Raw genomic sequence first — 57,259 nt, 5'->3', positions numbered from 1 at the left:
ACGACGTGCGGCGACGGCGGGTCCTGGATCGGCGGCGACTCCTGGGAGAACGTCGGCGGGCAGAAGTTCAGCATGGTGGTGGGCGACCTCTGGGCGGGCGTCGGCGCGACGTACACGTTCCAGGTCACCGGCGCGGCGACGGAGACGTACTACGCGACGCGCACGACCACGATCAAGACGGGCCGCGTGGACACCGTGGAAGCCGGCGGCATGAAGCAGACGATCACCGACGGGATGACGCTGACCATCACGAGCGGCGGGATGAAGCACGACGTCCACGGCACGTACGAGCAGACGATCGAGCCGGAGGGCTCGTCGACGGTGACCGGGCCGTGGACGCACAAGGTCACGGCCCTGAGCTTCGACGATTACCAGAGCTGGAAGACCGAGGTCGCCACCACCTGGAACGGCCACTTCGGCGGCAACGTCGACCTGAAGAGCGACACGAGCTTCGTGATCAAGGCGCCGAGCGCGAAGATCACCGCCACCGACCTGAAGTGGGAGGTGCTCGGGCTGACGTTCGACCTCACGCCGAACAAGCACGAGCTCTACGTCTACAAGGGCGCGAGCGGCGTCCTCAAGACCGACCACGCCGCGCTCTACCAGACGCTGTACGGGCTCAAGCTCGAGCTCGTGGGGATCAAGCTCGACTACGTCGGGATGGACAAGAAGGCCGTCGGCCTCAAGATGAACCAGTTCGGCACCTACCTGAAGCAGAAGGCGATCGGCCTGATCCTCGCCGGGGTCATCGCGTACAACGCCGGCTTCACGAAGCTCTGAGCGCGGATGCGAGTCGTCAAACCCCTCAAGGTCCCGGCGCTCACGCGCGTGGTCGAGGTCGCGCGGCGCCTCAGGTTCCACGTGGGCGCCATGGTGGCGTTCCCCCTCGACGCGCCGCGCTCGCTCGTCGACGAGATGACGTTCTGGCAGGCCGCGACCCCGGAGCTCGGGGGCCTCCCGCTCGACGACGGCATCGCGAAGGCGCGCGGCGAGCTGCTCGTCGCGGGCCGGTGCTACGCCCCGGAGGGTCGCCGCGTCGCCGCGTCGTTCGTGCGCGCGCGGCTCGGCGCCGTCGACAAGCGCCTGGCCGTGCTGGGCGACCGGCACTGGACCGGCCACGGCTTCACGGAGCCGGAGCCGTTCGCGGAGATGCCCATCGACTGGGCGCACGCCCTCGGCGGGCCGAAGGACGCGGCGAACCCCTACGGCAAGGGGCTCGAGGAGGTCGAGCGCGGCGGGCAGCGCGTCCGGCCGCTGCCGAACGTGGAGCACTACGGCGCGCTGATCCGCTCGCCCGGCGACCGGCCGGGCCCGGCGTCCTTCCTCCCGATGGACGTGACGTTCGCCCAGCGCCGCGCCCGCGCGGGGACGTACGGCCCGGACTACGCCGAGAAGTGGGCGCCCGGCCTGCCGCCCGACGTGGATCCCGCCTTCTTCAACGTCGCGCCGAGCGATCAATGGAGCGCCGAGCCGCTGCGCGGCGACGAGGCGTTCGTCGTGGAGAACATGCACCCGACGCGCCCGCGCATCGAGGGCGCGCTCCCCGGCCTCGCCGCGCGCGTGCTCGTCACCCGCCGCGACGCGGGCGGGGAGGCGTTCGTGGAGCTGCCCGTCCGCTGCGACACGGTGTGGCTCTTCCCCTCGGCCAACCTCGGCGTGGTGATCTTCCACGGCTCGATGCCCGTGGCCGAGGACGACGCCGCGGACATCGTCGATCTCGTCGTCGCCTGCGAGGAGATCGGCCGCCCCCGGCCGATCGAGCACTACCGCGAGGCGCTCGCCCGGCGGATCGACAGGGACCGGGGCGCGATCGCGTCCCTCAGCGACAGCGATCTCATGCCGCCGCGCGAGTCGGGCGTCGTCGCGAACGTCGCCGGGCTCCAGATGATGCAGTGGATCAAGAGCGAGAACCTCGCCGCGCCGAACCTGCGGCGCGGCGCGGAACGGGAGCGCGAGCGCCGCCGCGAGGAGCTCCTCGCCGACGGCATCGACCCCGCGCGCTACGGCCTCGACGGGCCGCTGCCGGAGGAGGAAGCGCCGCCGCCGGTCGACGATCTCGACGCGCTGGTCGTGTACCTGGACACCGCGTCGCGGAAGATGGAGGAGGAGGAGGAGCGGGCAGGGCGCCTCAAGAAGGAGGCCGAGGAGCGCATGAAAGCGCGGGCCGCGGACATGGGCGTGTCCGAGGAGACGCTCCGGCGCGCCGAGAACGAGGACGAGCCGCCCGGCGGCCCGCCGAAGTTCTCGGCGCAGGCGCAGCTCCAGCAGTACGCCGAGCTGGCCGAGGCGGGGCGCCGCGGCGGCGTGCCCAACCTCGAGCTCGAGGCGATGCTCGCGGATCCGGCGTTCCACGAGCAGCTCTTGCGCCTGGAGCAGACGGCGCGCGAGGGCTACCGCGGCTCGGCGCACCTCCGGTCCGAGGCCCTGCCGATGACCGCCGAGGCCGCGCAGATGGCGCGCGTCGTCGTCGATGCGGCGCGCGAAGCGGGCGAGCCGCTCGACGAGCGCGACCTCACCGGCGCCGACTTCCGCGGGGTCGATCTGCGGGGGATGCGCTTCGTGCGCGCGTTCCTCGAGGGGGCCGACCTGCGCGGCTGCGACCTCTCGGGCGCGGTGCTCGAGGGCGCGGTGCTCGCGAGGGCCGACCTCACGGGCGCGAACCTCACGGGCGCGCGGCTCCGGGGCGCGAACCTGGGCAAGGCGAACCTCGAGGGCGCGGTGCTCGACGACGCCGACCTGACCGAGGCCGTCCTGATGGGCGCGAGGCTCGCCGGGGCGAGCCTGAAGCGGGCGCGGCTCGAGCGCGCGGACGTGCTCCAGGTGAGCTGGGCCGGCGTGGATCTCTCGGGCGCGGACCTCTCGCTCTGCTCGTTCGTCCAGACGAGCTTCGCCGACGCGAACCTCGCCGGGGCGAACCTCGAGCGGGCGACGCTGCTGGAGTGCTCGCTCGACGACGCGGACCTGTCGGGCGCGCGGCTGCACAAGACGTCGCTGATGAGCTGCACGGGGTCGCGGGCGCGCTTCGCGGGCGCGCGCTTCTCCGAGGGGGTCGCCGTCCACAAGAGCGGCCTGCCCGAGGCCGACTTCCGCGACGCGGTGCTCGACAGGACCTGCTTCCGGACGACCGACCTGCGCGGCGCGCGCTTCGATCGCGCCCAGATGACGATGACCGATCTCTCCGAGGCCGACGCGACGGGCGCGATCTTCGACCGCGCGGTCATGAAGAACGCCCTGCTGATCCGGACGAACCTCGACCGCGCCTCGCTCCGCGGGTGCAACCTGACGGAGGCGATCCTCTCGAAATCGCGCCTGGCGGGGGCCGACTTCACGGGCGCGCAGCTCTGCCGGGCCGATTTCAGCCGCGCGCGCGGGGACAGCCGGACGACGTTCGCCGAGGCGAGCGTCGACTTCGCCCGGTTCGACCGGCAGGCGGCGCCGGCTCCCGGAGGCGCGACATGAACCGCGACGAGGTGCTCGACAAGGTCCGCCACGGGGAGCCGATCCAGGCCGTGGACATCTCCGGGCTCGACCTGACGGGCGCGGATCTCTCGGGCGCGGTGTTCGACCGGGTCCGCATGCCCCGCGCGATGCGGGGCGCGCTCGTCAAGGAGTCGACGTTCGCGGAGTGCGACCTGTCGGGCGTGGACGCGTCGGGCGTGGACCTGCACCTGACGACCTTCTTCCGGAGCCGCCTCGACGGGGCGACGCTCTCGGGGGCGAGGCTCGTCGGCGCGAGCTTCGTCGAGTCGACGCTCGAGGGCGCGGCGCTGTCGGGCGCGGAGGCGCCCATCGCGACGTGGACGACGTGCTCGGTCGAGCGCGCCTCGTTCGAGGGGGCGAACCTCGACCGGGCGAACCTCGTCGAGGTCAGGGCCGACGGCGCCAATTTCTCTCGCGCCAACCTCGAGAAGGCGACGCTGTACAGGCTCGACCTGCGCACGGCGCTGCTCGACGGCGCGAACCTGACGCTCACGACGCTGGTCGAGGCCGCGCTGGGCGCGCGGGCGTTCCAGGGGATCAGGCTGTTCCGCACGCAGTTCATGCGCGGCAGCGTCGCGGGCTCCAGCTTCGCGGGCTGCGACGCGACGCAGTGCAACTTCACCGGCGTCGACGTGTCGGGCTGCGACTTCAGCGACGCGGTCCTGACGCAGGCGCTCTTCGGCGAGGCGAAGGCGGCGCAGGCGCGGTTCCCGCGGGCGAGGCTGAAGAACACGATCTTCGAGCGGGCCGCGCTCGCGGAGGCCGATTTCTCGGGCGCGGAGCTCGTCGAGGCGTACCTCGCGTTCGCCTCGTGCCCCGGCGCGCGCTTCGTCGGCGCGAAGCTCGCGTACGCGGACCTCTCGCACTGCGATCTGTCCGGCGCCGACTTCACGCAGGCGTCGATGTTCCGCGCGAAGCTGCACCGCGCCCGCCGCGACGGCGCGCGGCTGCCGGCCGGGGCAGGGTGGCTGGGCGACGACGAGAAGCTCGCCGCGCTCGAGGACTGGAAGCCGAAGCGCGGCGGCGAGCGAGACGCAGAGCGCCCGTGAAGCGCGAGATGCCGTTGATTCCCCCCGAAGACTCTCTGAAACTAGCGCGGCGGCCTGCACGTCCCGAACGGGCGGAGCCGGGCCGAGGAGATCCGAGATGCAGAGCACGGCGGCCCGCGAGCCCCTGACGGTGGCACACGACGACAGCGCGCAGGACGACCTCCTGGCCGCGGTGGATCTGCCGCCGGTGGAGGCGGCGCCGCGGCGCGCGCCGTCGCTCGAGACGGGCGTCGTCCGGGGCACGGCGTCGGGGCTCCTGGTCGAGCTCGGCGGCGGCCCGGTGATCGCGCGGCGCGCGAAGAGCTGCCTCGTGGCGCCGGACGCGGGGGATCGGGTGCTCTGCGCGACGGACGGGGATCAGGTGTTCGTCCTCGCGGTGCTCGAGGGCGAGGCCGGCGCGACGACGCGGGTGGTCGCCGAGGGCGACCTGAAGGTGCAGGCGACGGGGCGCCTCGGGCTCGGCGCGGGGGACCAGATCGAGATCGCCGCCGCCCGGGAGGTGGGGCTGTTCGCGGGCAAGCTCCAGGTCCGCGCGCAGGCGGCGGCCGTCGCGATCGAGGAGCTCGGGCTCGTGGGCGGGTCGCTCGAGGCGCACCTCCAGAAGGCGGTCGTCGTGGCCGAGCGCATGGAAGCGCGCGCAGGCCGCCTCGTGCAGCGGGCGAAGCAGGCGTTCCGCTTCGTCGAGGCGCTCGATCAGGTGCGCGCGGGGGTCTTCGACCTGCGCGCGGAGGGGCTCGCGGCCGTCCGCGGGGAGAACACGATCGTCGCCGCGCGGACGCTCGCGAAGCTCGACGGCGAGCAGGTGAAGATCGGCTGAGGGCCCGCGCCGCGGGGCGCCGCGGACGCTGGCAAGGACGAGGGGTGAAGCGATGCTCGCGAAGACGACCGCAGGGGGGATGTGCTTGGCGTTCCCCGACGTGTGTTTGACCCCCACGCCGGCGCCGGTGCCGATCCCGTACCCGAACATCTCGCTGCACCCGATGAGCGTGCTGTTCGTGCCGAACGTGCTGGTCACGTGCGCGCCGGCGCACAACATGCTGACCGTCGCGCCGCTCACGATGGGGGACAACCCGGGCGTCGCGCTCGGCGTCGCGTCCGGGATGGTGATGGGCCCGTCGCGCAACATCACCGCGGCCTTCACGGTGATCGTCGGCTGCGCGCCGATGACGCGCCTGACGAGCCTCTCGCTGCAGAACAGCACGAACACGGTGGGCATGGCGATCGTGCCGAGCGTCACCACGGTGGTCGTGCTCTCCCCGTGAGCGGCGCGCGCCCCCTGCCCGCGATGGAAGCGTCCTCGTCCGAGAGGCGCCCGCTCGCCGAGGCGCTGGCGAAGCTCGACGCGGCGATGCGCCCGCTGCGGGGCAGCAGCGCCGATCCGGAGCGGCGCCGCGTGGCGGCCCGGCTCGCGGACCTGGCGCGCTGCGAGGACGACGAGCTCGCGGCGTTCTCGAGCCGGCACCTGCCCGGCCGCGCGGTGGACGAGCCGGCGCTGCGGGCCGCGCGCGAGATGATCCTGGCGATCGGCCGGGTCCTCGGCCCGGACGGCGAGAGCGCCGAGGCGATGGGCGCGCTCCAGGACGCGCGCCGCGCGCTCGACGAGCGGCTGGCCGAGGCGAAGCGGGCCGCTGCGCAGCGCGAGGCCGAGGCCGCCGCTGCCACGACGGGCGCGCCGGCGCTGGTCGAGGCGTCGGGGCCGCGCTCGTGGCCGGGCGGGGGATTGCCCTTCGTGGCGGCGCCTGCGTCGGTGGCGGCACCCCCGCCGATGAGCCTGGCTGCGCTGGCCGCGGTGCCAGCGCCAGCGTCGGTGGCGGTGCCTGCGCCGGTGGCGGTGCCTGCGCCGGTGGCGGTGCCTGCGCCGGTGGCGGTGCCTGCGCCGGCGGCGGTGGCGGTGCCAGCGCCGGCGGCGGTGGTGGTGCCAGCGCCAGCGTCAGTGGCGGTGCCAGCGTCAGTGGCGGTGCCTGCGCCGGTGGCGGTGCCTGCGCTGGTGGCGGTGCCTGCGCCGGTGGCGGTGCCTGCGCCGGTGGCGGTGCCTGCGCTGGTGGCGGTGCCTGCGCCGGTGGCCGCGCGCGAGGCGGAAGATGCTGCTGCCGTGACGAGCGCGCCGGCGCTGGTGGAGGCGTCGGGGCCGCTGTCACGGCCAGGCGGGGGATTGCCGTTCGCGCCGGTGGCCGCGCCTGCGCCGGTGGCCGCGCGCGAGGCGGAAGATGCTGCTGCCGTGACGAGCGCGCCAGCGCTGGTGGAGGCGTCGGGGCCGCTGTCACGGCCAGGCGGGGGATTGCCGTTCGCGCCGGTGGCCGCGCCTGCGCCGGTGGCCGCGCCTGCGCCGGTGGCCGCGCCTGCGCCGGTGGCCGCGCCTGCGCCCCTGGCCGCGCCCGCGTCTGCGCCCGAGTCCGCGCCGGTTTCTCGGACGGAGCCGCCGTCCTCCCGGACGGAGCCGCCGTCCTCTCGGATCGAGCCGCCCGTGGGGAGCGAGCAGCCCAGGCCCTTCAGCAAGACGCTCCCCGAGACGGGCAGGTTCGTCGGCCCGGCGCTGCCCTTCATCCAGGTGGCGTCCGAGGAGCGCCCGCGGCCGTCCGTAGCGCGCTTCGACGCGGCCCTCCCTTTCCAGCCCGTCGCGAGCGACGGGACACCGCCGCGCGAGCCTCCCCCGGCGGCGCACCACGGCCTCGCGGCGTCGTCGACCCACCACGAGCGCCCTCCCGTGGCTGCAGGCCCGAGCGCCCCGCCGGCCTCGGCGCCGAGCATCTCGCCCGCGGCCCCGCCGAGCGTCCCGCCCGCGGCCCCGCCGAGCATCTCTCCTGCGGCCCCGCCGAGCATCTCTCCTGCGGCCCCGCCGAGCATCTCTCCTGCGGCCCCGCCGAGCATATCTCCTGCGGCCCCGCCGAGCATCTCTCCTGCGGCCACGCCGGGCGCCCACCCGCCCCCCGCGCCGAGCGTCCCGCCGCCGTCCGCGCCCGCCCCTGCGAGCGCCGGCGATCCGCTCAGCATGCGCTCGCCGCCACCGCTCACGCTCAACCAGTACGCCGGCCTCGTCGTCGCGTGCGAGCTGTACCCCGCCTACGTCGAGAGCACGCACGCGCGGTACGGCGTCCCGACCCCCGCCGCGCGCGCCGCGCTCGACGCCTTCTGGTCAGCCCGCCTCGCCGCCGATCCCGCGCTCGCCCAGCGCTGGCCGGAGCTCTGCGAGGCGGCGCGCAGGTACTTCCTGCAATCGCGCTGAGCGCCTGCGCCGCCGCGCGGCGCCTCGCGAGGAATCGGCATGATTCATCGTGTGCATGCATCGCCATGCGTGGAAGGCGCAAGAGAGGAAATGACGTGCGCAAGACGAAACCTGAGAATGTCCCTCAGGCCGCCGCCATGCCAAGCCAGCTCGGCGGACGCCTCGGAGCGCTCCCCGTCGTGGCAGGCGGCGAGGGCGTCACGGTGTGCGACGTGGGGCCGTGACGAGGCGCACGACCGTGGCCTGAGCGCCCTTGGTGCCGCTGAGCCGTCGCCACTGTTCGCTCTACCGCTGTCGCTCCCACTAGCGCGGCAGGGGGCGCGCATGAACGAGCTGGCCGCTCGCCAGGTACTCGATCTCCTCCGGCGTCGATTGCCGGCCCAGGGCTTCATTACGATGCGGATGCCGACCGAACCGCGAGATCACGTCGCGATGCCCGCGGGCCTGGTTCGCGGAGAACTCGAACCACCAACGAAACTCCGCGGGCACCGTGCCCACGAGCTCCTCGGCGAGCTGGACCGCTCGATCCAGGTAGGAGAGGTCCTCCGAATGCCCGAGCGGCAAGAAGAAGAAGGTCTTCTGCCAAGGGTCCTCCAGCGCCGCGTGATGACCGATCTCGATCCCTTCGAGCGCCAAGGCGAGCGCTCTCGGGTCCTGCGCGAACGCGCGAGCCGTCCCCCGGTACACGGTGCGAGAGAACTGGTCGAGCACGAGGATGAGCGCCAGCCGGGAGCGAGGCGCGCTCGACCAGCCGTCGAGCTCGCCTCGCGCAGCGCGCTCCAGCAGCGGCGGAAACCGCTCCAGGATGGCGGCGTCCGCGCCGCCGCGGAACCACCACTCGACCTGGCGAGTGAGCTCCTCCTTGTCACCGCTCATCCGCTCCGGAAACCAGAATCCGAGGACCTCTTCGACTTCTTCTGTCATGAGCATCAGCTTTCTTCGGTGTCAGCTGTCCGCCGGCCGGGGCGCGCGGCGCCCTGCCGGACGCGAGCAGGTGTATCTCCCGGTTGAGGCGCTCGGCGGCCGCTTCCGCGACGCGGCTGCGAGCCCCAGCGTCGGTCTTGCCGGTACGCGTGGGGAGATCGCCGAAAGAAGGGTCGGAGTCCTTGCTGTTCAGGGCCGTCGAAGCCCAAGAATCCTGGGACGAGGATGACCACATCTTCCACGTGAGCCGCGGGCGTCGGCTTCTCGTCTCGCTCGGGAAATTGGTCACGGAGTCGTGTCAGCAACATGAGAGGCACCCCCGCTTCAAAGCAATGCGCCGACCCCACGACGAGCCAGCATCATCAGCCTACCGGATCGGGGCGGCTCGGTCGACCTCTCAGGGATGACGAGTCGTTCCTGGCCTTGGTGACGCACCGCTTCGGCGGCCACGGGATCTACCTCCTGGACGAGCCCGAGGCCGCACTCTCCCCGCAGCGCCAGCTGGCCGTGCTGTCCAGTTTCCACGATCTGGTCCGGGTATTGTCTACACCACGCTGGCTCATCACGTCGGCGAAGCGGGCGGTGCAGGCGCCCATCACGGGCGACCTTGCATGGCTTCACAACGCGGGCGGACGCGCTCGCGCAGATGTACGCCTCGAGCTTGCCGACCCTCCGGCTGCTCCAGACGCTCGGCTTCGCGATGGCGAGCTCGCTCCGCCCGTCGGCGTCCGCGTCGAGGACCTTGGGCGCGTGGAGGATCTTCCTCGCGCCGCATGCAGGGCAGCGTAGCTCGTCGCGCATCGACGCGGATCGCCGCTCGAGCAGCGCCTGGACCTCGCGCTCGAGCCGCCCCACCCGCGCCTCGAGGGAGCGCTCCGCCGGCGCGCTCGAGTCGCCGATCGCGCCGTGATCGTTCGCCTCCCAGCGAATCGCCCGGTGATCGCTCGCCATCGCGCAGGTGTGATCCCGCCCGAGCGCGATCCCCTCGACGTCCGCCACGCCGACCACGGGCCTCGCGGTCGGCCGCGTGATGCAGGTTGTGTCCCCGAGCTGTCTCCACGTGTTCGAACCCCAGCACCACACCGTGCCGTCCTCTCGGTCGAGGCGAGGCCCAACGGCAAGGCACCCTGGCCGCCTCCAGGTTGTGCGTATGATCCTTCCGGCGGCCAGGCTACCTTGCCGTCAGTCCCGCCTCACCTCGAACGTTAGCCCGCTTCAGGAGCACGTAATGCGACCCCTTCAGTACTCCATCAACGTCACATGGGACGGGTGCTGCGATCCTCGTGCGATGTTCGCGAGCACGCCCGGATGAGCTCGGCCACGAGCGGCGGCAGCTGACCGGCGAGCGCGGCGCGCTCCGGCTGGAACAGCGTGGCGACGAAGAACGGGTGCCCGTCCAGCTCCACGGCGCGCACGTCGCCGGCGTCGTCCTCCGCGCTGACGCGCAGCGGGCCCGAGACCAGCGCGGCCTGGAACTCCGGGTTCAGGCCGTAGCGGCAGCGGTATCCTTCCGTAGCCTCGGCGCGGCCGTACGCTTGCGCGATGCGGCTGCCGGCGCGGAAACGAACGGCGCCGGTCGCCTCCACGAGCGCGCATTCAAGCGGCGCGATCACCGCGCGCCGCGCCTCCGGCGCCGTCTCCGCGTGCTCGGCGTCCGACCAGCCCAGCACGTGGCGCGCGTAGTCGACGATCGCGTGCTGGAAGCCGCCGCAGGTGCCGAGGAACGGGCGCCGCTGCTCGCGGGCGAAGCGGATCGCCCGCAGCGCGCCGTCCATGCTCCGGTACGGGCTGGCCGGCACGCACCAGAGGGCGTCGTAGCGCGCCACCCGCGACGCGTCGGCCACCTCCTCGGTCGGGACCCACTCGAACGCGAGCGGCGCCGCCAGCGCCTCCCCCGCGAGCCGCAGCGCCACCGGGATGGCCCGGTGGGCCGTCACCGCGTCGTCGCGATCACCGACGAGCCCCACCTGGATTGTCGACGTCATGCGCCGCACTCTAGCGTGCTCGGCGCCGCCGCAGAACTCGAGCGCTCCTCGATACCGCCGATTCTCCGCGGCGGCGCGCCGGGCCGCGGCGGCCGCGTTCCGGCGGAGCGCGCCGCCTCAGGGCGTGCTCTGGGGATCGGCCGGATCGCTGCCCGCCGAGGTCTCGTCGCCGTCGAGGTGCCCGTCGAGATCGCGGTCGACCCCCATGCGCTCGCCGGATCCCGGCGGCGCGCAGGTGTAGGTCAGCGCGCTGCCGGGCAGGGCGACCAGCAACCGCAGCAGCGCGTCCGGCACGGCGCCGAGCGACTGCCGGTCGGCCGCGAACTGGCCGCCGCCGAGGTAGAGGAACCCGAACTCCTGCTGCGCGATCCGGCCCTTCGCGATGAGATCGCACTCGCCGGCGTCCGCGCGTTCGATGAGGAGATCGATGCGCCCCTCGACCGCGGCGTAGGTGCTCGCGGTGAGCGTCGTCTGCTGCCCGACGATCGGCGCGAGGTTCGAGTCGAAGGCCAGCATGAACTGCTCCATGTCCCGCTTGAGCTGGGCGTTCTCGGGGGTCACCGGGAGGCCGACGGGGTTGCCCTCGAACTGGTCGAACCCGCTGTTGAAGCGGAACAGGTCCGGGAAGGCGCCGTCGTGGTTGAAGCCGAAGCCGCGCACCTGATCGCCGAGGAACGGATCGGGGCCGTGCGAGAGGGTGGTGAAGGCCGCGCCGAACATCCCGACCTTCTGGTACTGGTTGCGGAGGTGCGGGACCTTGAAGAACTGCGGATCCGGTGAGACCGCCGCGCGGCCGTCGGTCCCGAAGAAGCCGGCGAAGGCGCCCTCCGACGGGTTTCCGCCGGGGTCGAGCCGGTGGCAGCTCTCGCACGAGCCCGTCGGCGCGACGACGGTGTTCATGAAGGTGTCGCGCCCGCTCTGCTGAGCGGGGGTGAGCGAGTTGTCGAGGTTGCGGATCGGGTTGGGCGGGTAGGTGACCTGGAGGATGAAGTCGGTGAAGGCCTGCATCTCCGGGTCGCCGAGCTCCGCGTGCCGCCCGAGCAGGTCCATGAACGCGGGGTTGAACTTCTTGAACGCCGCCTCCTCGTCGAAGCCGCCCTCGTCCGGCTGCGACGTGGGCTCGGCGTTGCCGCCGGTGCGGTCGCCGCGCCAGTGCATGGGGCCGTGGTTGTCCATGCCGCGCAGGCTCTGCGTCACCATCGGCCCCTTCATCGGGTGGAAATCGGGGTCCTCGCCGAAGAACCCGTCGTCGCCGAACCCGGCGCCGGGGATGGGCGGGACGACCAGCGTCGGGTTGTTGACCACCGAGCCGTCCGGGTTGCCGAGGTCCCAGGCGAGGCTGTCGAAATCGCCGAAGACATGGCAGCTCCCGCAGGACGAGTCCCCGTGGCTCGAGCTCATCCGGGCGTCGTAGAGGAACGGCCGCCCCGCGACGACGCTCGGCGGCTCGGGGTTGTAGAGGGGCAGGTGCGCGATCTCCTCGCGCGCGGCGGTGTCGATCACGGAGATCGCGTTGTCGAAGCGGGTCATCACGTACATGCGCTTGCGGGCCTGGTCGAGCGCCATCCCGGTCGGTCCGCCGCCGGTGAGCGGGATCTGCGCGGCCGTGCTCGGCGTGAAGGTGTCGCCCTCGAGCGCGGCGGTGTCGTAGACGCCGATCTTCGAGGAGCCGAACGCGGCGACGTACAGCGTCTTGCCGTCGCCGCTCACCGCCATGCCGAGCGGCTGCGCGAGGCTCTTCTCGTTCTCGTCGTTCGGGAGCGGGGCGCAGCAAGCGTCGTAATCGATGTGCTTGTTGAGGTGCCGCGGGGCGACGCCGGCGGAGCTCAGCACCGTGATCCGGCTCTCGTGCAGGTGGCCGCGCAGGCTGCTGCCGGCGAAGATGCCCGGCCCCTCGAAGCGGAGGTCGTTGCGCGCCTCGGTGTTGCTGACATACACCTTCCCGCTCACCGGGTTCACGGCCATGTTGAAGAGGATGGTGCCGACGCCGGTGTAGAAGCCGCTCGAGCCAGGGAGCTGCGCCGGCGGATTGGCCTTGGCGTCGATGACGAAGACGTCCTTGTCCGGCAGCGACAGCCGCAGCTTGTCGTCCCAGGGGCGGCTCAGCTCATCGACCCAGTGCTCGCCGTCGAACTTGACGATGAGCCCCACCTCGGGCCTCGGGACCCCCTCGAAGTTCGTCGTGGGGCCGGGCAGCCCGCCGGCCTCCTCGCCCCCGTCGGGAACGAGGGAGTCGTGGACGATGGTGGTGCGGTTGCCCGAGTGGAACGCGGCCGCGTAGACGCGGGACCCGTCGGGCGTCGCCGCCAGCGCGCGGGGCGTGTCGCCGAACAGGGTGACGATGGTGAGCGGGTCGCCGCCGAGCGAGGCGCCGAGGCTCGCGGCGTCGAAGACCCACACGTCGGCGCGGCCGACCCCGGGCGTGGTGAGCTGCGGGTCGTGAGGGATGTTCTGCCCTCGGTGGGCCGTGGTGATGAAGGCGCGCCGCTTGTTCCGGCCGGCGAAGACGATATCGCGCGGCTCGTCGCCCACGAGCAGGGTGCGCACGACGGCGCCGCGGTACCCGAGCGGGCCGAGGCGCACCACGCTCACGCTGTCGGACAGGTGGTTGACGACCCAGACCTCCTCGTCGCTGCGCGCCGCGACCGCGACCGGCTCGAGCCCGACGGGGATCGAGGCGCGGTGCGCCAGGCCGCCCGCGTTGACGGCAAAGACCTCCAGGCGGTTGTCCGGGGTGTTGACGGCGAAGAGCAGCTTGCCGTTCGGCGATAGCGCGAGCGGACGGACCTGCCCGCTCTCGAACAGCCGGTAGGACGGAGCGGCGATGGCCTCCGGGCCCGACGACACGCCGGCGAACAGGGTCGCGGCGAAGGCAACCCTGGAGAGGGCACGGCCAATGCCGCGCCTCGAGAGCCCGATGCTCCTTGCGTTCATGGATCCTCCTTGATTGGGGGGTCGTGCTCGTGCGCCTAAGATGCAAGCGAAGGAGAGATGCTCAGCTTCGGATGCTACAGAACACGTGGCGACTGACAACAGCAAAGTAGGTGAAGAGCACGGATCGCGACGCCTTACCGCGGAGGCGGACGACGTCCGCGCTGGTTTGTCTTCGTGGCTCGCGGCGTCGCGGCGTCGCGGGTGAGCGCCCGCGCGCGGCGTCGCCGGCAGAGGGCTCCGTCCGTCTCCATCTCCGCGGCCGCGTCTCCGACCGCGGCAGCGCACATCAGCCCCGGCCGTGGCCTCGCCGCGCGCGCGTCCGTCGGCGATAAGGCGCGCGGCAGGGGGGCGCGGCGGAAAGCGGCGCGACGGGCCGCTCGTCAGCTTTGGACGGGGCGATCTGCGGAAGGTGGGGAGGGCGTTCTCGGTCGATGCGCGCCGCCGGCGGGGGGCGGCGCGAGGTCCGCGGGGGCGGACGATGCTCAGCGGTCGGGGGCGCCGGCGCAGATCCAGTCGTTGATCGTCTTGATCTCGGCGTCGGGCAGCGGCGTGCCTAGGGGCATCCTGAACTCGTCAGGGTCGCACAGGTCGACCCCCTTCAGCTTGTTCATGAGATAGCTGCTGCTCGGCATGAACGGCACGACGAGCGCCTTTTCGCTGGAGCACGAGCCGGCGTCCTGATTGACGATCGCGGAGACCGCCGCGGCCGTGCGCAGATCGAGCCCGCCGGCCGGCGAGCTGGCGTTGCCGTGGCAGTACTGGTTCGAGCAGCTCCGCTCCAGGATGGGCGCCACATCGGCGAAGGTCGCGGTGTCCGGGCCGCAGGCGGGATCCAGCGGAGGCGCGCCGCCGGCGCCCGCGGTGGTGGCGCCGCCGCCCGCGCCGCCCGCGCCGCCCGAGCCCGCGGTGGTCGTGGCGCTGCCGCCCGCGCCGCCGGAGCCCGCGGTGGTCGTGGCGCTGCCGCCCGCGCCGCCGGCGCCGGCGGTGGTGGCGTCGCCGCCCGCGCCCGTGGTGGCGGCGTCGCCGCCTGCGCCGCCGGTGGCGGCGTCGCCGCCGGCGCCCGTGGTGGCGGCGTCGCCGCCCGCGCCGCCGGAGCCCGCGGTGGCGCTGCCGCCGCCCTGGCTCGAGCTGCTGGCGCTGTCGGTCGTGCTGGCGGCGTCGCCGTCGTCCGAGCCGTCGCCGCCGCCGCCGCCGATGCCCCAATCCTCTGGATCGATGTTGAGGCCGTTGCAGGCCGTCGCCGAGAGGCCGATGGCCAGGCACAAGACCAGTCGAAGCGGAGTGTTATAGTAAAGCAAGGTAACCTCTTCATGGTGATGGCCGCGCGACGTTCGCCGCTCGACCGATTCATGAAAAGATTAGAAAGCACGCGAGCGCGCGCGACGCAATGCGCGATGCTGGATGAGGGGATCGTTTATGTGACGACGATACTGCAATGCAATCGCGGCGCTGGACATCGATGGCTGTCGCGAGCTCCTGCTGTTGTGCGCATACAGGGGGTGTTGTCGTTCATCTGGAGAGCTTTCCGCAGGAAGATGGGTGTTGGAAATATCTATCGAGTCGCGCTGCGTGTCCCGGATTCATGTGCTGTCGACGGGCGGAGCCCGCAGGCGGGGATGGGACAGCCGGCTGGGACGCCGGAAAAATCTTCTGCTCTCCCGGCGTCCTCGGCGTCTTGGCGGTTTTTTTTCCGGAGGGACGCACTCGGGCGCGGTCCAGGGCCAGCCCATGTCGGGTGCGCCTCGTCCGCCCGACGTCGCGAGCGGCCGATCTCGATCCGTGAGCGATTCTCGATTCAGCGCTGCTTTCTCGCGAGAGGGGACTGAATGAAGATCCTCTGTCCGGCCGACGTGTGCAGCGTGGCTGTACGACGGGATGGACCTGCCGCCCCTGCCGCCGCAGCAACCCCGCAGCCGTCTGGCCCTCGCGGCGGCGCTCGTGGTACGTCGTGCGGGTGACCGAGCCCACCCCCGATCCTGCCAGCATCCCCACGCTCGTCGGCCGTTCGAGCTCCCATTTCACGCGCGTCGCGCGCCTCTTCGCCGCGGAGCTCGGGGTCGCCTGCGCCTTCGAGGTCGTCCCCGATCTGCGCTCCGTGGACGCCGCGGATTACGCGGGCAACCCGGCGCTGCGCATGCCGATCCTGCGGACGGGGGCGACCACGTGGCTCGGCTCGCTCAACATCTGCCGCGAGCTCGCCCGCCGGGCGCCCGCGCCGCGACGCGTGGTCTGGCCCGAGCACCTCACCGAGGCGCTGACCGCGAACGCGCAGGAGCTCGTCGTGCAGGCGATGGCGACCGAGGTCACGCTGATCATGGGCCAGCTCGCGGGGACGCCGAAGGAGGACGCGCAGCTCGTGAAGCTGCAAAAGAGCCTGCTCAACATGCTCGCCTGGCTCGACGACAACATCGAGGCGGTGCGCGCCGCGCTGCCCCCGGAGCGCGACGTCAGCTACCTGGAGGCCTGCGCGTTCTGCCTCGTCACGCACCTCGAGTTCCGGAAGCTGCTGCCCACGAGCGGCTATCGCGCCCTGTCGGCCTTCTGCGACGACTTCGGCCAGCGCGCGTCGGCGCAGGCGACCGCGTACCGCTTCGACGCGCCGTGAGCCCGCCCGGCGCCGGCGAGGCCCGCCGCTGGTTCGGCGTGTCAGAGATCCCGACGGCTTCCGATGGATCCCGACGGTGAGGCGCCGCAAATTCGTCCTTGGGCGGATCCACCAACCGCGCGGTTGGTCCCCGGTTTGACGGAACCACCTCCACAGGTCGAGATATCCTGCCCCTGTTCATGAGGGTGCCCTCTTTGACGCCGCCCTCCTTGCCCGATCCATCTGGATCGAGCGCGATGGCACCAAAGCAACCCGATCCTGCGCTGGCCCCCAGCGCCACGCCGAACAAGGCAGCGCTGAGCTTGCTGCTCAGCCAACTCCCGGTGATCGGTGGAGGCATCACGGCGGTGCTCCACAGCCCGCTGGCAACGTGGGCCAAGGAGCACCCGGGCACAACGACGTTGCTGGTCCTCGCGTACGAGGCGTCGCTGATGGTCGGCGGCGTCCTCAAGAAGGTGTGGAGCAACCTCGAGCCGGAGGTCGTCACGGGGCTGACCGACGGCTCACGGCACCTCGCCGGCGCCGCCCAGGCGAGCCTGCTCAACCTCGTCAGCAGCTACCGGCGCCGCTACCTCCGGCGGCTCCTCCTCGATCACCGGAGCTTCAACGTCCGGGGCCTGCGCACCCAGGGCGCCTTCACCATTCACCTCGATCAGGTCTTCGTCGAGGTCCGCATCACGCCGAACAGCGCGCAGCAGGTCAGCTTGAGCCCCCTCGGCGGAAAGGAGCTCTCGGGGAACCGCACCATCTGGGACTTTTTGAGCCGCACCGCCCAAGGAGAAGGGGAGGCCCTCGCCCTCCTCGGCCCCCCAGGCAGCGGTAAGACGACGCTCCTCCAGCATGTTGCTCTGACCCTGGCCGCCCATCGCAAACGCCCTCACCGGCTCCGCGCCTTGCTCCCGATCTTTCTTTCGTTGCGTGAGCATACGGCGGCGTTCGTCGCCGCGTCGCCGTCGTCGCTGGGCGACCTCGCGCAGGCGTACTTCGCGAAGAAGCTCGGCGAGCCGCCGCCTCCGCGCTGGTTCGAGCGACAGCTTCAGGCTGGAGCGTGCGTCGTGCTGTTCGATGGCCTCGACGAGGTGGCGGACGACGAGGCCCGCGCCCGCGTCTCGTCCTGGGTGGACCAGCAGATCGCGGCCTATCCGCGATCGCCCTTCGTGCTCACCTCGCGCGGTGGCACGAGGCGCTCTGCCTCTATGCGGCGCAGGGCGATGCTTCCGCCTTGATTCAGGCGAGCCTCGCGCTGGACACCGTGCCCGCGCTCGCGCTCGCGAGCGAGTGCCTGGGGGAAGCGCAGCGCCTTGAACCGACGTTGCGCCTCGAGGTGGAGCAACGCCTGGTGGCCGATCTGGAGTCGAAGGACGATCAGCGACGGCGCCTCGCCATGGAGGTGCGCCTGGCGTGTCGCCTGCGTACTTTCCAGAGGATCGACGACACCCGCGAGATCGATCCCGGTTACATGACCTGCGCGGAGTACCAGCTCTACATCGATGATAGACGCCGGGAAAGAGTCTTTACGCAACCAGATCACTGGAGCTCGGAGTCGTTTCCTCGGGGGCGCGCACGGGCGCCTGTCGCGGGCGTCCACCTGGAGGACGCTCGTGCGTTTGCCGGGTGGCTCACGGCACGTCATGGGGGCGATGTGATATACCGTCTGCCCACCGCGCAAGAGGCGTCTCAGCACCCTGCCAGCAGCACTGAGCCGATGGCTGCCTGGTGCGCCAGCGATGGCGCGATCGGCTTGATCGGGCTCACCGGTGCCCAAGAAGATTCATTGCAGCAGCGGATGCAGGACCTCTCCGGGCTGCTGCTTCGTCCGTCAGTCGCTCGCATGCCTGAGCTCTCGCGCGCCTTGGCCCTCGCGCGTGACGGCAAGATCGTCGCACAATCGAATGTCGCGCTCATCCAAGCCCTGAGCCGCGACAACGACGTCGAATAGGCCAAAGCCGCCAAGCGGATCGGGGACTCCATCGAGGTCGGGATCCGCAACCCGGACCGCGCAGGCGACCGCGCCGTCAAGGCCAGCTTCGCGTTCGACCTCAACGGCGCCGTCGCCCGCGCCCTTGCCCTCGGCCGCGATCTCGCCCTCGACCGCAACGTCGTCCGCGCCGTCAAGGTCGAGCCGAACGACATATCGGATTTGATCAAGGCTATCCTGGCAGACGAATTCAGTGGGCCGGTGCTCGCGCTGCTGCGCGACCTGCACGATTTGCTCACGCTCCGCGCTTCGCTGGCGCGCCGTCGAGCGTGCTGCCGGTATCTCGCCCATCTTGTGGAATACTTGCATCGCAAGCGATTGGGGCCGCTCCCGCGCCAGCAACACACCGATGAAGGAGCTCACCCTTCGCACGAGCGAAGAGCGTCCCATTCAGCGCCGACGGATGCCCCCTCGGACGATGCCGGCAACGCTCTCCTGATGGTCCACTGGTGGGCCCACCTCACCCTGGCTCGCATCGACGGCATCGTGCCCGCCTGGGAAGGCATCCGGCTCGTCCGTGAGCGTCGGGCGTAGCGGCGAGGAGCTCTCAGGTATGCCAGAACGCCTTGGCGCGTCATTCGAGGAATGGACCGCCGAGGACGCCGAGAGTCACTTCTCGCTGTCGAGCATCGCCATCATCGGCGCGGGGTAGCGGGTGCCGGCGATCTCCTCCGCGGGGACGGCGGCCTCGAGCTCGGCGACGTCGGCGGGCGAGAGCGCGATCTCGAGGCCGGCGAGGGCATCCTCGAGCTGCTTCCGCGTGCGCGCGCCCATCGTCGGGATGATCGTGACACCCTGCGCGGCCCCCTTGGCGCGGACCCAGGCGACCGCGAGCTGCGCGGGGGTGACGCCGCGCCTCTCTGCGAGCCGGACGAAGGCGTCGACGAGCGCCTGGTTCTTCCGGCCGTTCTCGCCCGAGAAGCGCGGCAAGTGGGCCCGCATGTCGCCCGCGCCGGCCGGCTTGCTCCCGGCCAGCAGGCCGCGCGAGAGCACGCCGTACGCGGTGACCGCGACGCCGAGCTCGGCGAGCGCGGGGAAGATCGTCGCCTCGGGGCTGCGGCTCACGATCGCATATTCGATCTGGAGGTCCACGATCGGGTGCACCTTCGCGGCGCGGCGGATCGTCTCCACACCCACCTCGGAGAGGGCGATGTGGCGGACATAGCCCGCCTTCACCATGTCGGCGATGGCGCCGATCGTGTCCTCGATCGGCACCGCAGGGTCCAGGCGCGCGGGCCGGTAGACGTCGATGTAGTCGACGCCGAGGCGCGACAGGCTATGGGCGAGGAAGCTCTTCGTCGCGACCGGACGGGTGTCGAAGCCGATGAAGGTGCCGTCGGGCGCGCGCAGGCCGCCGTACTTCACGCTGAGCACGACCTTGTCGCGCCGGTCCTTGATCGCCCGGCCGACGAGCATCTCGTTCTTGCCCATGCCGTAGAAGTCGCCGGTGTCGAGGACGTTCACGCCCCGATCGAGCGCCGCGTGGATGGTCGCGATGCTCTCCGCCTCGTCGCTCGCGCCGTACGGGCTGCCGCCGGCCATGCTCATGCAGCCGAGGGCGAGGGGGAAGACGGAGGGGCCAGTTTTGCCGAGCTTGGTGGTGTTCGTCGTTGTCATGCAGTTACCCTAGGGGCTCGCGTTTCATTGCTCCAATGAATAGTATGTATTCTTGACATGCCTGATATTTATGGAAAGGACCTCGACCTGAACCTGCTCCGCGTCTTCGCCGTCGTCACGGAGGCGGGCAGCGTCACGGAGGCGGCGAGCCGGCTGTACCTGACGCAGCCGGCGGTGAGCGCCGCGCTCCGGCGCCTGACCGCGACGGTCGGCGCGCCGCTCTTCGTGCGGAGCGGGCGCGGGCTCGCGCTGACGAGCCGCGGCGAACGGCTGCGCGCGGCGCTGAAGCCGCACCTCGACGCCCTGATCGAGGCCGCGCTCGCGCCGCCGAGCTTCGACCCGAAGACGTGCGAGCGCACCCTCCGCCTCGGGCTCTCCGATACGGCCGAGGTGTGGCTGCTCCCGCCGCTCTTGCGCGCGCTCGAGCGCGAGGCGCCGCGCATGCGCGTCATCGCCGTGCCCGTGCAGTTCCGCACCGTGGGCGCGGCGCTCGCGGGCGGCGTCGACGCGGCGATCACGGTCGCCGACGATCTGCCCTCGAACGTCCGCCGAAAGCGGCTCTTGAAGACCGGCTTCACCTGCCTCTACGACCCGCGCCACGCGCGCCTGCGCAAGCTGACCGAGGCCGAGTACTTCGCGCACGATCACGTCATCGTCTCGTACAACGGGGACCTGCGCGGCTTCGTGGAGGACGCGTTCGGCAAGACGCGGAGGATCCGGTGTTCGGTCGCGACCTTCTCCAACCTGGGCGCGCTGATCGACGGCACCGCGATGCTGGCGACCGTGCCCGAGATCGTCGCCGCCGACATCCGCGCCGTCAGGCCGCACCTCCGGACCAAGCCCCTGCCGTTCGAGATCCAGCCCGGGTACATGGAGCTGCTCTGGCCCGCCGCCACCGACGACGACGATGCGTGCAGGTTCGCGCGGGAGAAGATCGTCCAGATCGCGCGGCCGCTGAGCAAGGGCTGACCGGCCTGCCGGCCCTCTCGACCCCGGGCTCTGGCCATGAGCTCACCTATGCGCGCGCGAAGTAGGTGCCGTGCTCCAGGTCGGCGAGCAGGCCGGGCTGCGCGGGCTTCCAGCCGAGCCGCGCCTGCGTGAGCGCGCTCGTCGCGGGGGTGTCGAGCGCGAAGAACCCGCCGAGCCAGCCGAGAGCCTCCCTCGGGACCGACGCGACCGGCAGGCCGAGCTTGCGGCCGATCACGCCGGCGATGTCGCGGGTCGGGATCCCCTCGTCGCCGACCGCGTGGAGCCGCGCGCCGGCCGGCGCCTTCTCGAGCGCGAGGACGAACAGCCGCGCGGCGTCGAGCCGATGCACCGCGGGCCACCGGTTCTCGCCGTCACCGACGTACCCGGAGCGCCCGGCCTTGCGCGCGATCTCGATCAGCATCGGGACGAACCCGTGGTCGCCATCCCCGTGGACCGATGGCGGCAGCCGCAACGAGGACACCCGCACGCCGCGGCTCGCGAACGAGAGGGCGAGCCGCTCGGAGGCGGCCCGCAGGCCGCCGGTCGACTCGTCGGGCGTCTCGTCCTCGGTGACGACGCGGCCCGGCGTGAGGCGCGCAATGCCGCTGGCGATGACGAGCGGGCGATCGGAGCCCGCGAGCGCGCCGCCGAGCGCCTCGATGGCGCCGCGGTCCTTCGCGCAGTTGTTGGCGTAATCGTTGAAGTCGTCGTGGGAGAACGCGCAGTGGATCACCCCGTCGCAGGCGGCGGCGCCGCGGCGCAGGACATCGAGATCCGTGAGATCGCCGCGGTGCACGTCGACGCCGGCGCCGGCGAGCTTCTCGGCGGACGCGTCCGAGCGCGCGAGGCCGAGCACGCGGTGGCCGGCGCGGACGAGCTCGGGGATGATGGCAGAGCCGATGAAGCCGCTGGCTCCCGTGAGGAAGACACGCATGAGAGACCTCCTTGGTTCGAGATCCACCATGGCACCTGCGCGGCGCGCGCGAAATACACGGCCGTCTCCAGTTCTTGCCCGATCGTCTACGCGGGGCTAGGCTGCCAGGGTGATCGCCGCGCGCGAACGGCTGAAGGACCTCATCGCACGGTGGTGTCCCGACGACGGCGTGCACGCCTCGCCGGTGCCCGGAATTTCTTGCATCAAAGTCTCGCGCCCGCAGCAGCGCGCGAAGCGGCACTGGCGCGCGTCGATCTGCGTCGTCCCGCAGGGCACGAAGGAGATCCTGCTCGAGGGGCAGGTCTATCGCGAGCGCGAGCCGCACTACGTCGTCAGCCCGATCGACCTGCCGGTGACGAGCCGGGTCGTGGGCGCGTCGTCGGCGCAGCCGCTTCTGTGCCTGAAGCTGGACTTCGATGCGGGCGCGCTGCGCGAGGTCGCGGCGCAGCTCGACCGCGCGCGGCCGGACGACGTCGAGCGCCCGGGGCGCGCGATCTTCATCGGCAGGGCGAGCGACCGCATGCTCGACGCCGCGATCCGGCTGGGCGCGCTGCTCGCGACGCCCGACGACGCGGCCGTGCTCGCGCCGCTCGTGACCAGGGAGCTGATGTTCCACCTGCTGAAGGGCCCCGACGGCCCGGCGATCCGCCAGCTCGTGCGCGCGGGCAGCCAGGCGCACCGCATCGCCGAGGCGGTCCATCGCCTGCAGTCATCGCTCGACGAGGACGTCGATATCGACGCGCTCGCGCGCGCCGCGGGGATGAGCCGCGCGGCGTTCTTCAAGCGGTTCAAGGAGGCCACCGCGATGAGCCCGCTGCAGTACCAGAAGCGCCTGCGCCTGCTCGAGGCGCGCCGCCTGATGGTCGAAGAGGGCATGGGCGCCGAGGTCTCGGCCTACCGCGTCGGCTACACGAGCGCCTCGCAGTTCAGCCGCGAGTATTCGCGCATGTTCGGCAACTCGCCGCTGCGCGATAGCCGCGCGCTGAAGCAGGCGTCCGCGGTCGTTCAGGACATGTAGTCCGACCTCCTCGCCTGGCATTCGGGCGTGGCCGCGAAGCGCGCGTCGCGCGCTTGTGATCGCGCGTCCTGGTCGGTACGCTGCGGCGATGCGTCTCCGCGCTTGTCTTCTCATTGCCGCGCTCGCCGGGTGCGGCGGATCCGTGACCACTCCCCCGGAGCCTGGCAGCTCCGAGGGCTCCGGGGGCAGCGATGGCTCGGGCAGCAGCTCGAGCAGCGCGGGCGCTGCCCAAGACGCTGGGCCCGGCGACGCAGGGCCCAGCCGGATGGTTCCACCCGGCCAGACCTTCTCGCAGACGAGATGCGGAGGGGGCGGGCTCGTGCTCTTCGTCGAGATCTGGCCGGACGCCGCCTCGGCCTGCGTGCCGTCATCCAACGTGAACACGGAGGACGTCCTCGTCCTGGGGATCGGGGATTGGGACGGTCAACCGGGCACCTTCGTCGTCGACGTCGAGACGCCTCGGGGCACCGCGCGCGCGAGGAGGGGGCTCGACGAGGTCGAGGGCGAGATCACGGTCGAGCCATTCGTCGGCACGCCCTCGGGCCTCTCGTGGGATCTCTCCGTCGGCTCCGGCAGCACGGACCTCGCCGTGTGCGGGCGCTTCGAGGTCACCTCGTGCGATCCAGCCGGCTGAGGTCGGCCTCGCGGAACGAGAGATCGTGCGTCCTTGTCCCGGGCGGGGGTATCGCCCGCGCGCGCGAGCCCCTGCACTCTCGGCGCTGGCGCTTGCGTCGAGCCGCGGACCTGGTTACGTCGGCGCCTCCGTGACGCACGCCCCCTCGCCCTACGGTGTCCTAGGCCACCTCGACGTTCCCCTCGGCCTCGGCCTGCTCCGGCTGGCCACGGAGGGGCGCCCCTCGGAAGACGACGCGATCGCCGTCATCCACGTTGCCCTCGAGCAAGGCATACGCCTCCTCGACACCGCCGACTCCTACTGCCTCACCGACCGCGAGGTCCACTATGGAGAGCGCCTCGTCCGCAAGGCGCTCGACGCGTGGTCCGGCCCGCGCGACGACGTGCGCGTGATCACCAAGGCGGGCCTCACCCGACCCAAAGGGCGATGGGTCCCGAACGGCGGCCGCGACCACCTGCGCCGCACGGTCGAGGGCAGCCTGAAGGCGCTCGGCGTCTCGCGGATGTTCATGCTCCTCCTCCACGTGACCGACCCCAGGACCCCCCTCGAAGAGAGCCTCGCTGCTCTCGCCGAGCTCCAGAGAGAGGGCCTCATCGAGCACCTCGGCCTCAGCAACACCTCCATCGCCGAGGTCCGCCAGGCCGAGCGGCATTTCCCGGTGCGGGCCATCCAGGAGGAGCTGAGCGTCCTCGATCGCGGCAGCGCCGCCCGGGGCCTCTTCGAGCTCGCCAGGCAAATGGGCATCCCGTTCCTCGCCCACCGGCCGCTCGGCGGTCACGCCAAGGTCGATAGCCTCCTCAAGAACCGCGCGATCAAGCCCATCGCCGCGCGGCACGGCATCACGCCCCAGGAGGCGGCCCTCGCGGCCCTGCTCGATCTCGGCCCCCCCGTTCTTCCCCTGTTCGGGGCGACGAAGCGGGAGAGCGTCGAGTCCTGCTTGCGCGCGCTCCGGGTCCCCTTTGGCGCGCGCGATCGAGCCGACCTCGCGAAGACCAGCTTTGCGCCCACGGCCGATGTGCTGGCCTCGGTCGCGCCCCCCGTGGTCCCCGCCGGCCTGCGCAAGCTCGAGCCCGGAGAGGGCCCTGGCGACGCGCCCGAGGTGGTCGTGGTCATGGGGATCCAAGGGGCAGGCAAATCGTCGGAGGTCGCCCGCTACACGGCCAAGGGGTACGCGCGCCTGAACCGCGATGAGCTCGGCGGCACGCTCGACGGCGTGGTCAAGAAGCTCGGGGAGCTGCTCTCCTCGGGGCAGACGCGGGTGGTCCTCGACAATACCTACGGCACGCGCGCGTCGCGCTACGCGGTGCTCCGGATGGCGCACGCGCACGGCGTGCCCGTCCGGTGCCGGTACCTGGCCACGCCCATCAACGAGGCCTACGCGAACGTCGTCCTGCGCGTCCTCGAGCGCTACGGCAAGCTGCTTGGCCCGGAGGACATGAGAGCGCTCGGCAAAGAGGATCCCAACCTGCCGCCGCCGCAGGCGCTCTCGCGGTGGGCCGCGAATTTCGAGGCGCCGCACGCGGATGAGGGGTTCTCGGTGGTCGAGGAGATCCCGTTCGCCCGGCGCGTCGATCCGCTCTTCACGGGCAAGGGCCTGCTCCTCGACGTCGACGGCACGCTGCGGAGGACGAAGAGCGGCGAAAACTACCCGCGCGACCCCGACGACGTCGAGCTCCTGCCCGGTCGGCGCGCGGTCCTGGAGCGCTGGGTCAACGACGGATACACGCTCTTCTTCGTGTCGAACCAGAGCGGCATCTCGAAAGGATCGGTGACCGAAGCGGCTGTCCTGGCCGCGTTCTCGCGGACGATCGAGCTCCTCGGCCTGCCCGTGGCCGAGGTCGTGTACTGCCCGCACCCGGCGTTTCCGGTCGGCTGCTTCTGCCGCAAGCCCCTGCCGGGGCTCGGGGTAGCGCTGATCCAGCGCCACAAGCTCGCGCGAGAGCACCTGGTCATGGTCGGCGATATGGAAAGCGACCGGGAGTTCGCGCAAGCGCTCGGGGCGAAGTACATGACGGCCGAGGAGCTGTTCCCGGGCGCGTGAGCGCCCGCGAGGGAGAGCTAACGGGCGCCCGGCGCGCTCCCCGTGGTGGGCGCCGCGCGGACGCGCCGGGCGCCGGCCCCAGGCTCGCGAGCTTTGCGGCCTGGCGGCTCGCGGTCGTGTAGTCGCGCCCGGCGCGGTCCGAAAGCTCGACCGCGCCGGTCGGCCGGCCCGAAGCGCTCGATCCCCACCAGCAGCGCGGAGGCGGCTCGTTCCAGGGAGATGCCCCGCCTCCCCGAGCAGCGCCCGATCGCGCTGCGGCTGCTTCATGAGCGCGATCGGATCGACCGCGGCTCCGTGGAGCTCGCGGAGCTTCTTTTGTGCGATGGGTGTATTTTGCACAAAATTTCTTGACGCTCCGGGCGGGGCGACTATATGCATAGTACACATATCTGAGACGCAGTCGCGCAAAACGCGGCTCCTTACCAAGCGCCCGGATCCTCCGCTCGTGAAGGATCCGGCTGCCCGGAGGTCTCATGCCTGCTTCAAGACGTTCGCGTTCCGTCGCCCGAGTCTCGCGGTCCGCCCTGACCCTCGCCCTCGCCCTGCCAGCCGTCGCCGCGTTCACCGGCTGCTCCGGGGGCGACGAGCCCACGGAGCCCCAGGCTGCCGGGAGCACCCCCACGTTCCACAAGGACGTCGAGCCCATCCTGCAGAGGAGCTGCATGAGCTGCCACTCCGAGGGCAACATCGCGCCCTTCAGCCTTACCGCGTACGACGACGCCAAGGCTGTCGCGGCGCTCATGGTCCAGTCGACAAAGGCGGGCACGATGCCGCCCTTCGCCGTGCGCGACACGGACGAGTGCTCGACCCGTCACGCGTGGAAGGGCGACATCCGCCTCTCCGACGAGGAGATCAGCACGCTGGAGGCCTGGAGCAAGGCCGGCGCCCCCAAGGGTGATCCGAAGGACGCGCCCGCCTCGTTCGTGCCGAAGAGCCCCGAGCTGCCGGGCATGACCCTCGAGGTTCATCCGAACGAGCCCTACGTCACCTCCGGTGAGCAGGACGAGTTCCGCTGCTTCGTCATCGATCCCGGGCTCACCGAGGACCAGTACCTCAATGGTGTACAGATGGTGCCCGGCAACCACAAGGTCGTTCACCATGGGATCATCTCCATCGATCCGGAGGGGACGTCCGCGAGCCAAGCCGGCCCCGACGGGAGCTTTCCGTGTGGCGCCGGCGACGTCCCGATGGGCTTGGACGTGGACATGGGATCGCTCCAGATGCTCACAGCCTGGGCTCCCGGCACCGACCCGGTCGATCTGCCCGAGGGGGTGGGTCAGCTGATCCCGAAGGGGTCGCTCATCGTGATGCAGATTCATTACCACCCCGCCGGCACGACGGCCGACCCGGACCTGACGCGCATCCAGCTCAGGCTCACCAAAGAGAAGCCGAAGTACGGCTTCCTGTACCACCTGATCGGCAACTTCGACGATCCGGTCAACGAGTTTGGCTTCGGGCTGCTCCCCGGGCCGGGCGACAAGGACGGCGTCGAGTTCCTGATCCCCGCGGACAGCAAGAGCCACGTGGAGACGGAGCAGCTCACGGTCCCGGCCCCGGACTCGCCCGGAGCGGAGCAGATGCCGTTCCCGCCGGGCACGCGCATCTATGGCCAGTTCCTGCACATGCACTACCTGGGCTTCGACGAGAAGGTGACGGTCACGCGGGCGAACGGCTCACCCGATCAACCCGAGGAGGAGTGCCTGGCGCACGCGCCGAAGTGGGAGTTCGGCTGGCAGCGCTCGTACTCGTACGACGCGCCCATCGAGACGCTCCCGACGCTCGAGCCGGGCGATGTGCTCCATATCCGGTGCACGTACAATAACTCGACGGAGAACCCGTACGTGGTCAAGGCGCTCAAGGAGGCGAATATGGTCTCGACGATCGACGTGACCTACGGCGAGGGGAGCACGTTCGACGAGATGTGCGTCGCCGGGCTCTCGCTCGTGTACCCGATGCCCTGACGGGAGCGGAGGCGGGAGGGGGATATCGCTATCGACCGGTCGTCGCCGCGGCAGCGAGCGTCGCGGCCCGCCGCCCCTCGGCCCGTCGCTCCGCCATGGCGCCGCCATGGGGGATAGCCCGGCGGGTTGTCGAAATTCGCGGCAAAAACGCGCCGTCACCGCGTGGCGTGCGCGTGCGGTGTCGGCGCCGTGCGGCCAGCGCGGCTCGCACCACGGGCGTCGTCTACGAGCGCCGTCGCCCCGAGAAGACGACGCTCTACGAGATCGTGCGCGACAACGTGGAGACGCTGTACGGGGCCATCGACTATAGCGTCTCGCGACGCGCCTCCCGGGCCAGACCAACGCCCGGACGGACACTTGTGCCCCACGGCACGCCGATGACATCTCCCATGCGCATCTCGGCTCCCCGTGTTATCTGAGAGCTCGCATGAGCTTGCTTACAGCCGTGAGTCAACGAACTCGCCGCCGATCGCCAGCGGCTCGGCCCGGCGCGGGCGGCCGCGGGGCGGGCTCGGCGGGAGGCGGCGGGGCCCGCGAAGGTAGTATAGCCGGCGCCTCCCGCGGCGCTATCGGACGGTCGGGCGCCGCGTCGGCCGGCGGTCCGGCGGCGAGCGGCGGCGGCGAGACGCGACGAGCGGCGCGGCGCCGAGATGCGAGCGGCGGAAGCCAAGGCGACCAGGAGGCGTGCGGCGTGGCGGTTCCCGTGACGTGCGGCTGGCCCGCGGCGCGGCCTGCCCGGCCGGTGCGACGAGCGCGGCCGCGGCGCGCTGGAGTGCGGCGCGCGGAGGGCGGCTCGCATGAGGGTGCCTGGCCGGATCGATGGCGCGATACCGGACCGTGATCCGAACGAGGCGATACGAACGAGGAAGGATCGAGATGAGCAAAGAGACGCAGCGCAACGAGATGGCAGCGAAGACGGTGGTTCACCAGGTGCCGGGCATGGACGCGGTGGTCGTCCACAAGGACGTGCCGTACCGGGGGACGGAGGCGGGGGCGCTGACGATGGATATCTATGCTCCGCCGGGATCGAAGGGCGGAGAGCGGAGGCCCGCGGTGGTCTTCGTGTCGGGGTATCCGGATCCGGGCCTCGAGGCGGTGTTCGGCTGCAAGTTCAAGGAGGTCGGGCAGTACACCTCGTGGGGCCGGCTGCTCGCCGCGTCGGGCCTCGTGGCCATCACCTACACGAACCGGGATCCGGTGGCCGATCTCGACGCGCTGCTCCGGCATGTCCGGCAGAATGCGTCGTCGCTCGGGATCGACGAGGGCCGCCTCGGCGTGTGGGCCGGCTCCGGCAACGTGCCGAGGGCGCTGGCCGCGCTGATGGAGGGCGCGAGCGGGCCGTTCAGGGCCGCCGTCCTCGCGTATGGCCTGATGCTCGACGCCGGGGAGTCCACCGCCGTCGCGCAGGCGGCCGCGCAGTTCGGGTTCGCCAACCCGTGCGCGGGCAGGTCGGTCGACGATCTCCCGCGGGATCTGCCGCTGTTCATCGCTAGGGCGGGGCAGGACCGGACCCAGCTGAACGAGACGATCGATCGCTTCGTGACCGGGGCGCTTTCGCGCAACCTGCCAGTCACGGTCGTGAACCACCCGACGGGTCCGCACGCGTTCGACATCCTCGACGAGAGCGAGGCGTCGCGCGAGGTGGTGCGGAGGATGGTGGAGTTCTTGAGGTTCCACCTCCTGACCTAAATAGCCGACCCTGATTCGGCAACGGGCAAAACCATGACAGCCTGGAGATCATTCGCCGAAAAGGCTGGGACCGGCCTCCTCAGGACGGCTTAGTGCGCCCGTCGATTGCCGATTCGTGTTCGCCGCTCGCGGCAGGCCCTCAGGCGACCGGCTTCTGGCAGCTCGCGCGGTGACCGTCGTGCAACGCACGTCCGGCGACATGCGGCAGGCCGTTTTCCTAGAGGTCGATGACGACCTTGCCCTTCACGTGCCGGCCGGCCTGGAGCTCGACCGCGGCGCGGATTTGCTCGACCGGGAAGCTCGCGGCGATGGGTACCCGCAGTCGGCCGGTCGCAATCAGGCCAGCGAGCTTTTCCAGGGCGCCGGGGGCGGCGTTGGCGCCGTTGGCTGGTGTGATCCCGTCGACCTGGGCGGCGATGGTCGTGATGCGCGTGTCAGGGACGCCGAGTGCCCTCGCGGCGTGCGCTGTCTCCGTTCCATGAAGGTCGATCGCAGCGGTGATACCGCGGGGAGCGACGGCACGGACCCGGTCCGCCAGGCCGCCGCCGTAGGCGACCGGCTCGGCTCCGAGAGCGCGCAGGAAATCGGCCGATGTCGCCGATCCCGTCCCGATCACGCGCGCCCCTGCGATCCGGGCCATCTGGACGACGAATACCCCGACTCCGCCCGCCGCGCCGCCGATCAGCACGGTGTCGTCCGGCCCAAGCTCGACCACGGCCAGGGCGGCGGATGCCGTGCGTCCGGCGATCGTGAGGGTGGCGGCGGTGCGGTCGTCGACGCCGTCGGGGGTGTGATGGGCCTCGTTCGCCGCGATGCCCCCGGTCGGGTCGACCACCACGAAGTCGGCGACCGCGCGGGACAGGGCGCCGCCGAACACCCGGTCGCCAGGTGCGAAGCCGGTCACCCCGTCACCGACCTGGTCGACGACTCCCGCGTAGTCGGTCCCGAACCCGGCCGGCAGGCTCAAGCCGAACCGGGCGGCGGTGTCCGCATCAGCGGTCATGAACCAGTCCATCGGGTTCAGCCCGGCCGCGGTGACCCGAACACGGACCTGTCCCGGTCCGGCCTGCGGAGCTGGAACCTCACGGATCTCCAGAACTTCGGGGCCGCCAAAGGAATCGAGCCGGACCGCCCGGCTCCTGCTCGTCGATGGCTGATCGCTCAGTTTTTGCATGCTCTCCTGTCCCCTTGGAACGACGGAACGCACTGAAACGGACTATGCTCCGTTTCCATGGATGACCGCAACACAAAAAACGGAGCGCGCTCCGTTTTGACTGAGGCGGAGAACCGCGCACCACGGGCGGACGCAACCCGTAACCGCGATCAGTTGCTCGCGGTGGCGACCCGCGTGTTCGCGTCGGCTGACACCGAGCCGTCGATGCGTGCGATCGCCCGCGAGGCCGGGGTCGGCATCGCCACGCTCTACCGGCACTTCCCCACCAGAGAGTCGCTGGTCGATGCGGTCTACCGGAGCCAGGTCGTGCGGCTGACGACCGGCGCCCGCGCGCTGCTCGACCAACTGCCGCCGGCCGTGGCGATGCGGCGCTGGATGGACCTGTTCGGCGACTGGATCGCGACCAAGAACGGCATGCTCGACACACTGCTGGCGATGATCGAGACAGGCGAGATCGCCCACGACCAGACCCGAATCGAGCTGCTCGCGGCCATCACCACGATCCTCGACGCCGGCCGCGCGGTGGATGACCTCCGCCGAGACGTCACCGCCGAAGACATCGCCGCGAGTCTCATCGGCATCTTCACGGTGGCCCCCAAGCCCCAGCGAGGAGCTCTTGCCAGTCGCCTGTTGGACCTCCTCATGGATGGACTGCGGCCTCCAGTCCGCCGGTAATAGCAACGCTGCTGCCTGCTGGGAGAACAAGAAGTCCAATGGGGGTCCGCGCGAACTCACATCGATCGCAGCGTGGGCGCACAAGACAGCCCTCGTTGCGATGCTCGAAAGCTAGCAAGACTGCTGCTGTTTCCGGCGACCGCTCGTCAACGGCCGGTCTTTCTGGCGGGATTTCTGACACGCGGAGCTCGCCGGTGACGCCGGATGCCGCGATCGGTCGCTCACGCGCGCGCGAGCCACGCGTCGAAGCGGAGGGCTCCGAGGCGCGGGGCCGGGCCGGGGGTGAGCGAGCGGTCGTCGAGCTGCGCGCCGAAATACTCGGCTGCGGCGTCCGAGACGACCTTGCGCGGGTCCTTCTTCGCCGCGAGCCACCGGCGGCCGAGCTCGTCGAGGCCGAGCGGCTCGGGGCCGGCGAGCTCGATCATGCCGTTCCTGGGCGGCTCCTCCGCGATGGCTGCCAGCGCGGCCGCCACGTCGTCGGCCGCGATCGGCTGGAGGAGGGCGGGCGTCAGCGTGGCCGTATCGCCCTTGGTCGCAGCGTCGACGATCGCGTTGACGAACTCGAAGAACTGCGTCGCGCGCACGATCGTGTACGGCACCCCTGCCGCGCGGATCGCCGCCTCCTGCGCCACCTTCGCGCGCATGTAATCGCTCGTCGGCAGGCGGTCGACCCCCACGATGGAGAGCGCGACGTGATGGCGGACGCCCGCGGCGGCCTCGGCGGGCAGGATCACGCCGGCCGCCCTCTGGAAGAAGCTCATCGCGGCATCGGCCTCGAACGAGGGCGCGTTGACGACGTCCACGACGACCTCGGCGCCGCGGATCGCCTCGGCGACGCCGGCGCCGGTCAAGATGTCGACGCCCGTGGAGGGCGACGCCGGTGTAACCTCGTGGCCCTTCTCGCGAAGGATCCCGACCAGCTTCTTCCCAATGAGCCCGCTACCCCCGAACACGACGACCTTCATGACGATTCTCCTGGTTCGTGCATCCCGACCGGATGCTCCGTTGCGGGGAGGACCGGACAGCCCGCCGCCTTGTGACAGGTCGGAGCAAGAAAAGTGACGGCGCCCCGCGTCCCCGAAGGCCCGCAGCCTGCGGCCGACCCGTTCTTCGCGCTCCGGCCCCGGCTCCTCGGCATCGCGTATCGGATCCTGGGCAGCCGGGCCGAGGCGGATGACGTCGTGCAAGATACCTGGGTCCGCTGGCAGGCGACCGATCGGGCGACCGTGCAGGAGCCGACGGGGTTCCTGGTGACCGCCACCACGCGCCTGGCGATCAACGTGGCCCAGTCCGCGCGCGTCCGCCGCGAGGCGTACGTCGGGCCCTGGCTGCCCGAGCCGATCGACACGAGCCCCAGCGCGGAGCTCGGCGCCGAGACGCAGGAGGGCCTCGCCCTGGCCGTGCTCGTGCTCCTCGAGAAGCTCTCGCCCACGGAGCGCGCGGTGTACGTGCTCCGCGAGGTGTTCGACTACCCGTACGAGGAGATCGCCGGGATCCTCGACCTCGGCGAGGCGAACGTGCGCCAGCGGCTCGTCCGCGCGCGGAAGCACCTCGCTGGCGAGCGTCGCGCCGCGGTCGGCGTCGAGCAGCAGCGGCGCCTCCTCGAGGGCTTCATCGCCGCCGCGCAGAAGGGGGACCTCTCCGCGCTCGAGCGCCTCTTCGCGGCCGACATCGCGTCGATCACGGACAGCAACGGACGCGTGCGGATGGCGGCCCGCGTCCCGGTGCACGGCCGCGAGCGCGTCGCGAAGCTCGTCGCTGGCTTCGCGAGCCGTTTCTGGCCGGGCACCACCGTCACGTGGCTGGAGACGAACGGCCAGCCGTCCGTGCTCATCCGCCGGGACGGCGTCGCGGTGGCGTTCGCGGCCATCGACGCGTCCGCCGAGGGCATCGAGCGCATCTACTGGATGATGAACCCCGAAAAGCTCGCGACCTTCTAGTGTCTAGTACCGCGGATCAGAGCTCGCGCCAGGGACCTGCCTCGCGAGCGAAGAGAAATAAACGCAAAGACGCAAAGGCGCAAAACTACAAATCTTTTTTTTTGTCTTTGCGCCTTTGCGCCTTTGCGTTGAACTCTCTCTCCGGATCCCTGGCCGGACTTCTGGCAAGCGGAACTATCGCCGCCTGACGGCGCGCCGGCGCTCACCGCTGCTGCCCGATGACGCCGCAGCGCCGCCTCGGCCGGCGGCAGGCGCTGGAGCGCCCTTGCGCGCCCGCTTGGGCGAGGCAGGCGCCTGCGGCGGCGCGGAGGGCGCCCGGAGCCCCGCGAGGAAGGTCGCCAGGAGGCGCTGCGCGCGCGCCGGGCCCTCGGGCGGCTGCTGCGCGGCGAGCGCGATGGCCGTCACCAGGCTCACGATGTCGTCCAGGTCGATGTCGCGCCGTATCTCTCCTGCTGCCTGGGCGAGCGAGAGCAGGTGGGAAGCCGCCGCCGAGGCCGCGCAGCACGCCGGCGAGCCGCCGTGGAACGCGACGCCGAGCGAGGTCGCCAGGCCGCGGTAGGTGCTCGCGTGCGCGACGAACGCCGCGATGAACTCCGAGAGCGCGTCGCCCGGCGGCGCCGACCCCGCGAGCGCCTGCGTCTTCCGCGCGAGCGCGTGCAGCTGATCCTCGACGGTCGCGGCGAGCAGCGCCTCGCGCGTGGGGAAATGCCGGTAGAGCGTGCCGATCCCGACGCCGGCGCGCCGGGCGATGTCCTCCAGCGAGGCGTCGGCGCCGCGCTCCGTGAACACCGCGTCGGCGGCGACGAGGAGCCGCTCGCGGTTGCGCCGCGCGTCCGCGCGGAGCGGGCGTTGCGGCTCGCTCGCGCCGGCAGAAGACGACGCGCTCGCGCCGGCAGAAGACGGCGCGCTCGCGCCGGCGGACGGGGGGGTCGGGGTCGATCGCGCGGAGGGCATTGCAAAACGGAGGATCCCTCCGTATGTTAACCGGAGCAACCCTCCGATTATAGCGGAGCGCCCCTCCGGTTCGGCCGGAGCGGCCCATCGAGGAGCGACCATGAGCGGAATCAGAGGATCGAAGAAGATTCGCGTGGGGATCATCGGGGCGAGCCCGGACCGCGGCTGGGCCGTGGCGACGCACCTGCCGGCGCTGGCGGCGCTCGGCGACGCGTACGAGCTCACGGCGGTGAGCACCACGAGGCAGGCGAGCGCCGACGAGGCCGCGCGCCGCTTCGGGGCGCGCCACGCGTTCGACCGCGCCGAGCCGCTCATCGAGCACCCCGACGTCGATCTCGTCGTCGTCTCGGTCCGCGCCCCCGAGCACGCGCGGCCCGTCCGCGCCGCCGTCGCCGCGAAGAAGGACATCTTGTGCGAGTGGCCGCTCGGCGTCTCGCTCGCCGAGGCCACCGAGCTCGCCGGGGCCGCCGAGGCCGCCGGCATCCGCACGGCGATCGGGCTCCAGCGGCGCCTCGCGCCGAGCGTGCTCCACCTGCGCGAGCTGATCGCCGAGGGCTACGTGGGCCGGCTGCGCTCGGTGACGATGCACGTCGCGCTGCCGATGGCCGCCGCGCGGCGGCCGCGCGCCGACGCGTATGCGGCCGACGCGAAGAACGGCGCCCACGTGCTCACGATCGTCGCCGCGCACTTCCTCGACACGGTGCTCTCCGCGGTCGGCGAGCTCGAGAGCCTGTCCAGCCTCGTCGCCCGCCAGTTCGACGAGGCCACGGTGATCGAGACGGGCGAGGTCGTGCCGGTGACGGCGCCCGACCAGGCGCTCCTCTCAGGGACCCTCGTGGGCGGAGCGGTCGTGTCCGGCCATTTCGAGACCTCGAAGCGCAATGGTCCCATCCTGAAGTGCACCTTCACGGGCACCGAGGGCGATCTCGCCCTGTCCCACGATCTGAGCCTCTCGGGCGCCCGCGGCGACGGGCAGCCGCTCCAGCCGATCCCGACGCCCGAGCGCCTGTCCTGGATCCCCCGAGCCGGCCTGTCCGACGACGCGCACCAGATCGCGCAGCTGTATGCGGCCTTCGCCAGGGACCTCGCGGAGGGCACCTCGGTCGCGCCGACGTTCCGCGACGCGCTGAAGCTCCACCGGCTCGTCGACACGATCGCCGAGGCCTCCGCCGCGGGGAAGCGCGTCGCCTGGAAGGGCTGAGCGCGCCGCGCCACGCCGCGACGGAGCGGCGGTCGACGGCGGCCCGCGGCCTCAAGGGCGCCAGGTGTACGGCGGCGCGACCGTCACCTCGGCCGCCGTCGAGACGCCTCGCCAGTCGTTCGGGCCGCGCTCGCCAGGCAACCCCCGCCACCGTCGACGCGGCGCGCGACGGGGCACGAAAACTCTGGCATTGAACGTGTGCCATGACCGCCGCTCGCGTCCCCGCGCGCATCCCCCCGTCGAACGCGCCGCTGCGCGCCGTCGCACGGCAGACCTTCAGCCGGGTCGCCGGCGCGCCGCTCATCGGCGGCAACAGGGTCGATCTGCTGATCGACGGGCGAGCGAACTTCGACGCATGGCTCGCCGCGATCCGGGCCGCGCGCACCTCGATCCTGTTCGAGAACTACATCTTCGACGGCGACGCGCTGGCGCGCGAGTTCCGCGACGCGCTCGCGGAGCGCGCCGCGGCGGGCGTCCACGTCAGCGTGATCCGCGACTGGTTCGGGTGCCTGTGCGCGTCGACGGACCACTTCTGGAGCCCGCTGCGCGCGGCGGGCGGGGAGGTCCGCACCTACAACCCTTTCAGCTTCACCAGCCCGTTCGGCTGGGTGGCGCGCGATCATCGCAAGCTGCTCGTCGTCGACGCCGAGGTCGGCTTCGTCTCCGGCGTCTGCGTCAGCGGCAGATGGCTCGGCGACGCGGCGCGCGGCGTACCGCCGTGGCGCGACACCGGCATCGCCGTGCGGGGGCCGGCGGTGCGCGCGCTCGCCGAGGCGTTCGCCGACAACTGGGCGACCCTCGGCGGAGGCCTCCCCGCCGACCTGCCCGTCCTCACCGACGTTCCGCCGGCGGTCGGCCCCGTGGACCTGCGCGTGGTGGCGAAGCTGCCGAGCACCACCGGGCTCTACCGGCTCGATCAGATGGTCGCCGCGCTGGCGCAGAGGACGCTCTGGCTGACGGACGCGTACTTCGTCGGCATCGCGCCGTACGTCCAGGCGCTGACCGCAGCGGCGCGCGACGGCGTGGACGTGCGCCTGCTCGTCCCGGGCACGAGCGACGTTCCGGCCATCGGCAGGCTGTCGCGGGCCGGCTATCGCCCGCTGCTCGAGGCCGGCGTGCGCGTCTACGAGTGGAACGGCTCGATGCTCCACGCGAAGACCGCGGTCGCCGACGGCCGCTGGGCGCGCGTGGGGTCGAGCAACCTCAATATCGCGAGCTGGCTGGAAAACTGCGAGATCGACGTGGCGATCGAGGATGAGGAGTTCGCCGGGCGCATGCAGGCGCAGTACGAGGAAGATCTCCGCGGCGCGACCGAGATCGTCCTCCACGCGCGGCGCCGCGCGGTCCACGACAGGCGGCGCCGCCCGCAGGGGGCCGGGACCGGGCGCTCCGCCGCGGGCGCCCTGCGCCTCGCCAACACCGTGGGCGCGGCGATGACCAACCGCCGTGTCCTCGGCGCGGCCGAGGGCGCGATCCTGCTCGGCGGGGCGCTCTTGCTCCTCGGCGGCGCCGCGGTCGCCCTGTACTTTCCGCGCCTGCTCGCCTGGCCGCTCGCCGTGCTCGCGCTCTGGTCCGCGATCAGCCTGCTCCTCCGGTACGTCACCCTCGCCCGCAGGGGCGAGGCTCCGGAGTCCTCGCCGCGCCCGCCGTGACGCGGTCGCGCCCGCCTCGCCCGCCGCCGGCTCAGGCACGGCCGTCGAGCTGCCCGGCCGCGCGGCGGAGCGCCTGCGGCGGCTGCCCGAAGGCCCGGACGAACGATCGCCGCAGGCGCTCGCGGTTGCCGAAGCCGTTCTCGCGTGCGACCTCGTCGACCGAGAACCGGCCGGACTCCATCATCAGCCGCGCGGCCTCGACGCGCAGCCGCTCGACGGCCTTGGCCGGCGACTGCCCGGTCTCTTCGCGGAACACGCGGCTGAACTGGCGGGGGCTCAGGTGCGCGGCGCGCGCCAGCTGCTCGACGGACAGGTCCGCGCTCAGGTGCTCCCGCGCGTAGGCCAGCGCGGTCTGGACGCGGTCCGACTTCGCGTCGAGGTCGAGCAAGGCCGAGAACTGCGACTGCCCGCCGGCGCGCCGGTGATAGACGACGAGCTTCCTCGCCACCATCCGGGCGACATCGACGCCGAGATCCGCCTCCACCAGCGCCAGCGCGAGGTCGATCCCGGCGCTCATGCCGGCCGAGGTCCAGATCGGGCCGTCGGCGATGAAGATGCGATCGTCGTCGACCGCGACGCTCGGGTGCTTCCGCTGCAAGCTGTGCGCGAAGTACCAGTGCGTGGTCGCGCGCCGGCCGTCCAGCAGCCCGGCCTCGGCCAGGGCGAAGGCGCCGGTGCACATGCCGGCGATCCTGCGCGTCCGCCGGGCGGCGGCGCGAAGGTAGCGCGCCACGCCCGGCGGGCCCGGCGAGCCCTCGGCGTTGCCGGCGACGAGCAGCGTGTCGAACGCGCGGCGCCCGAAGGGCGCCGTCTGGATCTCGACCCCGATCGAGGTCGCCACCGGCCCGCCCCGCTCCGACAGCAGCGTGAGCTTGTACTCCGGCGTCCCCACGTGACGGTTGGCCGTCTCGAACACGGTCGTCACCGCGAGGCTCATCGCGGAGAAGCCGGGGTAAACGATCAGTCCGATGGTCCTCATGGCTCACCCGTCCGCGACGACGCGAATGTCCTGAAACGTTGCATCTTCGACATGTCGGACATGCTGGCCGCAGGTTATGTTCTCCTCCGTGGGCCGGCAACACCGCCGGCTCTCGTGGAGGGCGAACATGAATCATCGCGAGCCGGCGGCGCGCTTCGGCGCCGGCGCGGCGGCGTGAGAGCGGCGACCCTCCCCGGTGACGGCGCGGAGCTCCGTCGCCGGTGGGGCCGAGAGCAAGAGACCTCGTTGACCTGGAGATCACCATGCGACTGAAGGGAAAGACGGCATTCATCACCGGCGGCAACAGCGGCATCGGGCTGGCGACGGCGCGCGCGTTCATCGCCGAGGGGGCGAGGGTGGCGATCACCGGCCGCAGCCAGAAGACGCTCGACGCTGCGGCGGCCGAGCTGGGCGAGCACCTCCTGGCGATCCGGGCCGACGTGCAGGACGTCCCGTCGATCGAGCGAGCGGTCGTCCGGGCGGTGGAGGCGTTCGGCAAGCTCGATATCGTGTTCGCCAACGCCGGTATCAGCGGCGCGACCCCGCTCGGCGAGACGAGCCTCGACGCGTTCGAGCGCATCGTCAGGACGAACCTCACGGGCGCGTTCTTCACCGTCCAGGCGGCCGCGCCGCACCTGAACGACAAGGCGTCGGTCATCCTGAACGGCTCGGTGCACGCCGTGATGGGCATGCCGGGCCGGTCGGCGTACGCGGCGACGAAGGGCGCCGTTCGCTCGATGACGCGCGTCCTGGCCGCCGAGCTCGCGCCGCGCGGCATCCGCGTCAATCAGGTGACGCCAGGCGCCCACCGCACGCCGATCTGGTCGGACGTCGCGCCCGACGCCGCGGCGGCGTCCGCGCTCGAGGAGCGCCTCGCCACGGCGATCCCGCTGCGCCGGATGGGCGACGCGAGAGAGGTCGCCGCGGTGGTGCTGTTCCTGGCGAGCGACGAGTCGTCCAACGTCACCGGGGCCGAGATCGTGGTCGACGGCGGCATGACCGGCGCCCCGTTCGGCGCGCCCGTGCACGGCGCCCGCTGACCCCACGTTCTGGATCTCGGCGCTCTGCGAGAGGTGCTGCTCGGCCTGCGCAACGAGCTGCTTCATGCGCGCGAGATCGCCGGGAGCGCGCTACGTCAAATCGTTGCCCGATCGCGCCCACGACATAGGGCCCTTGACGTTCGATGCTGTTGCGTCGGAATAATCAAATGGAGCGCGAATCAGGTCCCTGACACGGATTCGACCCGCGCGACCGCGCGGTCGGGCACAGCGCGTTTTCTGGAGCCGCCCGGATGCGCTTTGGTTATTCTTCGGCCATGGCGAGCTTGCGGAGAACGGCGGGGCGCTGGGCGAGCGCACTGCTCCTGGCGACCTGGGGATGCGGGGGAACGACGATCCTGGAGCACGATGGCTCGGCGGCGGCCGGGCCTGACGATCCGTCGAGCTCGGGAACGCAGGCGGGCTCGGGCGGTCACGGCGGCGGGCCGAACGCCTCCTCCGGCGCGTGCTCGGCCGGTGAAGCGCGCTGTAACGCGAGCTTCCGCCGCGAGACGTGCACGGAGGATGGCGCCTGGATCGAGACGGACTTCGTGTGCGCACGAACGGTGGCCGTGGATGACGACATCGGGAGCTACTGCGTCACCAAGGCGAACGGCGCGTATCGCTGCTGGGGATCGTCGGAGTCGAGCGACGCGGTCGCTGCCCCGCCGCTGCCCGACGAGATCTACCGGCGCGTCCAGCTCACGCGGCACGGGCTCATCGGGCTCACCGAGGATGGCCGCTTGCGGGCGGCCGAGTTCACGATTCCGGAGAGCCCTTCGCGCGTCGTCTCCTTTCGTCAGACGAACATGGGGGGCGACGTCGGGGTTTGCTCGCTCCAGTCCGATGGCGCGTTCGAGATGTTCCTCTACAATCCGCGCGAGCCGGACGGCCCCTCCACGCGCACCCGATCCGTGGAAGGCGGGCCATTTTCGCGCGTGTACTGCGCGTGGGAGGGTATGTACGCCGCCGTTCGAGCGGACGGCACCGTCTTGTCGGTCGTCGCTACGCCGCCGCCCGGCAACGACTTCGCGGAGCTCGCGATGAGCCTTGGCATCTTCTGCGGCCTCCGGACGGACGGCACCATCTCGTGTCACAGGCCACCCGCCGATAACGTCGGCAACTTGGACGTGGGGCCGGACCTGCCCGCGTTCCCACCGGGACGCTATCGATCGATCGCCGCGACGGTCGGCGTCGTCTGTGCCATCGACGAGCAGGATGCCCTCGTCTGCAAGCGGTACGACGGTCGGGACATGCCGGTCCCTCCCGCGCGGTACGTGTTTGCGGAGGGCGGCTATAACGTGCTGTGCGCCGTGCGCGCCGACGGATCGACCGCCTGCTTTCGGCACGGCGGCGCGGGCAATCTCGATCTCGAGAACGTGAGCGACTTCGCTCCGGTCGAGCCGCCGCTGGACCCCGGCTGGTGAGCTGACGACGGATTCCAGCGCGCCGCGCGGCGAAGCGCCTCGATCAGCGTCATGCTCCGCGCGCCGCGCGCGGCGCGATCAGTACCAGCCGCCCGCCGGCGTCTTGTTGTCGAGCAGCAGCCCGTCGACGGGACAGCCGTTGTCGTCGAGCGGCGGCCCGCATGTTCCCGTGTCCTCGAGGCAGTTGTACGTCTCGCAGTCCGGGCCCAGGACGCAGTCGCTCCCTTCCGGGAGCCGCGGCCCGCACGTCTCGGTCCCGAAGATGTCGCACCGGCCGCTGTCGCAGTCGACGAACGTCTCGCACGCCGCGCCGTCGGGCGACCACGGCGCGCAGGTGCCCACCTCGGCATCGGAGTCCGGCTTGACGCAGTGCCAGTTCTCGCAATCGTGCTCGACGGTGCACTCTCCCCCGAGCGGCACCTGCCCCTCGAACACGTCGAAGAGGCAGAGCCAGTCGGCGTCGGTCGCGGCGCACCCGGCGCCGTTCAGCCGATCGACGCAGGCGCGCATCCTGTCGGGGTGATAGACGGCGCGCCCCGCCGCGACGGACGCGCGCAGGGTCGGCAGCAGGCGCGCCTGCTGGATGCCGTACCTGAACTGCACGCAGGTCTCCTTCGACGTCGCGAGGAAGGGGTTGTCGAGGGCAGCCGGAGAGCAGCATTCATAGGAGAGGCGGCAGTGGAGCTCCGACTCCACCCTGACGAAGTCCTCGAGCCCGATCCCGCTGGGGTCGCTCCCATCGCCGCCGCAGCCGTGCAGCACGCCGCCGAGCAAGGCGCCGGCGCCGCAGACCATGTGCAAGAAGCTGCGCCGGATCTTCGTCGAGCGAGCCGCCGAGGAGGCTCCGGCGCGATTCAATCTGGGTCGATGAACGTCCATGGTATCGAGGCGGATCTCCCGCGCCGGGCTCACGTCGAGCGCCGAGCTCACGTTGAAATAACCGAAGTCGTCTCGCGGCGTGCCGGCGATGCTCGAGGGGAGCACGATGCCGACCTCGTCGAGCTCGCCGCTGCACCCGTGCGCGAAGCGCCGCCCGGCGGCGGCAGCGGCGGCCCGGCGATCAGCGGTACATGCGGTCGATCCTCGCCTCGGGGGCGCGCCTGTCGAGCAGCAGGAGCGCCAGGTAGAACGCCCATTCCAGGGGCTTCATCGCGAGGTAGACGAGATCGGCGGCCCAGGCGGCGCGGATGTACCGGCTCACGGGCAGCCCCAGCCGGTCGTAGAGCCGGCGCGCCGCGCGTCCGAAGCGCGGCCAGCGCTCGTGCAGGAGGTCCTCGAAGGCGTTGGCGATCGCGAGCTGGCGATTGACGAGGATCGGCGTGCCGCCCCGCCGCCCGAGCCGGATGGGGCGCACCAGCCAGGCGTGGCCGCGCGCCGCGACGGTGCACAGGTAATGGCAGTCGCCGGGGAGCTCGACGATCGGGAGCTGCGAGAGGGTGTATCCGCAGGTGCGGGTGAAGACCTGGAGCGCGGCCGAGGGATGTCCCAGCCAGGCGGCGTGGACGACGGCGTGGATCCCGAGGAGGACCGGGGAGGCGGCGAGGGCGCGCCAGAGGGTCGGCCGGTGGATGGCGGGCGGCGGCGGGAGCGGGACCTGGGGCGGTCCGGCGCGGTAGGCGGCGTCCGCGCCGGCGAGCGGGGCGGGGGCGCTGGCCTCGACGCCGCGCCGCACGAGGCGGGCGCGGAGCTCGACGGCGTAGAGGGCGATGGTGATGACCGGAGCGACGCAGGGGAGGAAGAGCGGCGGCACGAGCAGGCCGGCGAGGACCCAGGGGCCGAAGTGCACGGCGAGGAGGGCGTGCAGGGCGAGGCCGAGGAGCAGGGCCGCATGGATGGCGAGCTCCGCGGGGCCGGGGAGCGCTGCGGGCCGGCGCCGCGAGACGGCGTAAGCGAGGGCGGTGAGGGCGTGCAGGGCGAGGAGGCCGTAGACCTCGGGCTCGGCGAGGGGCCGGAACGCGGTGGTGCCGGCGTCGCACGCCTGCACTTCGCACGCGTGGTTCGCGTCGTGGCTGTAGGCCAAGCCCCAGGCGGGCAGGAGGACGAGCGCGAGCACCTCGGAGGCGATCTGGAAGGGGCGGCGGCCGCGGCGGCGGATGGCGCGGTAGGTCCACACGGTGAGGGCGAGCCACCCCGCGATGCCGAGCGCGACGGCGAGGACGAGGGCGCCGCCGAGTCGTCCCAGCACGGTCGCGCCGAAGAGCAGCGCCGCGAGCGGGGGCACGCCGTAGCCGGTGGCCACGAGGGCGGCGATGGCGCCGTCCGCGAGGGAGAACGGCTGCTTGGGCGTGGGCTCGGGCGGCCCGGGCGGCGGCTCTTGCGACATGGGGCCATCATGGTAATGGCGAAGGCCGCGAGAGATCCATCCGCCAATCCGTCCGCAGCTCCGACGCGTCCGCGGGCAGCTAGCGTTCCATGGCCGCCCGTCCAGGAAACGCCATGACCTGGAGCGTCCAGGCGCCGAATACGCCGTAGGCATGATCGGCTCGCGACTCGGCCTCGGCCACACCGAAACGGATCGCGTCCACGCCCTCGTAGACCTCGCTCACCGTCCCCACGGAGAGGGCATCTCCGCCATCGAGGAGGTAATCGATGGCTCCATCGACGAGCCGCTCGCCGTCGTCTCCCTCGCTGCGCGAGACCCTGCACTCGAGATCCGGGAGCGCGAAATGAGCCATGCCGTGCGTGTGGATCCAGATCTCGTCACCGGCGATGACGACGTGCCGCGTAAGCAGCGTGTCCCTCATGACGTCGCGAGAGACGAGCTCGACGCCGAGCCCCCGCAGGGGGGGCGCGCGGAGCCATTTCATGGCGGCAGGAAGCCAGACCGCGAGCGCGCCGGCCTCCGCGAGGATCCCGAGCGCTCGTCGATACACCGCGGGGCGCGCCCATGGCGGAGGCTCCCAGCTCGCCCTGCAGTGGAGCAGCAGCGCGCTCGCGCCGGGCTCCTCGGGCGCCGGCCGCCATGGCGGCTCGACCGGCAGCGTCCAGACTTCGATGGATTCGCCGCGCTCGCGCCCCGATGAATCCATCGCGCAGGACAGCTCCTCACGGAGCTCCGGGGCGGGCGGCGGCGTCCTCGGGAACAGGACCACGGCTTCGAGCGGAAATGTCATTGCACCGCGCCCGGGCCTGGCGCGGCGCGCCCTTGCCAGCCCCAGCCGCCCGGCGGCGCCGGAGCGGGGCCCTCCGCCCTCGCGCTCCACGCCTCGATGGCCGGATGGTTGGCGATCAGGTCGTCGTCCGGACGATATCCATGGTCTTCGCCGGTCGCCGCGCGCAGGCTGGCCGCGGCAGCGCGCTGGGGACCGGCGTGCGGGCTCACGAGATCGTGCACGAGATGATGGAGGGTGAGCGGTTCTCCTGCCCGGTATCGGAGCTCGGGATCCAAGGCGCGCGCTCGCGTCCGGTAGGCTTCGACGGAGACATCGCAGGGGGCTCCTGCATGGGCCCATTCCTCGCTCGGTGCACCGACGATGCCGGAAACGACGCGGAGGGCGTCGTCGGCGAGCGACGCACCGTCGATGGCGACCGGCGCGTCGGGGCTGCTCGCCAGAGCGAGCAGCGGTTCGACGAGCGCGGCGGAGCGGAGGGCGGCTGCCGCGTCGAGCGCGAGCCCGGCGGCGAACGCGTCGGGGCTCGAGAGCAGCTTCGCCGTGCGTGGCACCGCGCTGGCGAGGCCGAGCCACGCGAGACGCACGCAGGCGTGGGCGCCTTCCACGCCGCGCGCCGGATCGGCGAGCTCCACCAGGCGTCGCGCGCCGGCCTCGTCGCCGCGGAGGCCCAGGAGAAAGGCGGCGTCCACGCGCAGATCGACCGATGTCCACGCAGGCCGATCGGCGTGCCTCCTCGAGGGGCCATCGGCGATCTTCTGGAGCGCGTCGCGCGCCATCCATCGCTCGGCCGCGTACAGCGCAGCGCGCACCGTCTCGAGGTCGCCGTCGGCGAGGATGCGCGCGAGCAGCGCATCCCCCTCGGGCGTCGGGAGGCGGAGGAGCGCGCGGAGGAGCGGACCGTGCGCGGCCGGCTCCGCGAGGGCCCAGTCGTCCCAGGCTTCGCGGGGGAGGGGCGCGGCGATGCCCAGGTACGCGAGCGGCTCCGGATCGATCTCCCGCCGCTGCGAAGGGCGATAGGCGTGGAGGAGGAGTGACGCTGCCCGCGTGTCCGGAATCGCGGCGAGGAGCCTGGCGATGGCCGTGCGCGCGTCGCCGCTGCTCCGGGAGAGGCGCCTCTCGAGCGCCTTCAGCGCGTCGGGACCCCCCATCACGAACTGGCGGGCGATCGAGGAGAACCTGCGCGCGGCCCGGCGCCGCTCGTCCGGCGGAAGATTCGCGCCGAGCACGCTATCGGTCCACGCCTCCACGGCGGAGCCGGCCTGTTCGTCCCAACGAGAACGCCCCACTCGAAGCTCCTTGCTCGTCCCCCCGCGCGGCGCGCAGGGCCGTGTCGCTCTTGCTCGTGAACAGCTCAGTTGACGATGCAGTATACCGTGCCGACCGGGCCGGTGGTCTGCGTCGTGAGGAGGCTGTGCCACGCCGTGTGCTCGCTGAACAGGAGAAACACGAAATTCGTCTTCCGGTCCGGCCCACCGAGATAAAGCGGCCATTTGTGGTGAATCGCTCCTTGCGTTCCGTTCTCGTAGTAACGGCGGAGGGCGGGCCAGTTCTCCCTAACATATTCTCCGATGATGGTGCGGTTGCGCTCGGGCGAAGGGACCTTGGTCACGGTGCGGCTCGTCGGCCGGTTGTACGTCGTGCTGGTGGAGCCGCTATCGCCGTGCCCGAGTGTCGCCCAGACCGGAGGAGGCCAGTTGATGGGTATGCTCCCCGAAGGACACCGGCGACGTCGCCGCTCCTCGGCCGGATCGGGCGCAGGTTGCGGCTGAGGGCTCGTCGCCGGCGGCGCTGCGGCCAAAGGCGGTGAAGCCGGGCGTCCGCGCGCTGCCTGGGCGCCGAGCGCGCCCAAGGTCCCCGCGATGCGCGGCCCCACGGCGGGCGCGGCAGCGGGGGCCGTCGCCGGGGACGTGGCGGGGGCCGTCGCCGGGGACGCGGCGGGGGCCGGAACGACCTCGACATCGGGCACGGCGCGGAGCGGGCTCGGCGTGGACGCTGCTTCGGGAGCGAGCTGGCGCGCAGCGCCACGGTCGAAGGCGCTCGCCCGCGCAGCCCGGGTGGCTCGGGCGCCGGTGCCCACGACGGGCGCGCGGCTGCCTCCTCCCTGGATCACCCGAGGGACGAAGGGAGGTCGCACCGCGCCAGGCGCCACCTCGCTGGCGACGGCCCGCGTACCGGCGGAGAGCTCGGGAGCCGCGCCGGCAGCCACGCGCGATCCTCCTCCTCCTCCAGCCAGCGGGGCGAGCCCGAGGATGATTTGCAGCCACCACGCCGGATCGCTCGTCGCCGTCCCGAGCGCTTCGCCGTACGTGGCTGTCCCCCAGAGCCAACGCTCGCTCGCCGCCTGCGTCTCCGATGGAGGACCGAAGCGGTACATCGCGGCGCCGGCCCCCGCATAGCCCCGGACGTCGGCGATGAACCTATCGATGGAGTCGGGCCCGATGATCCACTCGTTCCATGCGGTCGGGCCGATGAGGCCGGGTTCGGCGCGATGGGCAAAGCCGGGCGGGCCGCGAAGCGGAGCGGGTGGACGTGGCCCTGGGTGTCGGCCGAGGAGTAAAAGACCAAGCGGCGCGCCGGCGCGAGCTCGGGTTCGAGAGGATGGCGGAGAGTGGGATCGTCGCCAGGGTGAGCGCGAAGACCTGCATTGCTCCAATGCGGCCGCCGCCTTTCAGCGGCGGAGCGTCAGGTAGCGCAGCGGCTCTATAGCTCCCGGAGCCCGCTTCAATGGGGTCGCCGCCGTTCAGCGGCGGAGAGTCCATGGACGGGGTGATGCCCCGGATGCGCGAGCAGTTGCTTCGATGGGGCCGCCGCCTTTCAGAGGCGGAGAGACCAGATCCCCCAAGCGTCAATCACGCCCTCTCCTCGACTCGCCCAGCCCTTCCGTTCTCCCCGGCCGCGTTGCCGCTCGCGCGCTGCCTCACCTTCCGCGCTCGCCTCCCCGCCTCCTGCGCTGTCGCCCCCGCCTCGCTCCATCTCGTCCCCGCCTCGCTCCACCTCGCCCCCGCCTCGCTCCATCTCGTCCCCGCCTCGCTCCACCTCGTCCCCCACCTCGCCGGTCTCATCCCCCGGCTCGTCCGAGCCATCCCCCGCCTCGCCCTGCGCATTCCCCGCGGGGCGCTCGCCTTCCGAGCCGGGGGCCGTTCCCGCCGCCCCGGGGGGCCTGCCGCCGTCCCCCGGCGACCCGCCGCCCGTGCCGGGGTCTCCGAGCCACGACGGCCGGCGCTCTTCCCCAATGGGGCGCAGCGCGCAGGGATGAGGAGGGGGCGCCGCCGCCAGCTGCCTGGCTCCTCGACGCGCTGCCTGTGAGGCACGAAGCGGTCACCCGCCATGGCGCCGCCACCCGCCCGACGGCACACCTCCCCCGGAATCCCTCGCATTCAGCCGCCTGAATCCCTGGTACGCGATCTGCCATGGGCGCCGCGCATGGGAGATGCCGACATCACGTTGCGCCACCTCGCCCGACGGCGCCCCGAGGATCTGGTGCGCCCGTTCGTCGCCGAGAGCCGTCCCGTCGAGGTCCTCGGTTGGGTCGACAGCCAGGTCACGAACATCGAGCGCCGCCTCGACAAGGCTTTGCGCCTTCGGATCGGCGGTGAGCCGCGGGTGCTGCACGTCGAGTTCTGCTTCTCGCTCCGCGACGACGTTCCGGATCGCATCTTCGAATACCTCGGCTTCCTCTTCGCCGCGCTCCGTCTCGACGCCCCCGGCGAGCCGGTGCCGCCGATCGAGAGCGTCGCCGTGGTCCTCTCGGGGCGCAGGCGGCGCTTGCCGAAAGCCGGAAAGCGCCGCATCGCCTGGCCGGGGCGGCCGTTCAGCGGCGCGCATTTCCGTATCGACGCCGTCTACCAGCGCACGGTCTCCGAGCTGCGTGCGCGCGGCAGCGTGCTCTGGCTGGTATTTGCGCCGCTTGCACGTAACGCGACCGCGGCGGCGCTGCGGGAGGTGGTCGCGGAGATCCACGCGGGGGCGAAGGGCGCGGAGGAGCGGGCCGAGCTGTACACGGCGCTCCTGGTGATGGCGACCATCAATCCCTGGGGGCATACTCTGCTGAAGGAGCTCATCGCCATGGTGGAGGACAAGGAAGAGGGGCTGCTCCGGCGCACGCCGATCATCGGGGAGATGATCATCGAGGCCGAGCGACGAGCCGAGCAACGAGGAGAGCAACGAGGAGAGGAGAAGGCGACCGTCGCGCTGCTCGGTCGTCTCTTCGCGCGGCGGATCGGGCGACGGCCGACGGACGAGGAAGAGCGGTCGATCGTCGAGCGAGCCCGCGCGATCGGTCCGGGCGAGGTCGAGGATGCGTTGCTCGATCTCGAGGGCGAGGCGCTGGTCCGCTGGCTCGCGGAGCCCATGTGCCCATCCTGAACCCCCGCCGGGGCGCTACTCGCTCTTGAGCCAGCCCTGCTGGAGGGCGTAGCGCACGGTGTCCGCGCGGCTCGTGAGGCCGAGCTTCTCCATCGCCCGGACCTTGTAGGTCTCGACCGTGCGCGCGCTCAGGTCGAGGCGAGCCGCGATCTCCTTGATGGCGTGCCCCTCGGCGATGAGCCGGATCACCTCGGCCTCGCGCTCGCTCAGCTCCGAGGCCGAGCCGTGGTCGCCGAAGGTGCGGCCGACCACGCTCGACACGACGTGGGCCGTCATCGACGGGTCGAGGTACACGCCCCCGGCGGCGACGGCGTGGATGGCCCGGACCAGCTCCGCGCCGCGCGCGCCCTTGAGCACGTACCCCGACGCCCCCGCCTTCAGGAGCGGCTGGACGTTGGCCTTGTCCTCGTAGCCCGTCAGGGCCACCACCTGGACCTCCGGCCGCGCCTGCTTGATGCGCTCGGTCGCCTGCGCGCCGCCGAGCTTGGGCATGGTGACGTCCATCAGGACGATGTCCGGCCCGAGCTCCGTGACGGCCTCGACGGCGCTGAGCCCGTCCGCCGCCTCGCCGACGACCGTCATGTCAGGTTGCGCATTGATCAACGCCTTCAGCCCGTCGCGCACGATCGGGTGATCGTCGACCACGAAGACGCCGAGCTTCGTCATGCCGCTGTCTCCATCAAGAGCGGGGGGAGGGGGGGCCGTTCCTCCAGCCGCTCGAGCCTCCGGGGCGGCTCGTGGGGGGCGGGAGGGGGCCGCGTCGGTGTCGGTGACCACGGAGCCCGACCCTAGCACGGCCTCGCCGGAGGCCTGAGGGGACGGTCCGAATTTTCCCGAGACGCACGGCGCTCCAGGGCCGCTGGCCCACGGCGCGCGCCAGTCGGGGCGGGAGCGACGGACAAGCCCGGGCGAGCCAGCCGGAGACCCTGCCGACGCCCGTCGCCCGTACCCTCTGCTCCCGCCCGCCGTGCGTCGTACGAGACGCATGGCCCCTATTAGTAAGGCTAACTAAATTGCTCGTGGCCTCGGCTCCACGGCGGGCGCCCGTCCAGGACCGCGCGAGCTCGTCGCCGGAATAGCCCGCCTCAGGAGATCAGCGACGCCGAGCTCTCCCGCGGCGGGCTGACGGCGACCCGCTCTCCGCTCGGCCTCTGCGTCGCCGCGAACACCGCGAGCCCCACCGCGATCGTGCCGGCGACCCCGATCACCGGGAAGTACTCCATCCACGTCGACTCGCCGTCCCGCCGCGGCCACGCGATGTTCGCGATGAGCGCGACCCCCCACGCGACGGCCGCGACGTTCAGCGCGAGCCCGGCGCGCCCGAGGGAGAACACCCCCGCCGGGGCCCCGGAGCTGCCCGGCCACCCGCGCAGCCGGCGGAGGAGCATCCCCGCCGTCACGAGCAGGTACGAGAGGTTCACGAGCAGCACGGCCGTCTCCGTGATGAGCACGAACAGCTGCGCCTCGCCGTAGTTCACGACGAGCATGCCGCACGCGAGCGCGCCGACCGCGATCGCCGGAGCGACGGGCGTCTTCGTGCGCGGCGACACGCGCGCGAGCGCCGGCGCGCACGGCAGCGCCCCGTCCCGCGCCATCGAGAACGCGAGGCGCGAGGCGCCGGTCTGGATGGCCAGCGTGCAGACGCACACCGCCAGCGCCACGTCGACAAGGAACACCTTACCCAGCGTCGGGCCGAGGGCGCTCACGACCACGTAGGCCAGGCCCTCGGTCGCGAGGCGGCCGTCGGTCAGGCTCGGCGCCGCCATCAGCGCCGCGAGCAGGAGCAGCGCGCCGCCCACCCCGGAGGCCACGACGGCCTTCAGGATCGCCCGCGGGATGATCCGCCGCGGGCTCTGCGTCTCCTCGGCCAGCGACCCGGCCGAATCGAAGCCGTAGAGCACGTACGCCGGCATGAGCGCGGCCGCGAGCAGGCCCGCCGCCCCCGTGCCCAGCGGCGGCGACGGCCCGTAGAGCGGCTCGAGCACCACCGCCGGACCCCGCACCGCGTGCAGGAACAGCGCCCCGATCAGCAGCACGACGCCGCCGAGCTCCGCCATCACGCCGACGTCGTTGACCCAGGCCATCGCTCGCACCCCGGCCATGTTGATCGCCGTCGTCAGCGCGACGAGCCCCGCGCCGAGCAGCACGGCGTTCGCCGCGCCGTCGCGCGACGTGAGCGACGGATCGCCGCCGAGGAGCTGGAACCCGCCCCAGACGCTCGGCAAGATCGCCTGCAGCGCGATGGCCGCCGCCGCGACGCTCACGACGTCGCCGACGAGCTTCAGCCAGCCCGCGAGCCACCCCGGAGCGCCGGGCGACACGCGGCGCCCCCACTGGTAGACCGAGCCGGCCACCGGGTAATGCGAGCCCACCTCGGCGAGGTTGAGCGCGACCGCGAGCTGGCCGAGGAAGACCACCGGCCACGTCCAGAAGAACCGCGTCCCGCCGAAGGCGTAGCCGATCACGAAGAGCTGGAAGACGGTCGTGAGGATCGAGACATACGAGAAGCCCGCCGCGAAGGCCGACAGGCTCCCCAGGTCGCGCCGCAGCTCCTGGCGGTAGCCCAGGCGCGCGAGGTCGTCGGCGTCGCTGCTGCCTTGCGCGGCGGTGCCCGCGCCGAGCGCGCCGTACGCTGCCGAGCCCGGGCCGAGCGCGCCTTGCGCGGCGGTGCCCGCGCCGAGCGCGCCTTGCGCCGCGGTGGCCGCGCCGGCCGCGCCGCGGTGGTCCGGCGTCCCTGTCGAGATCGGATCACGCATGGGCCGACACCCCCACGAGCGGCTGGCCCGCGCTGACCATCTGGCCCGGGCGGCAGCCGATCCAGTCGACCGCGCCGGCCACGTCGGCCACCACGGCGAACTCCATCTTCATCGCCTCGAGCACGGCCACGCGCTGGCCCGCCTCGACGCGCTGCCCCGGCGCCACGTCCACCTTCCACACGCACGCGGTGAGCGGCGCCGTCACCGGCAGCATCCCGGCCGGCAGCGCGTCCTCGTCGGCCGACGAGGCGCCCTCGAGCCGGGCGCCCGCGCGGCGCACGCGGTCGAACTCGCCGTCCGCCTCCCAGCGGCCGCGCTCGGCGTCGAACGCCGCCCGCTGCCGCGCCCGGGCCGCGCGGATGCTGTCGGCGTTGTCGTCGAGGAAGCGGTGGTGCTCGCCCAGGTCGAACGTCGCCTCCTCGATGCGCACCTCGCCGCGCCCGGCCACCATGTCGGCGCGGAGCTCGAGCAGCTCCTCCGGCGAGACGAGGTGGAAGCGGAGCTGGTCGAAGAACCGCAGGAGCCACGGCCGCTCGCGCGTCGTCTGCCGGAACGGCCGGTGGCGGCTCCAGACCGGCACCGTGCGGCCGAGGAACTGGTACCCGCCCGGCCCCTCCATGCCGTAGATGCACAGGTACGCGCCGCCGATGCCGACCGCGTTCTCGGGCGTCCACGTGCGCGCCGGGTTGTACTTGGTCGTGACCATCCGGTGCCGCGGGTCGATCGGCGTCGCGACCGGCGCGCCGAGGTACACGTCGCCGAGGCCGAGCACGAGGTAGCTCGCCGCGAGGAAGAGCTCCTGGACCGCCGCGATGTCCGGCAGCCCGTTGACCCGGCGGATGAACTCCAGGTTGCTCGGGCACCACGGCGCGTCGTCGCGGACCGTGCGCATGTAGCGCTCGATCGCCTCGCGCGTCGCCGGGTCGTCCCAGCTGAGCGGCATGTGGACGACGCGGCTCGGGATCCGGACCTCCTCCGGGGCGGGCAGGTCGGCCTCGGCCTCGCGGAGCAGGTCGAGGGCCTTGGCCACGGTGAGCCGCGCGCCGTCGACGTGCACCTGGAGCGAGCGGATCCCGGGCGTCAGGTCGACCACGCCGGGCACGCGCATCTCCTCGAGCCGCGTCATGAGCAGGTGCGCGCGCACGCGCAGGTCGATGTCGAGCACCGGCGGCCCGAACTCGACGAGCACGTACCGGTCGCCGCTCTGGCGGAAGACCACCGCGGGCCGGCCGTCGCGCGCCGGCACGCGGCCGAGCACCGGCTCGCCGCGCCTGCGCCGTGCGCTGCCCGAGCCTGCGGCGGCCGCGCCGTCGGCCGCGCGCGCCGCGGCGCCATTGGCCGCGTGCGCCGCCGCGCCGTTGGACGCATGCGCCATCGCGCCGTTCGCCGCGAGCCCGCGCCGCGTCACGAGCGCGTCGCTCCGCCGCGCCAGCGCGTCGGCCTCGGCGGGCAGGATCGACCGGAACCGCACCTTGTCCCCGGCGCTCAGCTGGCCGAGCTTCCACCGCTCGGCCGCGGCGACGGCGAGCGGACACACGAACCCGCCCAGGCTCGGGCCGTCGGGGCCGAGGATGACGGGCATGTCGCCGGTGAGGTCGACCGCGCCGATCGCGTACGCGTTGTCGTGCAGGTTCGAGGGGTGCAGCCCCGCCTCGCCGCCGTCGGTGCGCGCCCACGCCGGCGCGGGCCCGACGAGGCGGACGCCGGTGCGGGCCGAGTGGTAGTGCACCTCCCACTCGGCCGCGTAGAGCTGCTCGATCCCCTCGTCCGTGAGGAAGTCCGGCGCCCCGTGCGGCCCGTCGAGCACGGCGAGCTCCCAGGACCTGCCGATCTCCGGCCGGGCCTCGGCCGGCAGCGCGCCGGGGGCGAGCGCCGGGTCGACCTCCTCGCCGAGGCGCAGCACGTCGCCCGGGCGGAGCGGCCTGCCCGCGTGGCCGCCGAAGCCGCCGAGGGTGAACGTGGCGCGGCTGCCGAGGTGCGCCGGCACGTCGATGCCGCCGCGGATGAGCAGGTAGGCGCGCGCGCCCGGCCCCCGCACCGGCCCGCACGCCACGGTGGCGCCCGGCGCGACCTCGACCGGCGTCCACGGCGCCACCTCGGCCCCGTCGACGAGCACGCGCATGGCGGCGCCCGCGACGCACAGGACCGCGCGCCGGTGGAACACCAGCGTGGGCCCGTGCACCTCGCACTCGAGCCCCGCGGCGCCGGCCGGGTTGCCCACGACGCGGTTGCCGAGGCGGAACGACAGGTCGTCCATCGGCCCGCTCGGCGGCACGCCGACCGACCACAGGCCGAGCCGCCCGGGCCAGTCCTGCACGGTCACCGCGCCCGGCGCCGCGGTCACCTCGACCGCCTCGGGGCGGAACGGCAGCGACGCGAACGTGCCGGTGTGGTGCCGGACCCCGCGGAAGTCGGGGTGATCGAGCGCGGCCGCGACCCACTCGCGGTTCGTCTCGATCCCGCCGAGCCGGGTCTCCCCGACGGCGGCGCGCAGCGCCGCGACCGCAGCAGCCCGGTCCGCGCCGCGCACGAGCAGCTTGGCCAGGAGCGGATCGTAGAGCGCCGAGACCTCGGTGCCCGTCTCGACCCACCCGTCGACCCGCACGCCGGCGCCCTCGGGGTAGCTCACCTCGGTGAGCAGCCCCGCGCTCGGCAAGAACCCCCGCGCCGGGTCCTCGGCGTAGAGCCGCGCCTCGATCGCGTGGCCGGAGAGCGGCGGATCGCCGCCCTCGAAGAACGCCGTGTCGCCGGCGGCGATGCGCAGCATCCACGCCACGAGATCGATGCCGGTGCAGAGCTCGGTCACGCCGTGCTCGACCTGGAGGCGCGTGTTGACCTCGAGGAAGTAGTGCTCCGCGCGGGCGGGATCGACGAGGAACTCGACGGTGCCCACGTTCCGGTAGGCGACCTTCGCGGCGAGCGCGCGGGCCGACTCCGCGAGCGCCGAGCGCAGCCGGGGCGGCAGGTCGGGCGCGGGCGCCTCCTCGAGGACCTTCTGGTTGCGGCGCTGCACCGAGCAGTCGCGGTCGCCGAGGACGAGGACGTTGCCGCGGCCGTCGCCGGCGATCTGGACCTCCACGTGCCGGGGCGCCGTCAGGAAGCGCTCGAGGAACACGTCGCCCGATCCGAAGTTCGCGCGGGCGAGGCGCTGGACCCGCTCGAACGCGGCGGGGAGCTCCGCCGGCGCGTCGCACCGGGCCATCCCGATGCCGCCGCCGCCCGCGCTCGCCTTGAGCAGCACGGGGTAGCCGATGGCCGCGGCCTCGGCGGCGGCGTGGTCCGCGTCCCGGAGCACGCCGGTGCCCGGCAGGAGCGGCACGCCCGCCTCGATCGCGAGCTCCCGCGCCCGGTGCTTGCTCCCGAACGCCTCCATCTGGGCCGGCGTCGGCCCGATGAAGACGATGCCCGCGGCCTCCACCGCGCGGGCGAAGTCCTCGGATTCGCTGAGGAATCCGTAACCCGGGTGGATCGCGTCGGCGCCCGCGCGGCGGGCGGCGTCGACGACGGCGTCGATGCGCAGGTAGCTCTCGGCGGGCGTCTGGCCGCCGAGGCGGACGGCGTGGTCGGCGAGGCGCACGTGGAGCGCGGCGCGGTCCGCGTCGGAGAAGACGGCGACCGACGCGATCCCGAGGCGCCGGAGGGTGCGGAGGATGCGGCACGCGATCTCGCCGCGGTTGGCGACGAGGACGCGGCGGAAGGGCGGGGGGGCGCTCATGGCCGCACCACCGCCATGCGGATCGGGGTCGGGTTGAAGCCGTTGCAGGGGTTGTTGATCTGCGGGCAGTTCGAGACGAGCAGCAGCAGATCGAGCTCGGCGCGGAGGTCGACGTGCTTGCCGGGCGCGGACAGGCCGTCGACGATGCCGAGGGTGCCGTCGGCCTCGACGGGCACGTTCATGAACCAGTTGACGTTGCCGACGAGGTCGCGCTTGCCGAGGCCGTACGGCGCGGCGGCCATGAGGAAGTTCTCGACGCAGGCGTGCTGGTGCTTTGTGTGGTGGCCGTAGCGGACGGTGTTCGACTCGCACGAGCAGGCGCCGCCGGAGGTGTCGTGCCGGCCGCAGCTGTCGTCGGTGATGGTCATCATCACGCGGCCGCGGTTCGAGCGGAGCTTCGCGCCGGTGGTGAGGAAGATGTTGCGCTGGGCGGCGATGGTGTCGGCGGCGCTGTAGCGCTCGGCGGTGTCGGAAAGGACGTAGGCGAGGAAGTCGACGGCCTGGTTGCCCTCGAGGTCGATGACGCGGAGGATCTCGCCGGCGCGGACGATCTTCGCCCACGGCGCGCGGGCCGGGACGATCTCGTCGGAGAGGAGGGCGCCGGGCAGGCCGGCGAGGGCGGGGTCGCGCAGGGCGGCGACCGGCTTTCCGGGGGCGGCGGGGCTCATCGCGCGCCTCCTGCCCGGAGGGCGACCGCGAGCTCCTCGGCGGTGTTCTCGAAGGCGCGGCGCGCCTCGGGGGTGGCGTTGCGCACCGGGTCGTCGTCCGGGGCGGGGCGGCCGCGCCAGGCGGTGAGGCGGACCTTGCCGGCGCGGTAGGCCGGGCGCGGGTCGAGGCGGTGCGGGACGGCGGCGACGCTGACGAGGACGTCCTGCTCGGCGCGGAGGAGCACGTGGGCGCCCGGCCGGGACGCGTCGGGGAGGAAGGTGATGGCGCCGTCGGCCTCGATGCGGACGCCCTTGAAGAGGTTGATGGGCGTGGGGAGGTCGCGCTCGGCGAGGCCGTGCTTGGCGAGGGCGAGGAGGAGCCGCTCGCGGCCGGAGCGGAGGGCGCCGCCGTGGGCGTCGCTGCCGTAGCGGGAGGCGATCTCGCCCGGGAGCGAGGTGCCGCAGAAGGTGTCGTGGCGGCCGGCGGTGTCCTCGAGGAGGGAGGCGAGGGCGCGCCCCATATCGGAGAGGAGCAGGTAGCCGGGGCCTGGATAGGCCTGCCACTGGAGCTTCACGGTGTCGGCGAGGCAGAGCCGCTCGATGGGGCGGTCCGCGCGGTGGAGCATGAGGGCGACGCAGGTGTCGCCCTCGACGTCGACGATCCGGAGCCGGCTGCCGACGGGGAGCGTGCGCGCCGCGTAGCCGCCGGCGCCGAGGGTCTCGTCCCAGAGGACGTCGCGCGCTTCCACGCCCGGGGGCGGGTCGCCGATCGACGTGCTCGGCACGGTGGGTTGCGTCTCGACGACGCTGCCTTCCTGGGCGCGCGCGTGCGCGCGCGCGGCATACGTTGTGGCCGTTTCAGACATCGCCCGCCTCACTTTCGATAGAGAATCGAAACTACGGGTCGACTATCCGGGGGCGGGGTTTCCGGCCTGTTTCGCGGGGGTAAAATGCAGGGTGCGGGCGATTTTTCCCGGTGGCGGCGCGGGGGGACCCCGCGGTTCCAACCTGGGTGCGCGGCGGGAGAGCGGCTGGCGCAGGAACGCGAGCGCGGATAGATCAGCGCGACGGCCACCCCGGGAGACGATGAAGACGGAGATTCCCCCTGCTCAGAGCGCCGAAGGAAGGCAGAGCGCCGAAGGCAGTCAGAAGGCCGAAGGGAGCCCGCGCCGCATGGGCCGGCCGCGCAAGGCGCCGCAGCGCAGCGAGCTCGCGCCGCGCGAGCAGATCCTGGAGGTGGCGGGCCGGCTCTTCGCCGAGCGCGGGGTCGTCGACGTGTCGATGCTCGAGATCGCGCAGGCGGCGGGGCTCCGGCAGTCGTCGCTGTACTACTGGTTCCGGCGCAAGGAGCTGATCGTCGCGGAGATCTTGCAGCAGGTGAACCGCCTGCCGCTCTCGTACGCGCGCAGGCTCGAGGCGAGCGGCGGCGCCGCCGACGTGCAGCTCTGGCGCTTCGTGCGGTTCGACGTGGAGACGGTGTGCGGCTTCCCGCTGGAGATCACGGAGATCCACCGCTTCAGCGAGCGGGATCCGGAGGCGTTCGCGACCTACTGGGCCGAGCGGCGCGCGCTGACCGAGGCCGTGGCGGCGATGATCGGGCGCGGGGTGGGGGAGGGGACGTTCCGCGAGGTGGACGCCTACCTGTGCGCGCTGACGGTGCTGGCGCAGGACGAGAGCGTGCAGAACTGGTACCGCCCCGGGGGGGCCGGGCGCATCCACCCGCTCGTCGCCGGCGACCCTGCCGCGCTCGGGTACCGGCCGGAGCAGATCGCGGAGCTGGTCGCGGACCAGACGGTCGGGGGGCTCCTGGCGCGGCCGTCGCGGCTCGCGGCGCTGCGGCGGACGGCGGTCGCGGCCGACGGGGAGGGATAGCGGGATAGCCCTCCTTCCCGAACACGGCCACCACCCCGGGCGCTGTGTGCCCATCGGAGATCGCCCGGTCGCGACGGTCTCGTGCATACTCGGCCCCATGACCGCCCCCGCTCGACCGCAATACGCCTCGGGCCGCGCCCCTCTCGCGCTGGCCGCGCTGCTCGCTGCATGCGCCGTGCTCGGCTGCGCGTCCACCATGGAGCAGACGCCGCCAGCCTCCCCGGATCCCGCCGTAGCGGCCGCCCCGGCGCAGCCCGCCGCAGCCCCCGCGGCGCCGCCCGCAGGCCCCGCGGCGCCCGCCGCCACGCCGGCGCCCGCCGCCACGCCGGCGCCGTGCGCGGCGCGCGTCGCCCGCGTGTGGCACGGCCGCACGCCGAGCGACAAGGCCGAAGGATATACGGCCTATATCTCGAGCGCGCTCCCCAAGTTCCGCACCATCCCGGGGAACCTCGGCTATCAGCTGATGCGCGAGACCGTGGGCGCGGAGACGCACTTCATGGTGATCAGCTACTGGAGGTCGCGCGACGACATCCGCGCCTATGCCGGCGACGACATCCGCAAGACGCGCCACCTCCCGCGCGACGCCGAGTTCCTCATCGACCCCGAGCAGACCGTGGTGAACTACGATCTCCCGGTGATCGACCTCGACTGCCCGAGGTGAGCGGCCCCGGACACGACGGTGGGGCGGGGCGGAGGAGCGACGATCGATTC

The 57,259-nt window shown here is 72.3% G+C and carries 45 protein-coding genes and 3 pseudogenes (1 of these 48 running past the window's edge); 25 read left to right on the top strand and 23 right to left on the bottom strand.

Features of this window, described 5'->3' with window-relative positions:
• The 6 genes from WMF33_RS29610 to WMF33_RS29585 all read left to right on the top strand — a co-directional run.
• Positions 1–780, top strand: the 3' portion of a protein-coding gene (locus tag WMF33_RS29610) for a type VI secretion system Vgr family protein (protein ID WP_437331773.1). 1,656 nt of this gene lie to the left of the window's left edge; the window shows 780 of its 2,436 coding nt (coding positions 1,657–2,436); the start codon falls outside the window, past its left edge; it ends in the stop codon at positions 778–780.
• 6 nt (positions 781–786) lie between these two features.
• Positions 787–3,459 (top strand): DUF2169 family type VI secretion system accessory protein, encoded by a 2,673-nt coding sequence (locus tag WMF33_RS29605; protein ID WP_437331772.1) that lies wholly within the window; start codon positions 787–789, stop codon positions 3,457–3,459.
• The gene (locus tag WMF33_RS29600) at positions 3,456–4,529 is read left to right on the top strand and encodes a pentapeptide repeat-containing protein (RefSeq protein ID WP_437331771.1); all 1,074 of its coding nucleotides are present in this window, start codon (positions 3,456–3,458) and stop codon (positions 4,527–4,529) included. The genes WMF33_RS29605 and WMF33_RS29600 overlap by 4 nt, the downstream gene beginning before the upstream one ends.
• Before the next feature lie 97 nt (positions 4,530–4,626).
• The gene (locus WMF33_RS29595; protein WP_437331770.1) at positions 4,627–5,346 is read left to right on the top strand and encodes a DUF3540 domain-containing protein; all 720 of its coding nucleotides are present in this window, start codon (positions 4,627–4,629) and stop codon (positions 5,344–5,346) included.
• 52 nt (positions 5,347–5,398) lie between these two features.
• Entirely contained in the window at positions 5,399–5,791 is a 393-nt protein-coding gene (locus WMF33_RS29590; protein WP_020737870.1) for a DUF4150 domain-containing protein, read from the top strand.
• Positions 5,788–7,752, top strand: a complete 1,965-nt coding sequence (locus WMF33_RS29585) for a hypothetical protein (protein ID WP_437331769.1) — start codon at positions 5,788–5,790, stop codon at positions 7,750–7,752. Before WMF33_RS29590 ends, WMF33_RS29585 begins: the two co-directional genes overlap by 4 nt.
• A gap of 303 nt (positions 7,753–8,055) precedes the next feature.
• Here WMF33_RS29585 and WMF33_RS29580 read toward each other — a convergent pair whose 3' ends face one another.
• Entirely contained in the window at positions 8,056–8,682 is a 627-nt protein-coding gene (locus tag WMF33_RS29580; protein ID WP_437331768.1) for a DUF924 family protein, read from the bottom strand.
• A 381-nt stretch (positions 8,683–9,063) separates the two neighbouring features.
• Here WMF33_RS29580 and WMF33_RS29575 point away from each other — a divergent pair.
• Positions 9,064–9,213, top strand: a pseudogene (locus tag WMF33_RS29575) (AAA family ATPase); the annotation flags it as partial.
• A 426-nt stretch (positions 9,214–9,639) separates the two neighbouring features.
• On the opposite strand, the pseudogene WMF33_RS29570 reads toward WMF33_RS29575, so the two are convergent.
• From WMF33_RS29570 to WMF33_RS29555, 4 genes and pseudogenes are all read right to left on the bottom strand, one after another.
• Positions 9,640–9,759 (bottom strand): annotated as a pseudogene (locus tag WMF33_RS29570) (hypothetical protein); the annotation flags it as partial.
• Between the two features lie 173 nt (positions 9,760–9,932).
• Positions 9,933–10,661 carry a CTP synthase C-terminal region-related (seleno)protein gene (locus WMF33_RS29565; RefSeq protein ID WP_437331767.1) on the bottom strand — a complete coding sequence of 243 codons (729 nt, stop codon included), beginning with the start codon at positions 10,659–10,661 and terminating at the stop codon, positions 9,933–9,935.
• 117 nt (positions 10,662–10,778) lie between these two features.
• Positions 10,779–13,595, bottom strand: a complete 2,817-nt coding sequence (locus WMF33_RS29560) for a hypothetical protein (protein ID WP_437331766.1) — start codon at positions 13,593–13,595, stop codon at positions 10,779–10,781.
• A 482-nt stretch (positions 13,596–14,077) separates the two neighbouring features.
• Positions 14,078–14,893, bottom strand: a complete 816-nt coding sequence (locus tag WMF33_RS29555) for a hypothetical protein (protein WP_437331765.1) — start codon at positions 14,891–14,893, stop codon at positions 14,078–14,080.
• A gap of 650 nt (positions 14,894–15,543) precedes the next feature.
• Here WMF33_RS29555 and WMF33_RS29550 point away from each other — a divergent pair.
• The 3 genes from WMF33_RS29550 (at position 15,544) to WMF33_RS29540 (ending at position 18,139) form a co-directional block, all read left to right on the top strand.
• Positions 15,544–16,200, top strand: a complete 657-nt coding sequence (locus WMF33_RS29550; RefSeq protein WP_437331764.1) for a glutathione S-transferase N-terminal domain-containing protein — start codon at positions 15,544–15,546, stop codon at positions 16,198–16,200.
• Between the two features lie 236 nt (positions 16,201–16,436).
• Positions 16,437–17,426: an NACHT domain-containing protein gene (locus WMF33_RS29545; protein WP_437331763.1), complete on the top strand. Its 990-nt coding sequence runs from the start codon at positions 16,437–16,439 to the stop codon at positions 17,424–17,426.
• Complete coding sequence (locus WMF33_RS29540; RefSeq protein ID WP_437331762.1) at positions 17,423–18,139, top strand: hypothetical protein; 717 nt, start codon at positions 17,423–17,425, stop codon at positions 18,137–18,139. Before WMF33_RS29545 ends, WMF33_RS29540 begins: the two co-directional genes overlap by 4 nt.
• On the opposite strand, the gene WMF33_RS29535 is transcribed toward WMF33_RS29540, so the two are convergent.
• Both WMF33_RS29535 and WMF33_RS29530 read right to left on the bottom strand, forming a co-directional pair.
• A complete protein-coding gene (locus WMF33_RS29535; protein ID WP_437331761.1) occupies positions 18,020–18,541 on the bottom strand; it encodes a hypothetical protein in 522 nt (173 codons plus the stop codon). The two genes, WMF33_RS29540 and WMF33_RS29535, sit on opposite strands and share 120 nt — an antisense overlap.
• A gap of 246 nt (positions 18,542–18,787) precedes the next feature.
• The gene (locus WMF33_RS29530; protein ID WP_437331760.1) at positions 18,788–19,795 is read right to left on the bottom strand and encodes an aldo/keto reductase; all 1,008 of its coding nucleotides are present in this window, start codon (positions 19,793–19,795) and stop codon (positions 18,788–18,790) included.
• Positions 19,796–19,852: 57 nt separating this feature from the next.
• On the opposite strand from WMF33_RS29530, the gene WMF33_RS29525 reads away from it, so the two are divergent.
• Entirely contained in the window at positions 19,853–20,764 is a 912-nt protein-coding gene (locus tag WMF33_RS29525; RefSeq protein WP_437331759.1) for a LysR family transcriptional regulator, read from the top strand.
• A 46-nt stretch (positions 20,765–20,810) separates the two neighbouring features.
• Here the strand turns inward: WMF33_RS29525 and WMF33_RS29520 are convergent, their stop codons facing one another.
• Positions 20,811–21,698 carry an SDR family oxidoreductase gene (locus WMF33_RS29520; protein WP_437331758.1) on the bottom strand — a complete coding sequence of 296 codons (888 nt, stop codon included), beginning with the start codon at positions 21,696–21,698 and terminating at the stop codon, positions 20,811–20,813.
• 109 nt (positions 21,699–21,807) lie between these two features.
• Here WMF33_RS29520 and WMF33_RS29515 point away from each other — a divergent pair, with 109 nt between their 5' ends.
• The 5 genes from WMF33_RS29515 (at position 21,808) to WMF33_RS29495 (ending at position 29,041) form a co-directional block, all read left to right on the top strand.
• Positions 21,808–22,716 carry an AraC family transcriptional regulator N-terminal domain-containing protein gene (locus WMF33_RS29515; RefSeq protein ID WP_437331757.1) on the top strand — a complete coding sequence of 303 codons (909 nt, stop codon included), beginning with the start codon at positions 21,808–21,810 and terminating at the stop codon, positions 22,714–22,716.
• 319 nt (positions 22,717–23,035) lie between these two features.
• On the top strand, positions 23,036–23,350 hold the full coding sequence (locus WMF33_RS29510) for a hypothetical protein (RefSeq protein WP_437331756.1): 315 nt from the start codon (positions 23,036–23,038) through the stop codon (positions 23,348–23,350).
• Positions 23,351–23,480: 130 nt separating this feature from the next.
• Entirely contained in the window at positions 23,481–25,391 is a 1,911-nt protein-coding gene (locus WMF33_RS29505; RefSeq protein WP_437331755.1) for an aldo/keto reductase, read from the top strand.
• Between the two features lie 662 nt (positions 25,392–26,053).
• Positions 26,054–27,352 (top strand): hypothetical protein, encoded by a 1,299-nt coding sequence (locus WMF33_RS29500; protein WP_437331754.1) that lies wholly within the window; start codon positions 26,054–26,056, stop codon positions 27,350–27,352.
• Positions 27,353–28,228: 876 nt separating this feature from the next.
• A complete protein-coding gene (locus WMF33_RS29495; protein WP_437331753.1) occupies positions 28,229–29,041 on the top strand; it encodes an alpha/beta hydrolase in 813 nt (270 codons plus the stop codon).
• A gap of 217 nt (positions 29,042–29,258) precedes the next feature.
• Here the strand turns inward: WMF33_RS29495 and WMF33_RS29490 are convergent, their stop codons facing one another.
• Complete coding sequence (locus WMF33_RS29490; RefSeq protein ID WP_437331752.1) at positions 29,259–30,215, bottom strand: NADP-dependent oxidoreductase; 957 nt, start codon at positions 30,213–30,215, stop codon at positions 29,259–29,261.
• 96 nt (positions 30,216–30,311) lie between these two features.
• Here WMF33_RS29490 and WMF33_RS29485 point away from each other — a divergent pair, with 96 nt between their 5' ends.
• Positions 30,312–30,890 carry a TetR/AcrR family transcriptional regulator gene (locus WMF33_RS29485; RefSeq protein WP_437339533.1) on the top strand — a complete coding sequence of 193 codons (579 nt, stop codon included), beginning with the start codon at positions 30,312–30,314 and terminating at the stop codon, positions 30,888–30,890.
• Positions 30,891–31,111: 221 nt separating this feature from the next.
• Here the strand turns inward: WMF33_RS29485 and WMF33_RS29480 are convergent, their stop codons facing one another.
• Positions 31,112–31,855, bottom strand: coding sequence for an SDR family oxidoreductase (locus WMF33_RS29480; RefSeq protein WP_437331751.1), 744 nt, complete (start codon positions 31,853–31,855; stop codon positions 31,112–31,114).
• Between the two features lie 93 nt (positions 31,856–31,948).
• On the opposite strand from WMF33_RS29480, the gene sigJ reads away from it, so the two are divergent.
• The gene (gene sigJ / locus WMF33_RS29475) at positions 31,949–32,830 is read left to right on the top strand and encodes an RNA polymerase sigma factor SigJ (protein WP_437331750.1); all 882 of its coding nucleotides are present in this window, start codon (positions 31,949–31,951) and stop codon (positions 32,828–32,830) included.
• 174 nt (positions 32,831–33,004) lie between these two features.
• On the opposite strand, the gene WMF33_RS29470 is transcribed toward sigJ, so the two are convergent.
• On the bottom strand, positions 33,005–33,784 hold the full coding sequence (locus WMF33_RS29470; protein WP_437331749.1) for a TetR/AcrR family transcriptional regulator: 780 nt from the start codon (positions 33,782–33,784) through the stop codon (positions 33,005–33,007).
• 100 nt (positions 33,785–33,884) lie between these two features.
• Between WMF33_RS29470 and WMF33_RS29465 the strand changes: the two genes are divergently transcribed.
• Positions 33,885–34,985 (top strand): Gfo/Idh/MocA family protein, encoded by a 1,101-nt coding sequence (locus WMF33_RS29465; protein ID WP_437331748.1) that lies wholly within the window; start codon positions 33,885–33,887, stop codon positions 34,983–34,985.
• Positions 34,986–35,188: 203 nt separating this feature from the next.
• Positions 35,189–36,637: a phospholipase D-like domain-containing protein gene (locus WMF33_RS29460; protein WP_437331747.1), complete on the top strand. Its 1,449-nt coding sequence runs from the start codon at positions 35,189–35,191 to the stop codon at positions 36,635–36,637.
• A 31-nt stretch (positions 36,638–36,668) separates the two neighbouring features.
• Here the strand turns inward: WMF33_RS29460 and WMF33_RS29455 are convergent, their stop codons facing one another.
• Complete coding sequence (locus WMF33_RS29455) at positions 36,669–37,616, bottom strand: GlxA family transcriptional regulator (RefSeq protein WP_437331746.1); 948 nt, start codon at positions 37,614–37,616, stop codon at positions 36,669–36,671.
• Between the two features lie 263 nt (positions 37,617–37,879).
• On the opposite strand from WMF33_RS29455, the gene WMF33_RS29450 reads away from it, so the two are divergent.
• Positions 37,880–38,656 (top strand): glucose 1-dehydrogenase, encoded by a 777-nt coding sequence (locus WMF33_RS29450; RefSeq protein WP_437331745.1) that lies wholly within the window; start codon positions 37,880–37,882, stop codon positions 38,654–38,656.
• A 21-nt stretch (positions 38,657–38,677) separates the two neighbouring features.
• Here the strand turns inward: WMF33_RS29450 and WMF33_RS29445 are convergent.
• Positions 38,678–38,734: pseudogene (locus tag WMF33_RS29445) on the bottom strand (hypothetical protein); the annotation flags it as partial.
• A 197-nt stretch (positions 38,735–38,931) separates the two neighbouring features.
• Between WMF33_RS29445 and WMF33_RS29440 the strand changes: the two are divergent.
• Positions 38,932–40,080 (top strand): hypothetical protein, encoded by a 1,149-nt coding sequence (locus tag WMF33_RS29440; RefSeq protein ID WP_437331744.1) that lies wholly within the window; start codon positions 38,932–38,934, stop codon positions 40,078–40,080.
• Between the two features lie 78 nt (positions 40,081–40,158).
• On the opposite strand, the gene WMF33_RS29435 is transcribed toward WMF33_RS29440, so the two are convergent.
• The 5 genes from WMF33_RS29435 to WMF33_RS29415 form a co-directional block, all read right to left on the bottom strand.
• Entirely contained in the window at positions 40,159–41,064 is a 906-nt protein-coding gene (locus WMF33_RS29435) for a hypothetical protein (RefSeq protein ID WP_437331743.1), read from the bottom strand.
• Between the two features lie 76 nt (positions 41,065–41,140).
• The gene (locus WMF33_RS29430) at positions 41,141–42,403 is read right to left on the bottom strand and encodes a DUF6688 family protein (RefSeq protein WP_437331742.1); all 1,263 of its coding nucleotides are present in this window, start codon (positions 42,401–42,403) and stop codon (positions 41,141–41,143) included.
• 79 nt (positions 42,404–42,482) lie between these two features.
• Positions 42,483–43,193 carry a hypothetical protein gene (locus WMF33_RS29425; RefSeq protein WP_437331741.1) on the bottom strand — a complete coding sequence of 237 codons (711 nt, stop codon included), beginning with the start codon at positions 43,191–43,193 and terminating at the stop codon, positions 42,483–42,485.
• Positions 43,190–44,479, bottom strand: coding sequence for a hypothetical protein (locus WMF33_RS29420; protein ID WP_437331740.1), 1,290 nt, complete (start codon positions 44,477–44,479; stop codon positions 43,190–43,192). Before WMF33_RS29420 ends, WMF33_RS29425 begins: the two co-directional genes overlap by 4 nt.
• 65 nt (positions 44,480–44,544) lie before the next feature.
• Positions 44,545–44,802: a hypothetical protein gene (locus WMF33_RS29415; protein WP_437331739.1), complete on the bottom strand. Its 258-nt coding sequence runs from the start codon at positions 44,800–44,802 to the stop codon at positions 44,545–44,547.
• Positions 44,803–46,616: 1,814 nt separating this feature from the next.
• Between WMF33_RS29415 and WMF33_RS29410 the strand changes: the two genes are divergently transcribed.
• On the top strand, positions 46,617–47,558 hold the full coding sequence (locus tag WMF33_RS29410; RefSeq protein ID WP_437331738.1) for a hypothetical protein: 942 nt from the start codon (positions 46,617–46,619) through the stop codon (positions 47,556–47,558).
• 15 nt (positions 47,559–47,573) lie between these two features.
• Here WMF33_RS29410 and WMF33_RS29405 read toward each other — a convergent pair whose 3' ends face one another.
• From WMF33_RS29405 to WMF33_RS29385, 5 genes are all read right to left on the bottom strand, one after another.
• Positions 47,574–48,224 carry a response regulator transcription factor gene (locus WMF33_RS29405; protein WP_020737829.1) on the bottom strand — a complete coding sequence of 217 codons (651 nt, stop codon included), beginning with the start codon at positions 48,222–48,224 and terminating at the stop codon, positions 47,574–47,576.
• 419 nt (positions 48,225–48,643) lie between these two features.
• Complete coding sequence (locus WMF33_RS29400) at positions 48,644–50,314, bottom strand: amino acid permease (RefSeq protein ID WP_437331737.1); 1,671 nt, start codon at positions 50,312–50,314, stop codon at positions 48,644–48,646.
• Entirely contained in the window at positions 50,307–54,029 is a 3,723-nt protein-coding gene (uca, locus tag WMF33_RS29395) for an urea carboxylase (protein WP_437331736.1), read from the bottom strand. Before uca ends, WMF33_RS29400 begins: the two co-directional genes overlap by 8 nt.
• Positions 54,026–54,697 (bottom strand): urea amidolyase associated protein UAAP2, encoded by a 672-nt coding sequence (locus WMF33_RS29390; RefSeq protein WP_437331735.1) that lies wholly within the window; start codon positions 54,695–54,697, stop codon positions 54,026–54,028. The genes uca and WMF33_RS29390 overlap by 4 nt, the downstream gene beginning before the upstream one ends.
• A complete protein-coding gene (locus WMF33_RS29385; protein WP_061623833.1) occupies positions 54,694–55,542 on the bottom strand; it encodes an urea amidolyase associated protein UAAP1 in 849 nt (282 codons plus the stop codon). The genes WMF33_RS29390 and WMF33_RS29385 overlap by 4 nt, the downstream gene beginning before the upstream one ends.
• 307 nt (positions 55,543–55,849) lie before the next feature.
• On the opposite strand from WMF33_RS29385, the gene WMF33_RS29380 reads away from it, so the two are divergent.
• Positions 55,850–56,548 carry a TetR/AcrR family transcriptional regulator gene (locus WMF33_RS29380; RefSeq protein ID WP_061623832.1) on the top strand — a complete coding sequence of 233 codons (699 nt, stop codon included), beginning with the start codon at positions 55,850–55,852 and terminating at the stop codon, positions 56,546–56,548.
• A gap of 97 nt (positions 56,549–56,645) precedes the next feature.
• Positions 56,646–57,209: an antibiotic biosynthesis monooxygenase family protein gene (locus WMF33_RS29375; RefSeq protein ID WP_437331734.1), complete on the top strand. Its 564-nt coding sequence runs from the start codon at positions 56,646–56,648 to the stop codon at positions 57,207–57,209.
• The last annotated feature ends 50 nt before the right edge of the window (positions 57,210–57,259 follow it).

The organism is Sorangium sp. So ce394 (assembly GCF_051474665.1).
GTDB classification, from domain to species: domain Bacteria; phylum Myxococcota_A; class Polyangia; order Polyangiales; family Polyangiaceae; genus Sorangium; species Sorangium cellulosum_D.
Note: the sequence above shows the minus strand (reverse complement) of the source record. Positions and strands in the feature narration are given on the sequence as shown.

Excerpts from the sequence above, each read along its gene's own strand:
- WMF33_RS29605 (WP_437331772.1), top strand. The coding sequence starts at position 787 with ATGCGAGTCGTCAAACCCCTCAAGGTCCCGGCGCTCACGCGCGTGGTC.
- WMF33_RS29600 (WP_437331771.1), top strand. The coding sequence starts at position 3,456 with ATGAACCGCGACGAGGTGCTCGACAAGGTCCGCCACGGGGAGCCGATC.
- WMF33_RS29595 (WP_437331770.1), top strand. The coding sequence starts at position 4,627 with ATGCAGAGCACGGCGGCCCGCGAGCCCCTGACGGTGGCACACGACGAC.
- WMF33_RS29590 (WP_020737870.1), top strand. The coding sequence starts at position 5,399 with ATGCTCGCGAAGACGACCGCAGGGGGGATGTGCTTGGCGTTCCCCGAC.
- WMF33_RS29580 (WP_437331768.1), bottom strand. The coding sequence starts at position 8,682 with ATGCTCATGACAGAAGAAGTCGAAGAGGTCCTCGGATTCTGGTTTCCG.
- WMF33_RS29565 (WP_437331767.1), bottom strand. The coding sequence starts at position 10,661 with ATGACGTCGACAATCCAGGTGGGGCTCGTCGGTGATCGCGACGACGCG.
- WMF33_RS29560 (WP_437331766.1), bottom strand. The coding sequence starts at position 13,595 with ATGAACGCAAGGAGCATCGGGCTCTCGAGGCGCGGCATTGGCCGTGCC.
- WMF33_RS29545 (WP_437331763.1), top strand. The coding sequence starts at position 16,437 with ATGGCACCAAAGCAACCCGATCCTGCGCTGGCCCCCAGCGCCACGCCG.
- WMF33_RS29530 (WP_437331760.1), bottom strand. The coding sequence starts at position 19,795 with ATGACAACGACGAACACCACCAAGCTCGGCAAAACTGGCCCCTCCGTC.
- WMF33_RS29525 (WP_437331759.1), top strand. The coding sequence starts at position 19,853 with ATGCCTGATATTTATGGAAAGGACCTCGACCTGAACCTGCTCCGCGTC.
- WMF33_RS29520 (WP_437331758.1), bottom strand. The coding sequence starts at position 21,698 with ATGCGTGTCTTCCTCACGGGAGCCAGCGGCTTCATCGGCTCTGCCATC.
- WMF33_RS29500 (WP_437331754.1), top strand. The coding sequence starts at position 26,054 with ATGAGCTGCCACTCCGAGGGCAACATCGCGCCCTTCAGCCTTACCGCG.
- WMF33_RS29495 (WP_437331753.1), top strand. The coding sequence starts at position 28,229 with ATGAGCAAAGAGACGCAGCGCAACGAGATGGCAGCGAAGACGGTGGTT.
- WMF33_RS29490 (WP_437331752.1), bottom strand. The coding sequence starts at position 30,215 with ATGCAAAAACTGAGCGATCAGCCATCGACGAGCAGGAGCCGGGCGGTC.
- WMF33_RS29480 (WP_437331751.1), bottom strand. The coding sequence starts at position 31,855 with ATGAAGGTCGTCGTGTTCGGGGGTAGCGGGCTCATTGGGAAGAAGCTG.
- WMF33_RS29470 (WP_437331749.1), bottom strand. The coding sequence starts at position 33,784 with ATGCCCTCCGCGCGATCGACCCCGACCCCCCCGTCCGCCGGCGCGAGC.
- WMF33_RS29465 (WP_437331748.1), top strand. The coding sequence starts at position 33,885 with ATGAGCGGAATCAGAGGATCGAAGAAGATTCGCGTGGGGATCATCGGG.
- WMF33_RS29460 (WP_437331747.1), top strand. The coding sequence starts at position 35,189 with ATGACCGCCGCTCGCGTCCCCGCGCGCATCCCCCCGTCGAACGCGCCG.
- WMF33_RS29455 (WP_437331746.1), bottom strand. The coding sequence starts at position 37,616 with ATGAGGACCATCGGACTGATCGTTTACCCCGGCTTCTCCGCGATGAGC.
- WMF33_RS29450 (WP_437331745.1), top strand. The coding sequence starts at position 37,880 with ATGCGACTGAAGGGAAAGACGGCATTCATCACCGGCGGCAACAGCGGC.
- WMF33_RS29440 (WP_437331744.1), top strand. The coding sequence starts at position 38,932 with ATGGCGAGCTTGCGGAGAACGGCGGGGCGCTGGGCGAGCGCACTGCTC.
- WMF33_RS29430 (WP_437331742.1), bottom strand. The coding sequence starts at position 42,403 with ATGTCGCAAGAGCCGCCGCCCGGGCCGCCCGAGCCCACGCCCAAGCAG.
- WMF33_RS29425 (WP_437331741.1), bottom strand. The coding sequence starts at position 43,193 with ATGACATTTCCGCTCGAAGCCGTGGTCCTGTTCCCGAGGACGCCGCCG.
- WMF33_RS29410 (WP_437331738.1), top strand. The coding sequence starts at position 46,617 with ATGGGAGATGCCGACATCACGTTGCGCCACCTCGCCCGACGGCGCCCC.
- WMF33_RS29405 (WP_020737829.1), bottom strand. The coding sequence starts at position 48,224 with ATGACGAAGCTCGGCGTCTTCGTGGTCGACGATCACCCGATCGTGCGC.
- WMF33_RS29400 (WP_437331737.1), bottom strand. The coding sequence starts at position 50,314 with ATGCGTGATCCGATCTCGACAGGGACGCCGGACCACCGCGGCGCGGCC.
- uca (WP_437331736.1), bottom strand. The coding sequence starts at position 54,029 with ATGAGCGCCCCCCCGCCCTTCCGCCGCGTCCTCGTCGCCAACCGCGGC.
- WMF33_RS29390 (WP_437331735.1), bottom strand. The coding sequence starts at position 54,697 with ATGAGCCCCGCCGCCCCCGGAAAGCCGGTCGCCGCCCTGCGCGACCCC.
- WMF33_RS29385 (WP_061623833.1), bottom strand. The coding sequence starts at position 55,542 with ATGTCTGAAACGGCCACAACGTATGCCGCGCGCGCGCACGCGCGCGCC.
- WMF33_RS29380 (WP_061623832.1), top strand. The coding sequence starts at position 55,850 with ATGGGCCGGCCGCGCAAGGCGCCGCAGCGCAGCGAGCTCGCGCCGCGC.
- WMF33_RS29375 (WP_437331734.1), top strand. The coding sequence starts at position 56,646 with ATGACCGCCCCCGCTCGACCGCAATACGCCTCGGGCCGCGCCCCTCTC.